This is a genomic window from Chloroflexota bacterium, assembly GCA_034717495.1.
GTDB lineage: Bacteria > Chloroflexota > Anaerolineae > JAAEKA01 > JAAEKA01 > JAYELL01.
In genome coordinates, this window is sequence record JAYELL010000048.1 from 1 (window position 1) to 40891 (window position 40891).

Consider the following 40891-nt stretch of genomic DNA (forward strand, 5'->3'; position numbering starts at 1 on the left):
CTCCATACCGATATGGATATCGGCAATGTGCAGCAATCGAATGGCAGGGTGTGTCATAGCGGCATGATAGCACGATCAGGTTTTCCTGCAAAGAAAGCGAACAATCACCTTCCAGGAAGCTCATAGTTTCCTGAAAGGTCAGTAAATCAAGATGAATCCAGAAGTCCGACTTCTATTCTGCCTGTTCCCGTTAGCCCTGCCAAGACACCGCGATTGACAGCAATATATGCATGCACTATAATGTCATTGATGCCTTCACCCGATCATAGCTTGGAGATTATTCCATGAAGCAGTTAACCGTTCGCGGGATCGATAGCACCCTGCACCATCGCCTGAAAACCGAAGCCAGCCAGCGCGGCCTGAGCGTCAACCGTTATGTCCTGTCGCTCCTGCGACATGCGTTGGGACTTGAGAGCGGCAACGGGAAGGAAGCACCCAGATCGTACCACGACCTGGATCACCTGGCCGGCACGTGGACAGAACAGGATTGCGAGGAATTCGAGCAGCAACTGGCAACCCAGCGGGGCATTGACGAAGACCTATGGCGCTGAATAGCCTCCTGCTCGACACATCAGCCTACTCGGTCTTTAGGCGAGGCCACCCTCAAGTAGTCCAGGCGCTCCAGGAGGCAAAAACGATCTTGATCCCGGCTACCGTGCTGGGGGAATTGCTGGCCGGCTTTGCAGCTGGCAGCCGCCGGGAAGATAATCGCAGCGAGTTGGAGGAATTCCTCCGTAGCGCTCGTGTGCATACGGTTCCCATTGGTACCCTCACCGCCGAACGCTACGCTCACATCTACGCTTACCTGCGTGGCATTGGGCGCCCCATCCCCACCAACGACCTCTGGATCGCTGCATCCGCGATGGAACACGGCTCTGAGCTGTTGACAACAGATCGCCACTATCTGGATGTTCCTCAGATCATCGTGAGGTACGTCACCAGTAGCGAATGACCCCCAATCTGGACACCATCTATGCCGGCACCGAGCAACACGGCGTGTTCAAGAGCAACGATCGGGGCGAAAACTGGCATGCCGTGGACGAGGGATGGCCCGGCGCCCGGTTGCTCTCGCTGGCCATCGATCCGACCGACCCAAGCATCCTGTATGCCGGAACGGAGGACGGCATCTATATGTTCCAGAAACTGGAGCACCAGTTGCATTTGCCGACCATTGCGCGCGGCTGGTAGCGCGCTTCCGCGCGTCCCTACGAGTCGCGTGAACGCTATCGGCAAAGGAGGAATTCGGAGAATCACCTTCCAGGAAGCTCGCGGCTTCCTGGAAGGTCATGAGCAATGGACGATCCGCCCATCGAACACTGTCATTGCCGCTTGCGTGCCGGCGATCCCGGCCGGCGGACCAGCAAAGATATCCCGATCCAGCACGACGCAATCCGCCAACTTGCCGGGGCTCAGGCTGCCTAGCCTGTCGGTCTGCCCACTGGCAATGGCCGGTCCCATGGTGTAACCATAAACTGCCTCCGCGACAGTCAAACATTGCTCCGGGAACCAGCCGCCGGCCGGCGTGCCGTCTGGCCGTTGACGGGTCACCGCAGCGTGGATACCCAGGAAGGGGTTGGGGTCGGCCACCGGAGCATCGGAGCCCAGAGCCAGCACCGCACCGCCCTCCATCATGGTGCGAAAGGCGTAGGTCCAGCGCGCCCGGTCATCGCCCACGGCCCACTCCACCAGGCCCATGTCATCCACCACGTGCAATGGCTGCACCGAGGACACCAGGCCCAATTCGCCAAGGCGTTTCAGATCGCCCGGGCGGCTGTGCTGCATGTGTTCGATGCGGTGGGGGGCAGAAGGCACGGCGAAGGGGGGGGGCGAGGACGCGGGGAGAACTTCGGTAAAGACGTCGAGCAACTCGTGGATAGCCTGGTCGCCGATGGCATGGATACCAACGGAGATGCCGTGCGCGTCGGCCCGGGCCACTTTGTCGGCGATCTCGGCCATGGGCACGATGGGCAAACCTGTTCCGCCATCCTGGTAATCGTCCAGCATCCAGGCAGTGCGCGCCCCCAGGGAACCGTCGGCGAAGAGCTTGATGCCGCCGGTGCGCAGCCGGTCATCGCCAAAACCGGTGCGCAGCCCCAGGGCAATCATGGCATCCAGCGACTCGCCGGCGATCATGGCCCACACCCGCAGGTCCAGTGCCTGCCGTTGCCACAGGCGCTGCCAGGCCAGCATGTCAACTCGGCCCTTTTCGGCACCGGTGGAACGAAAATCGTGAATACCGGTCAACCCCAGGCGATGGGCCTCGACGATGGCATCCCGCATGGCCAGGTCAATCTCATCGTCGCCAGGCTTGGGAGCCACCGCGGACACCAGGTCCATGGCCTTGTCCCGCAGCACGCCGGTAGGCTGGCCTGCCCCATCCCGGTCGATGACACCGGCCTCGGGATCGGGCGTATCGGCTGTGATGCCTGCCAGCCGCAGCGCCATTGAGCTGGCTGTGGCCAGGTGCAGGTCGCTGCGATGGAGAAAGACAGGGTGATCGGGCGCGACAGCGTCCAGGTCGGCAGCGCTGAGAAAGTGTCGCTCAGGCCAGTTGGTCTCGTTCCAGCCCTGGCCGCGGATCCACTGGCCGGGCGGCGCGGATTGCGCCGCCTGGCCCACAGCTTCCTGCGCGGCCGCCAGCGAGGGCAGCCCCGCCAAGCGCAGCCGGCGCCGGGCCAGCGCCCAGCCCTTAAAATGAAAATGGGCGTCGGTGAGACCGGGCAGAACCCGCCGGCCCCGCAGGTCTACCGATTCTGTATTTGGCCGGGCCAGGTCGCGGATTTCGTCATCACTGCCCACAGCCAGAATGTGACCATCGCGGATGGCAATGGCAGTGGCGTCGGGAAAGCGGAGATCCTGTGTCCACAGTCTTCCATTCCAAAGAACCAGGTCTGGCATTCTTGTCCTCGCGTCTATCGACTGAAACCGGGGTTTATCTGTTTCTACAGCGGTGCTGGTTCTACCCCTGCCTTAATCAAAGCCCTCGAAATCCTCGTCCCCTCGCATGGACGTGACGTTAGCCTCGAACTGGCCCGGCAACTCTTCCTCATCTCGAAAACCCATGGCCTTGTAGAAGCCCAGATCGTAGCTGCGAGTGTGCACCACGACCGGCATGGGCACGGCGTGGCCCAGGATCAGTGCCTGTTGCCGCGTATCCAGGCGAGCCAGTACCTCCCGGAGGCCGGCGGCGCCACTCACACCCATCAACACCGCGTGAATATCGCTCTCCTCGTCCAGCAGGGCGGTGACCCGGGTGCCGATCTGGCTCATGACCTCCGGATCGATGCGGCTGGGGCGCTGATCCACCACCAGAAGCGTCACGTTGTACTTGCGCAACTCCCTGGCGATGGTGCCGAAGATCGTATGGCTGGCGATGGCGGGATCGAGGAATTTGTGGGCTTCCTCGATGGTGATCACCAGAGGCCTTGGCTCTTCCGCCCTGTCACCGAAGGCGTTTTCCTTCTTCACAACATACTTCCGGTGCAGGCGCCGCGTCAGAAAGTTGGCGACAAAGAGGTAAGCATCCAGGCTATTTCCATAGCGCCCGAATTCCAGAACGACGCTGGTGCCGTTATCCAGGTGCTTGAATAGATAATCGATAGTATCCGACTGGGCCTTGGGGACCAGAAACCCGTACCGGCGAAAGCGCTCGAAGCGCCGCCGCAGCGCTGCCAGGGTCTGATAGGTCTGTCCCATAGCGTCGGCCAGGCCTTTGAGGCCACTGGCTCCCGGCCCCTCTTCCGGGTCACCCCAGCTTTCGATCCATTTGTCGTCGAGGAAGTTGGCCAGCCATTGTTTTCCAATGCGACGGTGCAGGGCGTAGATGGCACCGATCTGGGCTTCGCTCAGATTGAAGATTCCCCGCAACATCTCCAGATCATCGGGCTCGATCTGGTCGTAGCCAATGGTGATGGTATAGTCGGGATTGGAGTTCCGTCGCCGGCTGGACTCGTCATCCAGCGTAAAAATACTGACCCGGCCATCGGGAAAGATCTGTTTGAGGCCCTTAACCCTGGTGGTAACCCCCTCGCTGCTTCCCTCCCAACCATACTCGTTGTGCATATCGAAAACCAGGTTGACAGCGGCATCGGCATGGATGATGCCCGCCAGCAGCAGGCGACTGAGAAAGGTCTTGCCCGTGCCCGTCTTGCCAAAAACACCGGATGATCTTTCCACCAGCCGCTTCAGATCGAGCGTGATCTTGACATCTTCCATGTCCAGGGGTTCACCAACATGGAAAAAGTAAGTGTCCCGCTGCTTATCAGGGCCCTCTGGCCCGAAGATCTCGTCGACTTCGTCCTGGCCGGCGGCACGCACTTCGCTGAAGTGACCCGGAATCGTCTTGACTGGCCTGGGATCCTGCGCGCCTTCTTCCAGGACCAGCATGGGGCTCAGGTGAACCAGGCCGAAGGCGCTGGTACCCAGGTGAATCTGCCGCAGAAAGTCGTCATCTACAGCGGGCGGATTCAAGGCAATCTCTTCACTGGAAGCGCCCAGTTGCACATCGGTGATCATGCTGAAAAAACGCTTGCGGTCTCCATGCACCACGGAATAACTGCCCACCGCCAGCTCTTCGGTGTTTATCTCCCGAGCCAGGCGCACCTCGAGACCACGCGACAGAGAACCACCAACTATCAATCCAAGGCGTTGGCGAACAGGTTCGAGAGCCCTACCGGCGCTGGGCAACGACTCAAATTCGGCGTCGGCGTCGTAATACTCACTCAATGGCTGAATAGTCTCGGTCACGTTTCACCCCTCGCTTCGCATTCGCTGCAAAATACCGTCAAGTCTGCCAGGATCCCGACTCAAAAGGCGAGCCAACTCCCGGCCGGCCGCTATGAGAAACTCCTGGGTTTCCACCGGTCCGTCCTGAACGGCAGCCATCTGCCTCAAAGAGGCGGCCAACAGCTCATCGGCGGGCACATCCTCCGCGTTCAACAGGGTGCGAAGAAAACCAAAGCCTCCGCCAAACTGGCGAATCTCATCCGGGCCGCAGAGTTCAACCCAACTCAGCGTTGCAGGGGGTTGAGGAGGTAAGCGGTGATAGATCCCTCCGCCATCCTGCCTGCCGCCAACCACAAGGGCATGGACCTCGACGGGCACCTGGCGGCGCTGGCGCTGGTCAGCCACGTACTCGTCGGTCAACGAGCCGGCAGCGATCAACTGCCTGACAAATGGATCGTCGTCGACTCGAACATCGGTGATCAGGCCATAGACCAGGCCACCCCTTCGTTCAACCCGAACCAGGGTACCGAACGAGGGAATTTCTTCCTCCAACGTCTGGCAGCCTACGGTGAAATCCCTTGTGCTGGCGCGCAACACCCGGCCCACCCGCGTCAAATCGCTCATACCAATCACCTCGATCTAATTGAGACCAGTGAATCCCTTCTGAGCCTGCTTCGACGACAACGCAACAGCCAGACCCCGTCGATACATCTCAACGCTTAACATCTGCTCAAACACATCTTTCTCCTGTCGACTGACCCGTGCCAGTTCGTCGGCGCGCGTCAGAACATAGGGATAGTTGGTCAGCCGGCAGTCAGCCAGCACCGAAGTCAGGGCCATGTCCATCTGGTCCTGTTTTCGGGCAATCCACTCCGGAACCTCAACACGCACAACACAGGGATTCTGCCTGTCATTCGCCACATTGAGGAAACAGAAGTAGATACGGTGGCCTTGAGACTCATAGCTTCTATTGATCTCCGATGTCGCGGCGAACAGAGCGGAGCGTTGGCCTGGAGCCAGGTACCTGAACAGACTGCGATCAGCCAGCCCTCGATAGGGATTATCCTGGCGCAGTCGCTCCTTGGAGATTTCCTCCATGGATAATTCGGCCAGGTGTAATAAACGCAGAATGTTGGCGCTGCGAGGACGGTCGATATATCCAAACGGAAAAACGGCCGCCTTCTTCATGATGTCCAAAGCCCCGGCATACTTCTTGACCCGACGCCGTTGCTCTTCATCGCTCAAACGTTGGGGCATCCAGGGAAGAAGAGGCCCGTCACCCAAGGCGACGATACCACGCGCCAGGTCACCACCCAAGGCGAGGCGTTCCTCCCGGGAAAGGAGGGCAAGCACCTGCAATTCCCAGATATCCCGCCGGTAATTGACTTCATCGTTGTCAATCAACCCACCGCCGCGCTGCCGAAACAGATCGGTTGCCTCGAAACCTACCCGGGCCTCGGTAGCTGTGATCGGCGCCTCGCCGCTTCCCTGGCGCAATATGATCGTACCCACGTTAAGCAGATAGTATAGCGCAATGCCGTGGGTATCGGGATATATCTGCGATCCATCGCTGGCAATCAAGGTAGCAGGTTCGACAATTTTGGGTAGCTCTTGCAGTTCATCCAGCCGATCGCCCAGGGGATCTGCCCCGCGCCAGCTTGGATCAACTTTCTCAGCTTGTTTGAGCTTCTCCCTCAACTCATCGGTTACCTGTGCCTGTTCTTTGAGCGTCCGGCGCGCCTGATCCGCCTGATCCCGAAGCACACTGCGTTGCCCGGACAGAGCTTCAGCCATTTCTGCAACAGGCACCGTCAAACGATTTAACTCCAGCATGAGTTACCTCTTATACCTGCCTGAAACCAGTTGCCACTTGTGATGCACAAAATGCGATTCCCTGATCGAACAAACATTCGCCCGTTATTATACTGCAAGCACTTGTACGTGCAAACCAGCGTTTTTCGTGGTATAATGTGAAAACACTATTGACAAATATCCAACAGTATCGTAAAATCGGCCATACTGGGATAAGCGCTATTGGTGTTGGTTGCCAGGAAAGCAACGGACGCCGTATCAACTATGGCCATCCTCAATGCAATCTCGATTGGTGGAGAACCCAGACAATTTTTGAAAGGGGCTCGGCATGGCTCGCATGAATACCGACATCGACTCCCTATCCATGTTCGACGGCGAACGCCGGACCAGATCCTGGAATGTCCGGACCGTTGAGCCGCACCCTTCCTCCCCCCAGGCTACCTCCCAGGGCAATCTGTATATTTTATTGGAGATTAGCGGAGAACCGGAAGCTTCAGCGCGGCTCTATCGCCTGCTGATGAATGCCATCCAAGGGGTATACTACGACTCGACCAGCGACGTGCGAGCAGCCCTTACTGAGGCTATACTCGCCGGGCATAAAGCTCTTCAGGAACATAACAGCGTGTACCCGGATGCGGTTCAGCTTGCCGGAGTCAACTGCGCTGTGCTCAAGGGCAATGAGCTTTTCCTGGGCGTCGGCGGCCCCGCCATGGTTTTGGTCGGACATCCGGAACGAGTCGAGCAATTCCCCGGGGAGATCCACCTGGAGGCTGCTCCTTTAGGGGGCGCTGCGCTGCCCCATATCGAGATCTTTCGGACCTCTATCGGGAAAGAGGCGCTCATTCTGCAATTGGGAAGCAATTGGGCCGCGAATGTGCCATTGCGCAGGCTGGCCGGGGTCGCCCTTGCGTCCGATACCGAGACCGCCCTGGAATACCTGGAAACCCTGGCTCCCAGCGATGCAGACCTCAACGCCATGGCGGTTCATGTGACACCGTCAGCGCAGATCGCCGCCAGCGCGGAAGCGCTCGTCGCTCCCATCGTTGCTCCCCCGGCCGACCAGCAGGAAGAGACGCAAGAAGGGGAACCCGCTACAGAACAAGACGCGGCCGCTGATACCATCGAGGGAGAAGAACCGGTCGAACCAGAGGAAGTGATTGCCTCCGATGGGGAACGAGCCGTGGAGCTTGGCCAGGTCACAGCGGATCCTGAGCCCGTCGCCGAACCTGTGGTAGCAGAACCGCCCAAAAAACGGCGGTGGTGGCCCTGGCTATTGATACTGTTGATTCCGGCACTTATCGCAGCCGGTATCTATGCAGCACGCTGGTATCAACGGAGTGCGGTGGAGACGACAGTCGACAGCCTGATTCAGGGCGCTGTTGCTGCCTATGATGCAGCCATTCAGGAAGGTGTGCTGGACGAAACAGCCCGCGCGCAGCTTCAGGATGCCCAGGAACGGGTTCAGGAGGCCATTGAGCTGCTTCCCCAAGTCCCCGAGGCAGCCGATCTGCAAGCTGACATTCAGGCGCGCCTGAACGAAGTCAACAGTGTTACACCACTCTATAAACTTCTCACGCTGCAGGAGCTGGGCGGTAGCGGCAGCGAGCCTTCCAAAATCGAGATGGACGGTGACCGCATCTACCTGCTTGACCGGGGACTCGATCGCGTAACCCAGTATCGTATTGACAATGTGAGTGGCTTGATCCCGGAGACGTCAGCCGGGGTTCTGGCAGAGCGAGGTCAACCTTTGCCCGATGGACAACTGGTGGGTGAACTGATGGACTTCGTGTGGGCCGACGCAGGTGGCAACCGAAACTCCAGTAATCTTTTGATCCTTGATAGCAACCGAAACCTGATCGAGTATGACAGCGCGACGGGACTCTCTGCACTGGCTCTGGCCGACCGGGAGGCATGGCAGTCTCCCAAGGTCATCTCCAGCTTCATTGGCAACTTTTACCTGGTGGATGGCAGCGAGACAGGCCGCATACTGCGCTACCGCCCGACTGACGATGGCTACGGAAATGCCCCCGAGTCTTATCTGGAGGACGACGCCACTATCGATTTTTCGCGGGCCATAGATGTGGGCATCGATGGCGATATCTGGGTACTGTACCGGGACGGCATGGTGCAAGATTTCTCTGAGGGTCGCCAACGGGCTCTGGAATTTGAGCAACCACCCGACACACCGTTAGCTCAGCCCCAGGCCTTCTTTGTGGGATCCGAGGCAGGCACCGCCCAGAATCTCTATATCGTCGACAGCGGAAACGGACGAATTGTGGAATTCGACAAAACAGGCAAATACCTGCAGCAATTCCGTCCTGATGACAGGACCGATCTGGAGAAGCTGCGAAAGATGCGAGACCTGTACGTTGATGAAATCGGCGGCTATTTCTACATCCTGACCGAGGATGGCCTGTATCGCACCGACATCCCCCAACCCCAGGTCGAAGCTGAGGTCGAAACCGAAACGGACAGCGAGGAAAGCTAGCAAATTGTCAATTGCCAATGGCGAATCCCGCAGCGAAGCGCAGCGGGACCTTGTGGTCAAGGTTAACGCTTGCGTACTGCCTGCGAGGGAGTGACCTACCTACAATTTGCCAATGAGTATAGCCCTGTGCTAGAATCGTGCTATGTACGAGCAGAATAGTGACCCTGGTTCAGCCGATAAGAGAGAGACAAAAATGTCTGACCAGCGGTCGAAAGTAAAGAGAATTTGGCCGGCCTTTGTGCTGGGCATTCTTTTTATTAGTCTTGTTGTTGGGGTGATTTACGCGTCGACGGCTATCTATCAATGGGCCAGAGAGACGGCGCGTTCGCTACCCGAAGTATCGGTAGTCAGCCCGCCCAATATTGTCCTGGCGTCGCGCCCGCAGGCCGGGGACGTCGAAACGACCGAAACAGCGCCACAACAAAAACCCGCCATATCCTCAGCACTTCCCGGCACCAGCCCGTCGCTGATCTTGCCCCAGGTAGAGCAGGATAATCGCATTACAATGCTTCTCCTGGGGGTTGACCAGCGTCCTGATGATTACAGTCCACCGCGCACCGACAACATAATTGTTGTCACGGTAGACCCTGACACGGGCAACGCGGGGATGATTTCCCTGCCTCGCGATCTATATGTCCCAATCCCGGGCTTTGAGCAGGGTGGAAAGATCAACACGGCCTATGTCGTTGGCGAGACCAGCGACTATCCAGGGGGCGGGGGGGCGCTGGCAAAAAACACAGTCAGTGAATTCCTGGGCTATCCCGTCGACTACTATGTCAAGATCAACTTCGACGGCTTCGAGAAAGTCATCGACCTGCTAGGGGGAATCGACGTTGTGGTACCCAATACCATCCACGACGAAGAATTTCCCACCATCGATTATGGCTATTCGACCTTCCATATCGACGCGGGAGATCAACATCTGGATGGCGAAACAGCCCTGAAATATGTACGCGTACGAAACACGGACAGCGACTTCGAACGTGCACGGCGTCAACAACAGGTTCTTATCGCCGTAAAGGACCGGGTTATTGAAAACAAGTTATTGGCCGGACTGCGGATTTTCGATTTCCTCGACGTGCTGGCCGACAACATCGAACATGACATTCCAGCGTCCAAGGTGGCAGAGTTTGTCTCCCTCGCCGGTCGAGTTCAGATCGACGATATCGAACGACTTGTTCTGGACACGAAGTACGCCAAAGTAGACCCCGACAGCCCCTACGGCTGGATCCTGGTGCCTGATCGAGAGCGTATCCGACCCGCGGTCGACCAGGTGTTTTCGGCCAAAAAAGATGCCCCCCAACTGGATGTAGAGGCACTTGCCCGTCTACATGCCCAACAACAGGCACAGCAAGAGGCTGAACTGGCACGACAACAGGTGCGCAATGATTTTCAGGCACAGGCAGAAGCATTGCGTCATAGCCTTGCAGGTGAAGGAGCCCGAATCGTCGTCCAAAATGGTACCAGCGATCCTGTACTGGCAGCCCGAACAGCAGATTGGCTCGAGCGCCAGGGATATGATGTCGTCCAACACGGCCAGGCAGAGCGGACAGACTACCCCCGGACGGTCCTGATCTCTGGCACTGAAAAGCCCTTTACGACCACCAATTTGAAGGATATGTTCGCAATCTCAGACGACAATGTCTTGCGTGAAGATGCTCTTCAAGGAAATGTCGATATCCAGTTGATCGTGGGTCAGGACTTTTATCTGCTTGTTTCCAATTGACCGTTTTACTTTTTAAACAGTTTCTGAGTAAAATGGGGACCGCAGCTCTTTTTTTCTGCATCGGAGATAGTGTTGAGTCCCATGTATCACCGTATCCTCGTTCCCCTTGACGGTTCTGTTTTTGCTGAGCTGGCCTTGGACCATGCCGGGCAGATCGCAGTCGCGGGAGAGACCGAAGTTCATCTGGTGACCGTTGCACCACTTCTGAGCGATCAGTCCCTGGCTGTGGTCGACTTATACCCCGTGCCTGCCTATCATGATTATCAGGCTGACCAGTCGGAAGAGATGCAGCAGGCGCGCGGGCAGTACGACGATTACCTGATTCAAGTGGCGGGGCGCCCGCCATTGACAGGCCACGAAGTCAAAACAATCGTGCGCTTCGGCCACCAGCCAGCCGAGGAGATCATCTCTTACGCCGAGGATGCCGATTGTGATCTGATCGTCATGTCGACCCATGGCAGGTCTGGCATAGGCCGATGGGTCTACGGAAGCGTTGCCGACAAGGTATTGCGTGGCTCGCATATTCCCATCTTTTTGGTAAGGGCCCAGGAAAACTCGGCTGCCCAACAAAACTGAGAGATCATCGATGCCAGTGAGTGTTTCTCTGGCATTCGGCGCCATCTCAAAGGAGGTTCAGTGTGTCAAGACGTATGTGGATGTGGGTCATCGCTGGCTTGATCATTGGTGTCATCGTGGGTGCAGTCATCGGATATTTCCTGGCAGAAGGTACCAAAAATCCGGTGCTGCTCGTTATTGGATGGATTGTAATTTCAGCTATCGGAAGCACCCTCTTTTTTGGCTTCTGGGGCTATGCCGACGAACAGCAGAAGCGGGTGCGCCAGCCCGACCTGATTGACGAGTAAACCTGGATCACGATTGTATCCGTAGCTGACCTTGTCATTAGAAAAAAGCTAAGCTCCTGTTCGAGAAGCGCAGACACGACAGCGCAACGGCAGATCACATTTGCCGCTGCGCTTTTGTATTTCCCCACATACCCCCACCCCTCCATACTCGAATGTCGCGACCCAGGGATCACCCCACTCCCCCTGCCGCGCTGCAGTTAAGGCCCATTCCATGATGGGCCAATCATCTTCGGTCATGGCCAGGTGATTCAGTAAAAAAGGTGTTGCACGTAACAAGCTGTGCAACACCTTTCATCTATCTAACTGGCTGAACAAACCAGATCAATCGATCAGTTACTGAATCTGCTCGAGTTGCTCCGCCAGGCTGGCATTGGCATCTTCGGTGAGCTGATCCAGGGTCTCCTGAACAGGCGCACCGCCAGCAATGGCAGCCATAGCTTCCTCTGCCATGTCTCGTACGAAGTCATAGCCCGGTGCCGGCGGCTCGAAGGTGCCGTAGGGCAGCAATTCGAAGGCGGTCTGGTAGGCCGGATTCTCGGCGAAGTAGTCGTCCAGGCCCTCGGCCACGCTGGCGCGTACCGGGAAGTAGTTGCTGGCCTGCGCCCACTTGGCCTGCACATCAGGGCTGGTGTAGTGCTTCAGGAACAGCCAGGCAGCCAACTGCTGCTCAGACGTGGTCTTGGGAATGCTGACGCTGGCGCCGTAGATGTTCTGCGCCGGCTCTTCAGTGGTATACGGGATCGGTGCAACACTCCAATTGAAGTTGGCACCTTCCTCCACGGCACTACGATAGTATGGCAGACCTGAGCTGGAGCCCACTGTGAACAGCAGGCGGCCCTGGCCAAAGTCGGTCTGGTCGCCGTAGCGCTCCGTCACAATGGTGGCGCAGCCCTCTTCGAACAACTCCTGCAGGAACGACATCGCCGCCACCGCCGCCTCGTTGTTGTAGTCGTATTGGCCATCTTCGTAGTCGAAAACATCCCCACCTCGAGCGAAGGTCCAGCTCGCGAAGCGGGAGGCATCCACGCTCAATTCGTAGCCGATGGGGCTGACATCGGTGCTGGCCCCGCTGTAGGGTGAGGCGCTAGCCGCACAGGCCATCTCCTTGAATTCTTCAGGCGTTGCCGGCGGTGCATCGTAGCCCAATTCCTTCAGCCAATCCATGTTGTAGTACATCACTTCCATGGAGCGGTTGGGCGGGAAGCCCAGACGGGCATTGCCAAAGTTGGGGAAGATGTCCTGGTTGAAGAAGCCTGAGAAGAAGTCCTTCTGCTCAGCACTGTTCAAGCCATACTTGATGCTCTCGACGTAGGGAGTCATGTCCACCAGCGCATCGCCCAACTGGTAAGTTGCAGCCTGATTCTGGTAGGCCACCACCAGGTTGGGAGCATCCTCGGTATTCATGAAGGTCAACATCTTGTTGAAGATGTCACCATAACCACCCTGGTACTCGGCGACCACTTCGATGCCATACTTGTTGGTATCGTTGAACTCCTGAACGATCTCCTGCAGCGCCGTCTCACGGTCGCGCGTGTGCTGGTGCCAGAAGAAGACCGTCTGTCCGCTGGGGTCGATCTTGGCCAGAGCGTCGGGCGATTCGGGAATCTGCTCGAGCTGTTCCGCCAGGCTGGCATTGGCATCTTCGGTGAGCTGATCCAGGGTCTCCTGAACAGGCGCACCGCCAGCAATGGCAGCCATGGCTTCCTCTGCCATGTCTCGTACGAAGTCATAGCCCGGCGCCGGCGGCTCGAAGGTGCCGTAGGGCAGCAATTCGAAGGCGGTCTGGTAGGCCGGATTCTCGGCGAAGTAGTCGTCCAGGCCCTCGGCCACACCGGAGCGTACCGGGAAGTAGTTGCTGGCCTCAACCCACTTGGCCTGCACATCAGGGCTGGTGTAGTGCTTCAGGAACAGCCAGGCAGCCAACTCTGCATCAGGGGTGGTCTTGGGGATACTGACGCTGGCGCCGTAGATGTTCTGCACCGGTTCTCCAGTGGTATACGGGATCGGTGCAACACTCCAGTTGAAGTTAGCGCCTTCCTCCACGGCACTACGATAGTATGGCAGACCTGAGCTGGAGCCCACTGTGAACAGCAGGCGGCCCTGGCCAAAGTCGGTCTGGTCGCCGTAGCGCTCCGTCACAATGGTGGCGCAGCCCTCTTCGAACAACTCCTGCAGGAACGACATCGCCGCCACCGCCGCCTCGTTGTTGTAGTCGTATTGGCCATCTTCGTAGTCGAAAACATCCCCACCTCGAGCGAAGGTCCAGCTCGCGAAGCGGGAGGCATCCACGCTCAATTCGTAGCCGATGGGGCTGACATCGGTGCTGGCCCCGCTGTAGGGTGAGGCGCTAGCCGCACAGGCCATCTCCTTGAATTCTTCAGGCGTTGCCGGCGGTGCATCGTAGCCCAATTCCTTCAGCCAATCCATGTTGTAGTACATCACTTCCATGGAGCGGTTGGGCGGGAAGCCCAGACGGGCATTGCCAAAGTTGGGGAAGATGTCCTGACCGTAGAAGCCGCTGAAAAAGTCTCGCTGCTCCTCAGCAGAGTAACCCCATTTGGCACTATCAACCAAATCGGTCATGTCAATGAGAGAGTCGCCCAGCTGGTAGGTCGCAGCCTGGTTCTGGTAGGCCACCACCAGATTAGGAGCGTCCTCGGTATTCATGAAGGTCAACATCTTGTTGAAGATGTCACCATAACCACCCTGGTACTCGGCGACCACCTCAATCCCGTACTCGTTGCTATCGTTGAACTCCTGAACAATCTCCTGGAGCGCTTCTTCCCGGCCGCGAGTGTGCTGGTGCCAGAAAAAGACCGTCTGCCCGCTGGGATCCACCTCTGCCCATGCATCAGCCGTCGCAGTCATATCCTGGGTAGAAGGCTTGGCCGTTGGAGCTTCTTCTTTGGCCTCTTCAACTTTTTCGGTCACCTTCTCGGCCACTTCTTCGACCTTCTCCTGAACCTGCTCAGATGGCTCATCCTTGCCGCCACAGGCGCCAAGCACCATTGCGGCGACGAGAATAATCGCCAACAGTATCCAAAGCTTCGACCTTGTCATAGTGATTCTCCTCCTTGAGAGTGTAGAAAAGGGTCAATCGATGGTTATCAGAGACGAACCTGCCTCTTCAGCGAAAACTAATCCTCCGTACTGCCCCTATCCCTTCAGACCGGAAGTGGCAATACCCTCGGTAAACTGCTTTTGGGTCAAAAAATACATAATGAGAATCGGGATCACTGTGATGACAGCGCCTGCCATCAGGAGTTGGGTCTCCGGACCTGCTTCTGTCACAAAGGTCCAAAGGCCAACCATCAGCGGTCGCCAATCAGGCTTGGTAGTCACCAGCAGAGGCCACAGGAAAGCGTTCCACGCACCGATAAATGCAAAGATGGTGACCGTCAGGATCGGTGCTACGCTCATGGGCAGCACGATGCGTAACAAAAAGCGAAAATGACCTGCGCCATCGATTTGGGCAGAATCCCATAGCTCATTGGGAATCTGAGCGAAAAACTGGCGCAAGAGGAAAATACTAAAGGCATTTGCCATGAAGGGTACCGTCAATGCAGGCAGCCTGTTGAGCCAGGTACCACCGGGCAGGGGAATGACATCACCACGGATCATCAGGAAATTTGGGATCATGGTCACCGATTCCGGAATCATCATGGTTGCCAGCAAGATGGCGAATAGAACGTTTTTGCCCCAGAAATCGATGCGAGCGAAGGCATAGGCAGCCAACACGGATGATGTCAACAGTCCAGCCAACGTGACCAGCGTGATAATAACGCTATTGAGAAAATATTTATCGAACCTGGCTTCCTCCCACGCCTCCACGTAGTTCGAGAATTGAGGTACATCGGGCAGCCATTGGCGATTGATCGTCTCTCCAAGAGTCATCAGAGAGGTCGATAACATCCAGAAAAAGGGCAGAAAGGCCAGAAACGCACCAAAGAACAGGATGGCGTATAGCACCAGGCGCCCAGGCTGAATGCGAAAACCTGATGATTTAGAAGAGCTAACGCTCGACTGGTCATCCATGGTGGGTGCCGTACTAGCCATAGAACACCTTCTCTCCAAAGACCTTGTTCTGGACCAAAGTCAGGGCCAAAATGATTGCAAAGAGAATCAACGCCTGGGAAGAAGCGTAGCCATATTGATTGGCCTTGTAAAAGGTATCGAAAATCTCCACGCTTGCCACATCTGCCGTCCCCAGGGCCGATGGCTGTCGCATGACGTAAATATGATTGAAGGCCTTAAAGGTTCCGATGAAAGCAATTAGCGCCAGGTAGAAGGTAACAGGTGACAGGAGAGGCAAGGTAATGTATCGGAAAAGATGCCAGTTATTGGCACCATCGATCTTGGCTGCCTCATACAAGTCCCCAGGGATGGAGCCCAGGCCCGCCAGGAAGATAACCGTGTTATAGCCAATGTAGGTCCAGACACCAAAAAAGATGATCGACACCAGAGCCATGCTCGGTCCGGCGACCAGGCCGTCCAGATTCATGCCAAACATGGCATTGACAAAGGGAGCAGGCTCGAAGAGCCACTTTTGGGGATCCTGCCCAATGAGGGCCAAAGCCTGGTTGGCAAGAGAGCTTTCCCGGGGGCTAAAAATGGTGCGGAACACGACAGCTGTAGCCACCACTGGCGTGATGTAGGGCAGGAAGTAGATCATACGAAAGAACTCCTGCCCCTTGATATTCTGAAACAGAATGTATGCCAGCACCAGAGCAATACCTATTTCGGCTGGCACGGTCCCCAACGCATAGAATACCGTGCGGGGCAAGGCGTCGAGAAACCGGGGATCCCCGGTTTCCTGCATTCGGCCCCAGCCCATCATCAGCAGCCAACCGGCTCCGATCAGAAGCAAAGCGCAGATAACACCGGTGACCAGACCCCGGTTGGTCGCAGCTTTAAAAGCATGTTGCCAAACGATGTAGGCTGCAACCAAAAGCAAAATCCCACCGATGAAGAAGACCATACCCTGCCAGTCACCCAGGGCCTTTTCGAAGTTTCCAAGACCAATGAACTTGCCCTGGCGTACACGCCAATTATAGGTGCTCACATACACGGAGTAACCAATGGGGAAGAGTCCGAAAATGGCGATGATCAAGAAAGCAGGGAAGACAAAAAGATAGCCTGCAAGTTGCTCCTTGATGTCTATCCAGCGCCACCGGCGCCGGGGTTTGGGGGCTGGAGATGCTGCGGCTGACAAGGTGCACTCCTCTCAGCAATACTGCCTCTCAGCGTGTCGTCCGTTGGGGAGGATGACGCGCGATTGGGTCGCAACAGGGACAATTTAAATCGTTGCCAGGCAAACTTGACCATCCGGGATCCGTAAATGTGATTATACTGTAAACCCCCCTGTTCGCGCAAGACGGGAACCCATGATGGTTGTCCTACAGGGCAACACGGCTGCTCTGCTCTATCGAGCTTTGCGATTGCTCTTGCTGGCCTGCTTCATGAGAATCTTGTGATAGTTTCTCTCCCGCTCACCATCAGTTGGGTGTTTCAAGAAATAGCTCCCATCGGAATGTAGATCCCACGCCAGGCGATTATCATGCAAGGCCTCCTGTAATAAATTGATGAGACGCTGTTGGAGCTCAGGCTCATCGATAGGAGCTATCAACTCCACCCGCTCGTTGAGGTTGCGCCCCCGCCAATCGGCACTGCCGATAAATGTCCGTGGTTCGCCATTGTTGTGGAAATGGAAGATGCGATCGTGCTCCAGGAATCGTCCCAGTATGCTTACCACACGGATATTCTCACTGATCCCTGGCAATCCTGGTCGTAAACGAGTATGTCCCCGCAAGATTAAATCAATCTGCACGCCGGCCTGGGAAGCCTTATACAGTTTCCTGATAATCGATACGTCATCCAATGCGTTCATTTTGGCGATGATCCTGCCGCTGCCATAGCTCTTCTGGAACGAAACCTCCTGCTGGATCAAGTCCTCGAATGTACTGCGCATGTACTGGGGCGCGACAATAACCTCGTCATATCGCTGGCCAGGCGCGTAACCTGTCAGATAATGAAAGAGCTTAACCAGATCGTTGCCCAGCCTTGGAGAGCAGGTCAGCAACCCTAGATCGGTATACAGTTTTGCGGTCTTGGCATGGTAATTCCCTGTGCCGATGTGACAGTAGGTCCGTGGCCCATCGGGCTCTTCGCGCACGATCAAGGTTGCCTTGCTGTGGGTTTTCAAGCCCACCAGGCCATAGGTCACATGAACCCCTGATGCCTCCAACATCTGGCCCCACTCGATATTGTTGGCCTCATCAAAGCGAGCCTTTACCTCAACCATTACCGCTACCTGCTTGCCCTGCTCTGCGGCATGCATCAATGCCTGAACAATGGGGGATTCATCGGAAGTGCGATAGAGCGTCTGTTTGATCGCGACAACCCGAGGATCAGCCGCGGCTTCCTCGATCAGTCGTTGTACGCTGGCAGCGAAGGATTCATAGGGATGGTGAACGAGGATGTCTCCCTGTCGCAAAATGGCAAAGATGTCTTGCGTAGCCTTGGTCTCTCCTTCATGTAACAACCGGCCTGGAATGACCGGCTCCCAATTTTTGTATCTCAAACGGGGATAGTGCATGTCGGCGAGCTGAAAACATGCTGTGAGATCGAGCAGCCCATCGACCTCGACTACATCCTCGGGCTTCAAATCCAGCTCTCGTTCGAGAAGCCTACGAACATTGGATGGCATCGCCTTGTCCGCTTCCAGCCTTACCACCGGCGCAAAACGCCGTTCACGCAGTTCCCCGGAGATCATGGCCAAAAGGTCCTCGGCCTCCTCCTCGTCCCGACGAACATCGGCGTTTCGGGTAATCCGGAAGGGATAGACACCGAGGATATCCATGCCACCAAAAAGCTCACTGGCATGGTGGGCAATCAACTGCTCCACCGGTAGTAAATGTTTTTTGCCATCGGGGCGATCCCCTTTTAGCTCGATCCACCGTCCCCGGGTCGGAGGTACTTTCAGTCTGGCGAAGTGAATAGTTCCCTGCTTTGGATTACGCAATACCACCGCCAGGGAAAAACTGAGATTCGAGATAAATGGGAAAGGATGCCCCGGATCCACCGCCAGGGGAGTCAGCACGGGATAATAAAAGGTCCGAAAGGTCTTTTGCAGGAACTCTCGTTGCAGCGCAGTAAGATCATCGTAATCGCAGATGACGATGCCCGCCTCTTCGGCCAATGCGGGCTTCAGCTGTTTCTGCCAGATCTCCGTCATGGTGCCGTGCATGAGCAGCGTGGCTTCCCGGATGAGTGCCAGCTGTTGCGTTGGCGTGCGCCCATCGGGCGTCAGCTTGCGCACCCGGGCTGCCTTCTGCCGTTTCAGGCCACCCACCCGTTTCTGAATAAACTCATCCAGGTTGCTGGCGGTGATCGCCACAAAGCGCACCCGTTCCAGCAACGGCGTGCGTTCATCCATAGCCAACCAGAGAACGCGCCAGTTGAAATCGATCCAACTAAGCTCCTGATTGAAATAGAGCGATGGGTGCTTGAGTGACGCATCCTCGGGCACCGGCTGGGGAACAACCGCCCGGGGCACACACGACTTGCGCAAGCCGTCCGTTTCCGGGTCCGAACCGTTGCCAAGCTGCTCGTTTCCCCTGGATTGCCTATCCTTTTCCCCAACATCGGTGGCATCGGTCCCCGACTCTCCAACAGGTACGGCCGTTTTTTTGGTCTCGATCTTGTCTGCCATCTCTATCAGACTCCTCATCCTTGAAGCAGTTGGGCGGCAATCCCAGAAACCATTTTCGCGGGATCATACGTCACCGTCGCATCCATGAAAGACCCATAACGTCCGACTCCCGTACTGCCATTATAGCAGGCCTTGTGCTCCTTGGCTACCGATTTCCCCAAGCCTACCTACGAAAGCAACTCTTCGATCTCCCCTAGCTGGTTGCGCAGCTCAGTAGTAGCCTCTTGATAGGCCAGCTCCTGTTGGTCCAATAGCCGCTGAATTACGAGCAGGCGGGCGCGGGGATCATCCGTATCCGTTACCGCAACGGGTTCAGTGGACGCTTGCAGGCGGCGATGCCTGGAGGTCCTGAACCAATTCGTGACAAAGCTGGTGAAAACACTGATAAGGCTGATACCCACTGCCATCAACAATGTCCCGACGATGCGTCCGCCTGAAGTGACGGGATATTTGTCTCCGTAGCCAACCGTCATCACGGTCACGTAGGCCCACCAGAGAGCATCCTCAGCGGTCACGATGTTGGCGCCAGCTGCCTGGAATTCTGCTTCCAGGACGAAGGCCGCCGAAAATTCAAATACCACGATGGCGACTGCGGTCAAGAGTAGCAGGATGCTTTGGGCCCGGTTATTTTCCGCGATTGTTTTCACCCTTCGCCGTTCGTCGTCCCCTAGTTTTCGCACGGCCAGCCAAAACTGGATCAGGCGCAGAAAGTGCAATCCAGGAATGCTGCCAAGGATTGTCATCCAACCGTAATACTCAAAAAAGTATCGACGCCTCCCCCGTTGCCTGAACACCTTGTAGAAACCATCGACGATCAGAAAAAGACTGATCAATGCACTGATGCCGAGGACTACCTGCCTGGCTTCCGGCGGCAGGTTGAGTGGTAACAGCAGTAGGATCTCATTGATCACGGAGATGAATGCCAACGCCAGTACGAACATCTCGTAACTGGGATTGAATGGTAGTCGACTGGAAGGATTATCCTCTTTCATCGAATTGCTCCTGCATAGTCTTTGCTTAGGGGACAATACTGGGAAGTGGCGCCAAACATCCCATCGGACTGATCGATTCCCGATAACTCGTTCTGATGCAAGTATACCTGACAGTTGGCGGCTCGTCTAGGTTCTGTATGACCTGGCACCGACACTTAATCAACTAAAGTGATTCCTGATAGAGACCAGGAGTTTGCCAGCATCATCGCCGCTCGTTTGGCCACCTTCAAACCCCTGTCTTGAAAACCGGCATTTTCGGCGGCATCGGGAGCCAATTCAGAGTTTGCCTACAGGCCCGCATCCTGATTAGCGGAGTCTGCGGAGCGTATCGAGGGGTGCCGGCCTACGCCGTGAGACGGACGAAGCCGTTTGTTCAAAGTTGGGCAACCCTTATGATCCCTCCCCGAACCGGGGAGGGGAGTCGGGATGACGCTACTCTGCAGACCTCAACCGCTCCCCCTCCCAGATTGGGAGGGGGCCGGGGGGTGGGTCACAAGCGCCATATTGAGTGCGGCCTGATACAAATTGAGGAGAGTCGAGGCATCGTCCGGTGCGTGTGCCTATGGTATAATGCAAGAAGATGTCTCCAAAGGCGTTTTTTCTAAATCCGCCCAGCCTGCCGGGCACCACGGCCAACCGTGAGGGATCTGGCGGCATGGGAACAACAAGTGACGAGCCAAATGGCTTCGTCTACCCTCCTCAACTGCTGGCCACAGCTGCAGCTGTCTTGCGGGATGCGGGATGGCAGATTGCCGGACTCGATGCCGTTGTCCGGGATCTTGACCCCGATACTGTCATCGAACAATTGCCCGCTTCAGAGCTGCTGGTCGTAACGGCGAGCTTTGCGACTCTGGCCGCCGATCGGGCGTTTCTCAACCGGCTCAGGGAACGCAAACCCTTGTCAAAAGTGCTGGCCATTGGCCCGGCTTTGTCATTTCCCCAGGTTTCCCATGCCCTTAGCGACCTGGTCGATATACTTCTGGCAGGCGAACCCGAACTGGCCGTTCCGACAGCGGCTCGGCGACTGCTGGACGGAGACATCAGGCCGGGTGAGGTGGTTAATCCCTATGAGCTGGTGCCGGGGAGCTATCATCCCGATGGCCGGTTGCTGGCACTGGACGCGCTGCCCATTCCCGCCTGGGAGATCTTCCTGACCGGGCGGGATGACTTCAGCTTCCTGACCCTGCACAGCAGCCGGGGTTGCGCCGCGGGCTGCCGTTTCTGTCCCTATGTCGTTGCTCAGGGCAGGGACCACCGTTTTCAGTCTCCCAGCCGCACGGCCGATGAACTGCTTCACCTGGACGGCGCGTTTCAGGCGGGCCATGTCATGTTTCGCGATCCGGTATTCGCCCTTGATCGGAGCCGCGTGCTTGCTCTCTGCTCGGAGCTCCACCATCGCACCATGAAGCTCACCTGGGAGTGCGAGAGCCGGCCCGAACACTTTGACGGGCGTCTGTTACGGACGATGAAGGCTGCCGGCTGCACGACAATCAAGATCGGCCTGGAGAGCGCCGATCCCGAACTGCTGGTGGCACTGGGGCGGGTTGGCGATCGAGATGAGGCTGTGACCTATCTGGATCGCGTGGCCGAGGTTGTGCAGTTGAGTCGCGATGCAGGTATTCTTTGCCGCATTTTCGTCATGGCCGGCCTGCCAGGCGAGACAACGCAATCAACCGAGCGCACAGCCGGGTTTATTCGTAACCTGGAGCCGGCGCGACTGCACGTCAAAACATTCGTCTGGTATCCGGGGATATCGCTGGCGCAGACTGCAGGTCGCTCTGTGGATGATCGGGTCGAATTGCTGGAAGCAGCGGGAAATTACCGGTCACCTGCCTGGCAAAGAGTGGCTGATCGCTTAAGGCAGGTGGTTCGTGGTTGGGCATAGGATGCGTCGCGCTTTTTTGACAGGCGGCTCTGGTTTCGTCGGCAGCCACGTGGCACGCGCGTTGTTGGCAAAGCAGGTGGCGGTACGCGTCCTGGTTCGTTCGCCCGTGTCGCCCGGAAGCCTGTTAAATCGGCTGGATGTGGAACTGGTGGCAGGAGACCTGAACGAACCAGGGCCATGGATGGACACACTGGCCGGTTGCGACACACTGTTCCACCTGGCTGCCTATTACAGCAGCGATCCTGCCGATGCCCACAGTCTCTACCAGGTCAACCTGGATGGCACACAGGCTTTACTTACGGCGGCAGCCGAAGCCGGAATAGCACGGGTCGTGCACACCAGCACCATCGGTACTATCGGACGACCGGATAACGGAAGCCTGCCCTATGAAACGACCCCCTTCAATCTGTGGCGAACCGGTAGCCACTATGTGCGTTCCAAGTGGTTGGGTGAGGCGGCGGCGCTGCTCTGGAACAGGCGGGGCCTACCGGTGGTGGTGGTTCACCCGACGGCGCCGGTAGGGGCTGGCGATTGGCGACCAACCGCCACGGGAGGACGTTTTATCGATTTTCTGGAAGGCCGGCGACCTGACTACCCGGCTGGTGGCATGAATCTCTGTCCGGTTACCGATATTGCAGCGGGCCACCTGGCAGCAGCCATCCGGGGTACACCCGGCAGCCGCTACATCCTTGGACACGCGGATGGTAATCTGGATGAAGAGGCCTTTATCTCCCTTCTGTCGGAGGTAAGCGGGTTGCCTGCACCGCCGGCTGTGACGCGCAAAGCGGGCCGTCGGCCGGCGGGTTTGACCGCCGATCCGGCGCGGGCTATCACGGAACTGGGCATGCCGCAAGGGTGCTTGCGTGAGGCGATCGCTGATGCGGTGGCGTATTATGAGGGAACAAGGAAACGGGAAATAAGTAGACAAGGAAACAAGTAGACAAGGAACTGCTCATTCTGCTCGGGCCGGAGTAAAGGACAGAAATTGGATCAAATCAAAATGCGCTGGGCCATCTTCTGGATGCATCGCAGCGGGCAAAAAGGTTGGCGCAGGCTTGCCATGCGCCTGGCAGCCTGGGGACAGCCTCCCTATAAGGCTCGACGACGTCTGGCCCGCTGGGGGCAGGTTGGGTTCATCTCGCCAGACGCCCAGATCGATTGCCCTGGACTTCGACTCTCCCAGGGGTGTTTTATCGACGACGATGTGACCATCTTTCAACACCCGGATGGTGGTGCCGTCGACCTTGGCGAAAGGGTCCATATCTACCGTGGTTGCATCGTCGAAACAGGTCCGGGGGGAAGCTTGACCGTGGGGTCGGATACCCACATCCAGGCTCGCTGCCAGTTTACAGCGTTTGCCGGCCCCGTCGAGATAGGGGCCCGGGTTCAGATCGCGCCCAACTGCTGCTTCTATCCCTACGATCACAGCTTTATTTTAGATGAAGACATCGCGAGCCAGCCCCTGCAGAGCAAAGGGGGCATTGTCATTGGCGACGGTGCCTGGCTTGGGGCGGGAGTGACGGTTCTGGATGGCGTGACCATCGGCAAGGGGGCGGTCATCGGCGCTGGCGCGGTTGTGACGCGCAACATTCCCGACAATGGCATTGCTGTGGGTGTGCCTGCCAAGGTGGTGGGGGAACGGAGGTAAGGTCGGAAAATTCGCCCCTCACCCAACCAACCGATCTTCCAGGAAACGTCTCCATACGCAGCCCAGGTCTCGATTCAGCTTCCTGGAAGTGCTTCTCTGGCCCTCCGACCTCTGACACTCCGACCTTCTGCCCCTACGTCTCCGGCAAACTGCGGTGCATAACGGCGTAGTTCTCCAGCGCCTTGCCGGCGCCGATGGCAACGCATGCCAGGGGATTCTCGGCCACGTAACAGGGCACACCGGTCTCCCGGGTCAGCAGGTCGTCGATATTTCGCAGCAGGGAACCACCACCGGTGAGCACCATGCCCCGATCGATGATGTCCGCAGCTAGCTCGGGCGGTGTTTTCTCCAGGGTCTGTTTGACCGTGCTGACGATTGATGCCAGCGGTTCGGCGATGGCCTCGGTGACCTCTTCCGAACTGATCTCAATGGTTCTGGGAAGACCCGCAACCTGATCACGCCCACGGACCTCGATGGTCATATCCTCTTCCAGCGGCAATGCCGAGCCGATCTTGATCTTGATTTCCTCCGCGGTCTTCTCGCCAATGAGCAGATTATACTTTTTGCGCACATAGTTGATGATCGCGTCGTCCGTCCGGTTACCACCGACCCGTACGCTGCTCCACACGACGATGTCGTACATCGACACGACCGCAGCTTCGGTAGTACCGCCACCGATGTCGACCACCATGTTGCCGGTGGGGGTACCGATGGGAAGCCCTGCACCGTAAGCGGCCGCCAGCGGTTCCGGAATGAGATAGGCATCTTTCGCGCCGGCCTGTTCCGCGGCATCCTTCACCGCTCTGCTCTCGACACTGGTCACACCGCGCGGGGTGCTGATCATGACCCGCGGTCGCAGTAATGGATTGCGGCCGATGGCGCGTTGAATGAAGTAGCGCAACATAGCCTCAGTTACCACGTAATCGGCCACCACGCCAGCCCGCAAAGGCCGGGCTACCTCGATGCTCTCCGGCGTGCGGCCAAGCATGTCCCTGGCCTCCTTGCCCACAGCCACGATTTTATTATCGCGCGTGGAAATGGCAACGACGGAGGGCTCCTGCAAGATAATGCCCTTGCCGCTGAGATAAACAATGATGTTGACAGTTCCAAGATCTATGCCAATGAGTTTTTCTAACAATTTATTCTCCGATGAGATTGTGAGAGTATGTGATCAGGTATCAGTATAACGAAAACGGGGCCAGGGGCAAGTTGCCACCCTGACCCCGTATGGAGGACATTCGCTGTGGCGATCAATCGGATTCCTCGCCTCCAATGCCTGGAGTTGGTGAGGCAGGACGCGGCTTTGACCGGCGCCTTCGGGCAATCTTGATACGCACATTCGAGCGCCGCAGTGCTTGTTCCATCAAACGGCGTCGCTCCTCAGTGCTGGGGACCCCGGTCTCAAGGAATTCCTGGGCCTTTCGTCGGGCTTCTTCGGCGCGCTGCAGGTCGATCTCATCGGCAGACTCGCCGGAACGAGCCAGCAGGGTCACCTTGTCGGGACGCACCTCCATGAAACCGCCGCCGACGGCGAAATGGATATCTTCTTGACCCTCTTTTTTGACAACCACCTCACCCGGTTCGACGACGGTCATCAGGGGTGCATGTTTTGGCAGAATGCCCAGGACACCACTGGCGCCGGGCGCGACCACCATGTTGACGTCATCCTCGTAGACGACGTTCTCCTGTGCGATGAACTCAAAGCGGATGGTATCAGCCATTGGTTTCCTTTGGTTGGAGACTCGGAGTCTCAGAGTTTCAGAGTCTCAGAAGGTCGGGACGTCTGGTCCTCTGACCCTCTGGCATTCTGATCCTCTGATAATCTGGCCCTCTGCCTCTCTGCCCTATCCGCCCGCTCGCACACGCTCGGCTTTTTCGATGGCTTTTTCGATGGTGCCGACCATATAAAAAGCTTGCTCCGGCAGATCGTCATGTTTTCCGTCAAGGATTTCCTTGAAGCCCCGCACGGTCTCATCCAACCTGACATACTCACCCGGTGTGCCGGTGAATACCTCGGCGACGAACATGGGCTGCGTAAGGAAACGCTGCATTCGCCGTGCCCGGTGAACGATCACCTTATCTTCCTCGCTGAGCTCTTCGACACCCAGAATGGCGATGATGTCCTGCAGATCCTTGTAGCGCTGCAGGGTCCGCTGGACGGCACGGGCTACCTCGTAGTGTTCGTTGCCGACCACCAGTGGATCCAAAATACGGCTGGTGGAGGCCAACGGATCGACGGCCGGGAAGAGGGCCTGTTCTGCCAGGGATCGTTCCAGCGAAATGGTGGCATCCAGATGGGCAAAGGTCGTGGCCGGTGCCGGATCGGTGTAGTCGTCGGCCGGCACATAGATCGCCTGCATCGACGTGATCGAGCCTTTGGTGGTGGAGGTGATTCGCTCCTGCAACTCACCCATTTCGGTGCCCAGCGTTGGCTGATAACCGACGGCAGAGGGCATGCGCCCCATCAAGGCCGATACCTCGGAACCGGCCTGCACAAAGCGGAAGATATTATCGATAAAGAGCAGCACATCACGGCCTTGATCGCGGAAGTATTCCGCCATGGTCACGCCGGCAAGGCCCACTCGCAGGCGGGCGCCGGGAGGCTCATTCATCTGGCCAAACACCAGCACGGTGCTGTCGATCACACCGCTCTCCTTCATCTCGTTCCACAGGTCATTGCCCTCGCGGCTGCGCTCACCAACACCAGCGAAGACGGAGTACCCGCTGTGCTCCTCGGCCACATTGCGGATCAACTCCTGAATGATGACCGTTTTGCCGACGCCTGCACCTCCGAAAACGCCTGTCTTGCCACCCTTGGTAAAGGGCGCCACCAGATCGATCACCTTCATGCCGGTCTCAAAGATCTCTGCTTTGGTAGACTGTTCAACAAACGATGGCGCCGGCCGGTGGATCGGGTAGTAGTCTGATGCGATCACATCCGCACCCTCATCGATAGCTTCGCCCAATACGTTGAAGATTCGACCCAGCGTTTCAGGGCCGACCGGCACTGTGATCGGCGCGCCGGTATTTACCACGTCGATGCCGCGGCTCAAACCATCGGTGGTAGACATGGCAATAGCTCGAACCCGATTCCCTCCCAACTGCTGTTGTACCTCGCAGACCAGTTTGCCACCCTCTTGCAGGGGGATTTCGATGGCATCGTTGATCTCGGGCAATTGGCCGTCGGGAAATTCTGCGTCCAGGACCGGACCCATGATCGAAACGATTTTCCCAACACTTCCGGTAGAGCTATTTTTCCCATTCTGGGCCATAAGGGCGTCCTCCATCCATTTTACTACGATCAGGCCGTTTCCTGCGCCAGGGCGTTGGCGCCTGCGGCGATATCAAGCAACTCCATGGTGATCTTTTCCTGCCGGGCCTTGTTGTAACTCAAGGTCAAATCGCCAAGTAGATCATTGGCGGCGTCGGTGGCATTGCGCATGGCAACCATGCGGGCCGCGTGTTCGCTGGCGATCGACTCGTACAGCGCCTGCAGGATCTGGAGTTCAGTGAAGTTGTACAACACCTGCCCCAGCACCGTTTGGGCATCGGGTTCGAAAATGTAGTCGGCGGCCATGGGCACGCTCGGTTCCCCCGGCTCCACGGGCAGTATCTTGCGTACCACTGGCTCGTAATTGATTACATTGTGATAATCGGTGTATGCCAGGTAAACCGCATCAACTTCACCGGTCACGAAGTCCTCGATGGCCACCCGGGCAATCGGTGCCACCGATTCCATGTCCGCGCCACCATGCTGGCCGTTGGCCAAATAGGCGCTGGTCGGCTGGTCTCCAATGTTGATGAAAGTCGCTCGCAGCGGGGGGCCATAGCGGGCCATCCAGTCTCGCCCCTTCTTGCCGATAGTCACCACCGTAACCTCTTTGCCCTCTTCCTGCCATTTTTTGATGTACTGCCAGGTGTGGTTGATGAGATTGCTGTTGAGACCACCGGCCAGGCCTCGATCGGAGGTGATCATTATCAGGCCGATCCGGTTTTCGGGGCGTACCTGGAGCAAGGCCTGCAGGTCAGTGCGGCTTTGGCGCAGGCGGGCGAGAAATGTGAGCACTTCCCAGGACTTGTCAGCATAGGGTCGGGTCGCTTCAACCTGAGCCTGGGCACGGCGCATCTTGGAGGCGGAAACGGCCTCCATGGCTTTGGTGACTTTTTCGATGTTGCCAACGCTTCGAATGCGTCGCCTGATTTCGCGATCGGTTGCCATGACCTAATACTTCCTAATTATCCACCTCAGGGCGTCTTGAGGATCACCAGCCGGGGTTCACTCGGTGGGCTGACTGTTTCAAACTGGTCGGGTCCCGTCTGCCGGACTACCTGGACGAACCAGGTACCCTGGCCTTCGAAGCCGTCCCGGTGGAAAAGTTTCATGAAGCGCTCGTAGGCCGTGAGGCTCAGACAGGGTTGCGAATACTGTCCATGGCAGGCGTCGCCCTTGCCTCGAACGCTGCCCGCATTGTAAACATTGCCGAGCGGATCCCTGGCAACCAGAACCAGCTCATAGAAATCCTCCGGCGCCAGTTGGCCCACCGGTGGCACAAATTCCACGATCAGTGCCGAACCCTCTTCTCTGGACGTTTCCTGTTCCGGCCAGAGGGAGACCGGTGCACTGTAGGCGGTACTGGGTGGCGCCGGTGTTGCCGTTGCCCGAGGCAGCGCCGTTGGTTTTGGACGAGCCCTGGTCGGAGCCCGGGTAGGTGTGGCGGTTGCCGTCGGCGCGGGCGCAACATCGAAGGTGATTCCGGTATTGCGGCTTGAATCGCGCAGCGCCTGGGCCCACCATATCATGCGACCCGCAGAGACTCCGGTGGTCGCCTCTCCCTGGTAGGCCCGTTCAAAGCCACCCTGGGGATCTGCGGTTGCAAAGCCAGGCTCCAGCAAACCACCTTCCGGCAGTTCAAGCCAGGTCAAAACTGTTTCACCGCCCTCGAAGCCGGAGGCGCGGAAACGCATCTCGGAACCGGGTATGGCCGGGTTGACCAATGCTTCAGCTCTGGGCAGTGCCGGAGGTACCGGCGTCGCCTCAGGCAGATACTCACCCAACTCAATATCTTCGACCAAAAACGTGTCGTTTTCCCGGGCCAGGAAAATGGTCGCTGGTTGTGCACCAACAATGCCCTGGCCCTCGTAGGTTTCCTGCCAGAGCACGTTGACCGCAACCTGCCGGTCCGCGGTCGGCTCGGCGCCCAATACTTCAAAAAAGCTGATATGGGGGTTGGCAAGGGCCAGGCGCCCTAACACAAGATCGGCCAACTTCTCTTTTCCGCTGGTCGTCAACAAGGACCCATACACCCCACGAAACTCACCGCCAGCCAGGCCGGTTAGAAAATCATGGGCGGTTTCCATGCCGATCTCCAGGTCAGAATCGGCAAGTGGCACGGCGCTGGGGGTGGAAGTGGGTGTTGCCGTACTTTCTTTGGTGGGTTTGGGCGGTACCGGTGTTGGCGTATCGGCCTCAGGCGTTTCGACAGGCGCAGAGGTCGGTGGCACCAGTGTTGGTTCAACCTCGGGAGTCGAGCTACATCCCGCCAGGAGCAACAAGGCCGGCAGCAATAGGCCCAAAGCGAGTATCCGCAGAACTATTCTCATACGTTGATCAGATTAGCCTAAAAACTGTTTATTGAAGTCATCGAGAGCAACCTTCAGACCATCGATGGTCGCGTCGCTCATTTCCTTCTCCCGAGCGATCGATTGGCCGATGGCAGGATGGGTACTGTCCATAAATTGGTAAAAGGACTCTTCCCATTCGGCGATACGCTCAACGGGAATCTCATCCAGGTAGCCATTGGTACCGGCGTAGAGAGCCATGACCTGGTGTTCCAGAGACACAGGTTGATACTGAGGCTGCTTGAGCAGTTCGCTGAGACGCTGGCCCCGATCAAGCTGTTGCTGGGTGGATGCATCCAACGACGAACCGAACTGGGCAAAGGCGGCCAGTTCCCGGAACTGGGCTAAATCCAATTTCAGGCGCGAGGCTACCTGCTTCATCGCCCGGGTCTGAGCCGCCGAGCCTACCCGGCTGACGCTGATGCCGACGTTGAGAGCAGGCCGAACACCGGCATAAAAGAGATCTGACTCCAGATAGATCTGTCCGTCGGTGATCGAAATCACGTTGGTAGGAATATAGGCGGAAACGTCGTTGGCCTGGGTCTCGATAATGGGCAGGGCTGTCAGGCTGCCGCCGCCATAGTCGGGCGCCAGCTTGGCGGCTCGCTCCAACAGGCGGCTGTGAAGGTAAAAAACATCGCCGGGATAGGCTTCGCGACCGGGCGGGCGGCGCATGAGCAGGGAAACCTGGCGATAGGCCTGGGCGTGTTTACTCAGGTCGTCATAGACGATCAATGCATCCCTGCCCTGCTCCATAAATTCCTCGCCAATAGCACAGCCCGCGTAGGGTGCGATGTACTGCAGGGCCGCGGGTTCGGACGCCGTGGCAGCCACTACGGTGGTATGCTCCATGGCGCCATAGTGCTCCAATGTCGCCACAACCTGGGCTACCTGGGCCCGCTTCTGACCGATCGCCACGTAGATACAGATCAGGTCCTTGCCCTTCTGGTTGATGATCGTATCGATAGAAATGGCCGTCTTGCCGGTCTGGCGGTCGCCAATGATTAGCTCGCGCTGGCCACGGCCGATGGGGATCATGGAGTCGATGGCCTTGATGCCTGTTTCGACCGGCGTGTCCACCGATTTTCGCGTCACCACGTTGGGAGCGATGCGCTCGACAGAGCGGAAGCTAGTGCTGTTGATAGGACCCTTGCCATCGATGGGCTGGCCGACGGCGTTGATCACGCGGCCTATCATGGCGTCACCCACAGGTACGGAGACAATGCGCCCGGTGCCTCGGACGATGTTGCCTTCCTCGATGTCGCTGTATTCCCCCATGATAATCACGCCGATGTTGTCTTCCTGCAGGTTGAAGACGATTCCCAGCGTGCCGTTGGGGAACTCCACCAGCTCACTGGCGGCAGCACTGGTCAGACCGACGATGCGTGCGATGCCGTCGCCGACTTCGACCACGGTGCCCACGTCTACCAAACGTTGGGGGGCTTCAAAGCTATCGATTTGCCGGCGAATTAGATCCGCCAGATCCTGCGAGCGTACTGTCATGAGTTCCTCCGGAAGGAGTAGTAAGAGCTATGGCCGGTCTGTGCGCAGCCTCTCGAACCGCAAGCGGAGTGGCTCGATGAAGCTCTGCCATTGACAATTCTCAATTCACCAATTGATAATTGTCAATCAATCAGTGCTTACGCCCAGGCTCTGCCGCAAGCCGGCCAACCTGCTTGCCAGGCTGCGGTCCAGCAGTTTGTCGCCGACGCGCACGACGATACCGCCCAGAATCGCTGGATCAACGATGTATCTGAAATCCAGGTTCGAACCGAACTCGTCGACGAGTTTTTGTTCGATAGCCTGCCGCTCCTGGCTGTCCAACTCGACGGCACTGGTGATTTCCGCGATCGTCAAGCGCTGGCCGCCGCCGGCCGCCGCCAATTGATGCATCTCCTCCAATACGTCACCCAGGGCGGCGATATCGCCGTTGGCGAGCATGGCGAAGAGGAAATTACGCACAGAGCGCGGCAAATCATCGGGCATCTGCGTGACCAACAGACTCTGCTTCTCCTCGAAGCTGGGGCCTGGGTCTTCCAGGACTTTCGCCACGCCAGGGGTGCGGCCAATGGCTTCCGCTACGACAGCGAGACCGTCGATCCAGCCCTGGAGAGCCGTTTCGAACGCTACGTTGGCATACGTTCTTGCTTCGCTTGCAGTCACGTTAGTCCCTCGTCGTGCCATTTGTCGAGGCAAGGAATTCGCTTACATAGGCCTTCTGTGCCTCAGGGTCAGCCAGTTCGCGATCGAGAACCTTTTCAGCGGCAAGAACTGCCAGTTCGGCAATCTGCCCCTGGGCCTCGTTGATGATGCGTTGCTTCTCCCGATCGGCTTCCTCGCGGGCATCGTCGATGATGCGCTGTGCCTCTTCCCGGGCACTGGCCTCGATTTCGCCAGCCAGCGTTTCCCCGCGTTGAGAGGCGGAAGCGATGCGATCCATGGCCTCGCGGCGTTCCAAGTTTATTTGTTCTTCCAACTGGGCACGTTCGCCTTCAGCCTCCTGGCGCGCGACCTCAGCGGCCTGCAATCCCGCTGCGATCCGCAGTTTGCGGCTTTCCAGCATGTTGAGCATGGGCTTGTAGAGCACCAGCCGCAGGATCACGAGTAGAATGACGAAGTTGACGATCTGTGCTAACAGAAGGGAGCCGTTAATGCCTAGTTGACCGAGGATTTCACCCAATCTGGCACCTCCTTCTTGCCTTTGTCATATGTGTCTCAACCGAAATCGAACACCGTGAGATGGTTCGCTCGGCCATTAACCAGTAAGGCCAGGAGCGCCGACGAAGATCAGGACCAGCGCAACCACCAGGGCGTAAATGGCGATCGCCTCGGCGAACACGATTCCCAGGATCATGTTGGTTCGGATCTCACCGGCGGCTTCCGGATTGCGGCCGATGGCTTGCATCGCGCCCATCACCAGCAAACCGATGCCGATACCAGGACCCAGAGCGCCCAGACCGATGGCCAAAGCAGGAGCGAGAATTTCCATACCTAGAGTTCCTCCTTCGTCAATTGGCAATTAGCAACTGACAATTAACAATTGATGATTATTACTGATGTTCGCTGTCATGGTCGTGGCTGATCACAGCCATGGCCATGAAGATGAGTGTTAAGAATGCAAACACGAACGCCTGCATGAAACCAACGAATACCTCGAGGCCGTAGAAGGGCACCGGTGTTATGAACGGGACAAGGAAGGTCATCACAAAAAGCAAAATCGCACCGGCAAAGATGTTGCCGAAAAGTCGGAAGGTGAAGGAAATGATCTTGGCGAACTCGCTGATTATCTCCAGGATACCCACGAAAACTTCGATGAGCTTCATCCCGATAGAATTGGAGCCGGTCACCGGCGGCATGATGAATTTGCGGAAATAGCTCAATCCCAGGGCCTGGACGCCGATCACCTGGGTCCAGAATACTGAGATCAACGCCAGAGCCAGGGGAACATTCAAGTCGGTGGCTGCGCCGCGCATATAGGGTAACAGCACATAGCCACCGTAGGCACTTTCATGGTGTGCCCCGTCGCCATGGCTTTCATCGCCATGAGCCATCGCTTCTTCGATCTCGTGAATCTGTTCGTCCGTCAGGTCGATCGGTTTGGCGCCGTCCAGAGAGGGGATGCCAAAGATCCCTTTGCGCAATTCGAAGCCGGAGGTGACGCCTGCTTCCGCATAGGCCACTTCGAGCGGCTCGATTTTGCCAATGGTATCAACGCCGGGCAGTAGCTCCATCCAGTTAGCGACCAGCAAAAAGATCAACAGAGTCATGAAGATGCCGAAGAATTTTTTTGCGTTGCTCTTGCCGGCCACATCTTCGGCCATGTCGAAGAAGGTCTCGACGAACCACTCGACCAGATTCTGCAGACCCGAGGGAACGTCCTTCATATTGCGAGTGGCGAAAAATGCCAACACCAGGATAACAATATCAGCCAGAAAAGTGGCGATCAGCGTGTTGGTGACGGGGAAGTTGCCGATGTGAAAGACAATTTCGGGGCTAAGGACAATGGTGGGAAGAGGGATTTTGATCAGGACTGCACTGGCAATCATCACCGCCAGGATACCGACGATGATGAGAATATTGCGGGGCGTCAGAATCTTTTGCACTGCGCTGTGCCCTCCTTCGAGGCGGCGGGTTGCCGCAGAGAGATAAAAGATAAGTCCGTCCGGGTCAATACTACTTGCCGGAGCGAGCGGTCAGATTATAACCGAACGCCAGAGAATTGCCAAAATCAAAAAGGGGAGGGAAAACAGGGATATTTACCGTTACATAATGCATAGGCACGACGTCATGTTAGACGAAGAATGAGAGAAGTCGTTGATCGATCGGATTTGCTGTAATTTGAGGTAGACCAGATGCGAGAACCACCACCAGGTTCGGAACAAAAAACAAATACTAACGCAGGGTCAAGTGGCGTAGGGGATTTCTGGCGTTGGTTGTTGCTGCTGACGATTTTTACGGCGGTGGCTTTGCTGGTGATCGGTACATTGTTGTCCAATCCCGACGGTGGAGTTCGGGCGGGCATCAGCCGGACCCACGTCGCTCAGTTGGAGGAAACGCGGGCGGCATCGTTGACCGATGCCGCCGTGCCCACCACTGAACCGACATCCACATCGACATCGACTCCCGTACCCACCAGAACACCCACCGCTACGATGACGCCAACAGCCACACCGACGCCAACCTCGACCGCGACTTTGACACCGATGGTTATTACGCCGCTACCTCAGCCGGCCGATCTTTTTGCTGCGGCGACGCATGTCGCCGAACAGACTCGACAGGTTGAACGGCATGGCACTGCGACCCCGTTGCCCCCCAACGTGGTGACGGCTACCTTTACGCCGAAACCGCTGGTGGTGACCAATACCCCGACTCCTGGCAATCAGGAAACAGCCACCTATCAGGCGGTGGTGGCCACGGCCCTCGCGGCGACCACTGGGACACCCACGCTGCCCGCTGTTCCTGTGGTTACGGCGACGCCCAGCCCGACCCGCACGCCGAAACCGATCGTTACCCCAAAACCCACATCGACGCCGACCCCGTTGTTCCAGTTGTTGAGCGACATCACGCCGACCCCAATCCCCCAGTTCCCATCGGAGCTTGTGGGCAAGATCCTTTTCAAAGGCACCGCGCTGGGTGAACCAAAGAATCCTCATGGGTATTACATGATCAATCCGGACGGTACCGGACTGGCCCGGTTGACAGGGTCATGGCTCTTCAGAGCAGCCGAAGGTCGAGACTCCCATTCAACTGGCGGGGAAGTGGGCGCAGTGGCCCGGGTGGATCCCAGAACACGCAGGTGGCAGATCTTCCTCCGTGACTACGGGTCGAATGAGCTGGAGCAGGTGACCTACTTTAGTTTTAACGGCCTGCGCACTCCGGTCTTATCACCCGAAGGCGACGCAATTGCCTATGTCACCTGGCACACGGGAAACGATGAGATATGGGTGATCGAACGAGGAGAGAAAACCGGAACACAGTTGACATTCGATAAAGATGTCTACGAGCGCCATCCCAGCTGGGCTCCCGGTGGTAACCAGATCGTTTACTACCTTGAACGTGATGGCAAGACGCGCATCTGGATCATGGACGCCGACGGCAGAAACAAACACCCTATCACCAGCCCCGACTACGACGCATGGGATCCGGTGTGGGTGAAGTATGCCGATTCATAAACAGATTATCAGAGTATCGGAGTATCGGAGTGTCGGTCTGAGACTCTCTGACATGCTGAGACTCTGAAACTCTGGAACTCTCCCCTTCCGAATATCGCTACAAGGGCCGTCGGCCAATTCGCCGGCGGTTTTATGATCTATATCATGCCGGAGTACCGGTTCATGTGGTAGAATGGTCACAAGTTCGTCATCAAAGAAAGGAGCCCCATGGCAAACTCGAATACAACAATCACTCATGACCTCATCATCGTTGGAGCGGGACTGGCCGGCAGTTGGGCCGCCATGATCGCAGCCCAGAAAGGTGTCAAAGATGTGGGCGTGCTGTCCAAAATCCACCCGTTGCGGTCGCACAGTGGGGCCGCCCAGGGAGGGATCGCAGCCGCATTGAATAACGTGCGGCCTGTGCCGGGCACCGGTCCCCGCGGGCCCCTGGAGCAGATACCCGCTGGCGATGATCCTGTCGATAGCTGGGAATTGCACATGTTCGACACCATCAAGGGATCCGACTGGTTGGGCGACCAGGATGCCATCGAGATTCTGGTCAAGGATGCCATCGACATTGTCTATGAATACGACCGGCTGGGCTGTGTCTTCAGTCGCACGCCCGATGGCCGCATTGCCCAGCGCCGCTTCGGTGGCCACAGCGCTCCCCGGGCCAACTTCTCGGCCGACTGGACCGGCCATGTGTTGCTGCACACGATTCACGAGCAAGCATTGCGCCACGGAGTCAAATTCTACAGCGAATGGTTCTGCCTGGACCTGATCGTCGAGGATAACATCTGCCGTGGCATTGTGGCCATGGAGGTCCTGACGGGCAGGATCGTCACCATGCGGGCCAAGGCGGTGCTCTTCGGCACCGGCGGCTACGGCCGGGCCTTCAAGATCACTTCAAATGCCCTGGCAAACACCGGCGACGGGGTAGCTATCGCCTACAACGCCGGCATACCATTGATGGACATGGAGTTTGTGCAGTTTCACCCGACCGGGCTCTACCGCCACGGCATCCTGATGAGTGAAGCCTGCCGGGGCGAGGGTGGCTACCTCACCAACAGCCTGGGCGAACGATTCATGGAGAACTACGCGCCCGACAAGATGGAATTGGCGCCCCGGGACCTGGTCAGCCGCTCGGAGCAGACGGAGATCGACCAGGGCCGCGGCATCATGGAAGATGGACAGGGCATCTATCTCGACATGACCCACCTGGGTGGGGAGAAGATCATGGAGCGGCTGCCGCAGGTGCGGGAGTTGGCCATCGAGTTCGTTGGGGTCGATCCCATCGACGCGCCGGTACCCATTCAGCCGACGGCCCATTACAGCATGGGTGGCATTCCCTGCGACGCCAATGGCCAGGTGCTTGCCGACGCCAACGGCACGCCGGTAGTGGGGTTCTTCGTCGCGGGCGAGGTAGCCTGCGTGAGCGTTCACGGCGCCAACCGCCTGGGTACCAACAGCCTGCTGGAGGCCTCGGTCTTCGGCCGGCGGGCGGGCTACGCGCTGGCCGATTTCATCCACGGTGGCGCGCAACTGCATCCAGTGCCTGGCGATCCGGCTGCGGCCAACACCGAGCGGGTCCGCGATCTGCTGGACAACCCGGGCAACGAGCTTGTGGAGCCTATCGCGCAGGATCTGAAGGCCACCATGACCGACAACTGCGGCATCTTTCGCAGCGACGAAAGGCTGCGTATTGCCCTGGAGGACATCCACCGGTTGCAAAAGCGCTTCCAAAACGCCCGAGTGATGGACAAAAGCAACCGCTTCAACACCGATCTGTTGGCGGCCATCGAGGCGCAACACATGCTCACCTACAGTGAGCTTATCGTCGGCGGCGCGCTCAACCGCACCGAGAGCCGCGGCGCCCATTCCCGCACCGATTTCCCCAAACGGGATGATGAGGAGTGGCTGAAACATACCGTGGTCGAAAAAACCGCCGCCGGTCCGGTGATCAGTTATAAACCGGTCAACATCGATTGGAAGAAATACCCGCCGCAGGAGCGGAAGTACTAGCGAGAGGATCAGAAGGGCAGAGAGTCAGAGGACCAGAAGGCTGTGGTAACACCGAGACTCTGAAACTCTGACCCTCCGCCAACGGGAGTATACGACTATGACCGAGAGCAAGAACGTAACCGTCCGCGTGCAACGCTTCAATCCCGACACCGACCGGAAGCCTTACCTGGATTCGTTTGAGGTCGAGTTGACGGCTGATAAGACGGTGCTGGACGCGTTACACGAGATCAAAACCCGGCAGGATGGCAGCGTGACCTACCGGCGCAGTTGCCGCCATGCCATTTGTGGCAGTTGTGCCATGAATATCAATGGGGTCAACATGCTGGCCTGTAACAAACCCCTTCGCGATGTGCTGGACCGCAAGGGACAGGTAACCATTCGCCCCTTGCCTTACCTGCCCATCATCAAGGATCTGGTGGTCGATCGTACGGTATTCTGGGAGCAGTATGTGAGGGTCAAGCCCTGGCTGGAGCCCCCCGAGATCGAGACCGACAAGGAGTATCGAGTATCTCCCGCCGAGGTCGCGGCCCTGGACCATGCAGAGACCTGCATCATGTGCGGCGCCTGTTATTCCGCCTGTACCGTGGTGGCAGGCAATAAACGCTACATCGGGCCCCATGCCCTGCTCAAGGCCTATCTGCGGGTGGTCGATCCCCGGGACACGGCCGTCGAAGCGCGGTTGCAGGAGATCTCGGGTTACGACGGCGTCTATCGCTGCCATACCATCTTCAACTGTATCGACGCCTGCCCCAAGCACCTGAGCCCCACATCGGCCATCGAACGGCTGCGCAAGATGGCGCCAAAATCCAAACGGCTTGCGCAAGAGCGCCAGGAACGACAACGGACCCTGACACAACCAGTGGCGGAGTGATGTCGATATGTCACGATGTCATCATGTCACAAAACTCTCATGACATTTTGACATGATGACATGATCCGGAGGATATTCAAAATGTATAAAACAACCGGCTTTCTCAGCTTCGCCCTCCGCCGCCTGACCGGGCTGGCGCTGGTGGCCTATCTGTTCATGCATATCATGGTCATCGGCTCGGCCAACGGTGGCAGCGCACGGTTTGATTCGGTGTTGAACTTCGTGCAGACGGACTTCTTTAAGCTGTTGGAGATTGGACTGTTGGCCGCGGTGGTCTACCATGCCGTCGACGGCATCCGTCTGTTGATCGTGCACTATTTCGATGTACCCGACAAGGAAAAAAGCCTCTTCTACGCCATATTCGCCGTGGCAGCCATCCTGGTGATCGCCGGTGGCCTGCCCATATTACTATTCATGCTGGAGGGCAAGTGATTATGAGTATCATGCGAAACTGGCAGATCCAGCGACTGAGCGCGGTTGCCCTGCTGTTTTTTTTGACAACCCACATGGTTGTAGTTCACTATCCTCCCTTCCACATCACCTTTGACCGAATTCTGGAACGCATGGCCAACCCGGTCTGGAAGACGATCGACATCCTGTTTCTGGCCTTTGTACTGGCCCATGCCCTGAGCGGCGTTTGGGCCGTAGTGACCGACTATGATGCCCTGTACCGCTGGCGCAAGCTGATCGGGGCCGTCGCCGTGGTGGCCGGGATCGCTGCGTTCATCTTCGGCGCGATGACCATCATGACCTTCCAGCCGGCAGGTGTTTAGCGAAGGGAAGCGACAGTGCGTTATGTCATCCTCGCGAACGCGGGGAAGGTTTGGACCACGAAGGCGCGAAGTCTCACGCGCCAGCACGCTACGCCAGCAGGCGTGCCGAGAGGCAGCAAGCGGTGCGTGAGCTAGGCGTACCGTGAGGTAAGGACGCGAAGCGCGAAGGGTGCGAAGGGCGCGGGGACGCGGCGCGACAGACCGTTTAGCCACGTCACTCCCGCGGACGCGGGAGTCCATGGATCTGGTGGGCGAAACCAGCCCGTGGACTCGGGTCAGGGAGTGGCAATGGATCCCCGCCGACCGCTCGGATCCATTGCCACTGTGCTGGAGGTCGCGGGGATGACAGTTTGATGGAACCTTCACTCCCGCGGCGCCCTCCGGGATGCACGAGAGAATGACAGTGACTAGCGTAGGGATAACATAGGAGGGGGGCCGCGTTCGCCCCATTTCGCTCTCCGTGCTACCATTCGCTCAATTCGCCGAATTCGAGGCAGAATCCCGCGTCTGACCCGTCTCTGCGAGGTACCGTCCATTGTCAACACGCAAAAAGATTCTTAGTATCCTTGGCACACGGCCCGAGGCCATCAAACTGGCCCCGGTGATCGTGGAACTCAACCGCCGGCCCGAGATTTTCGACTCCAGGGTTTGTATCACGGCGCAGCACCGTGACATGCTCGACCAGGCCCTATTGCCCTTTGACATCGAAGTCCATCACGATCTGGACATCATGATGCCGGGGCAGTCGCTGGCAGAGGTAACCTCGCGGGCTGTAGCGGGACTGGATCGGGTCATCCTGGAGGAGCAACCGGACGTTATCCTGGTGCAGGGGGATACCACCACCGTTTTCTGTGGCGCGCTGGCAGGCTATTACAACCAGGTGACGGTCGGCCACGTCGAGGCAGGACTGCGCACCGGCGACAAGTATTCACCCTTCCCGGAAGAGGGCAATCGCCGCCTGACCGGCCACCTGGCCGATTTACATTTTGCCCCCACCGAACAGGCCAGGAACGCCCTGTTGCGGGAGGGAATCTCGCCGGACGCCATTTTTGTTACCGGCAACACCGTCATCGATTCCCTGCTCTGGATGCGCGATCGGGTGCGCGGGGAAACGCCGGCATTGCCCCCGGGCCTGGCGCAGCAGCTGGCTGACCGGCAAGTGGTCCTGGTGACAGGGCATCGCCGGGAGAGCTTCGGCCCAGGTTTCGAGAACATCTGTTGGGCCATTCGGGAGGTTGCCGATCGATTCGACGATGTACTGTTCGTCTATCCGGTCCATCTCAATCCCCGGGTGCGGGAGCCGGTCAAGCGCATCCTTGGGAGTCACGACCGGATTGCCTTGATCGAGCCCCAGCCCTACGAGTCCTTTGTCTGGTTGATGGATCGCTCGGAGATCGTTTTGACCGACTCCGGGGGTGTCCAGGAGGAGGCACCCTCCCTGGGCAAGCCGGTCCTGGTCATGCGGGAGACCACCGAACGCCCCGAGGGGATCGAGGCCGGCAATGCCCGCCTGGTGGGAGTGGAGTGGGATCGTATTGTTGCGGCGCTGGCGGAGCTGTTGCAACATCCCAAACAGCGGGCAGCTATGGGCCAGGTCCGTAATCCCTACGGCGACGGACAGGCGTCCGTTCGCATCGCAGACATCCTCGCTCAACAGTGAGTCGGAGGGGCAGAGGGTCGCCGTGTTGCCCCATCCCCGTGTTCTTGACGCAGGACAAACCCAGCTAACCCAAACCAGGGACTTCGTACAGCCTCGACTCCTCGGCATATTGAGTGTTCCGTAATCCCCCGTTGTTCAGGATCATTCCAACAACAAGGTACATAACATAACCGAAGTTCCTTCGCGGAATTGCTGGCCACTCTCCGCGGCAATTGACCCCCCTATTCTTTTGTGCTATCATCGTTTTTTGCGGTACATAAACCTGCCTCGATTCTCGGAGGTCCCATATGTTCAGAAGCCCAGCCGTTACCGGTCGAGCGACCTTTGTCTTGCTGATTCTGGTCCTCTTTTTGATTGCTTGCGCGTCCAATCCCGTGTTTGTCACGAAAGAAATGTATCCTGTCCCCGCCGAGACAATGCAGCCTGAATTGTTTATCGAAGC

The 40891-nt window shown here is 57.6% G+C and carries 35 protein-coding genes; 16 read left to right on the plus strand and 19 right to left on the minus strand.

Annotated elements, in window-relative coordinates; all coding sequences use genetic code 11:
• Positions 1 to 284: 284 nt before the first annotated feature.
• Genes U9R25_09300 through U9R25_09310 form a run of 3 tightly spaced genes read left to right on the plus strand, consistent with a single transcriptional unit; the run spans position 285 to position 1188 of the window.
• Positions 285 to 551 (plus strand): hypothetical protein, encoded by a 267-nt coding sequence (locus U9R25_09300; protein MEA3336090.1) that lies wholly within the window; start codon positions 285 to 287, stop codon positions 549 to 551.
• Complete coding sequence (locus U9R25_09305; protein MEA3336091.1) at positions 542 to 952, plus strand: type II toxin-antitoxin system VapC family toxin; 411 nt, start codon at positions 542 to 544, stop codon at positions 950 to 952. Before U9R25_09300 ends, U9R25_09305 begins: the two co-directional genes overlap by 10 nt.
• On the plus strand, positions 949 to 1188 hold the full coding sequence (locus U9R25_09310; protein MEA3336092.1) for a hypothetical protein: 240 nt from the start codon (positions 949 to 951) through the stop codon (positions 1186 to 1188). Before U9R25_09305 ends, U9R25_09310 begins: the two co-directional genes overlap by 4 nt.
• Before the next feature lie 96 nt (positions 1189 to 1284).
• Here U9R25_09310 and U9R25_09315 read toward each other — a convergent pair whose 3' ends face one another.
• The 4 genes from U9R25_09315 to U9R25_09330 form a co-directional block, all read right to left on the minus strand.
• Positions 1285 to 2898: an amidohydrolase gene (locus U9R25_09315; protein MEA3336093.1), complete on the minus strand. Its 1614-nt coding sequence runs from the start codon at positions 2896 to 2898 to the stop codon at positions 1285 to 1287.
• A gap of 72 nt (positions 2899 to 2970) precedes the next feature.
• Positions 2971 to 4746, minus strand: a complete 1776-nt coding sequence (locus tag U9R25_09320; GenBank protein ID MEA3336094.1) for an ATP-binding protein — start codon at positions 4744 to 4746, stop codon at positions 2971 to 2973.
• Between the two features lie 3 nt (positions 4747 to 4749).
• A complete protein-coding gene (locus tag U9R25_09325) occupies positions 4750 to 5349 on the minus strand; it encodes a hypothetical protein (protein MEA3336095.1) in 600 nt (199 codons plus the stop codon).
• Positions 5350 to 5364: 15 nt separating this feature from the next.
• Entirely contained in the window at positions 5365 to 6558 is a 1194-nt protein-coding gene (locus U9R25_09330; GenBank protein MEA3336096.1) for a DNA double-strand break repair nuclease NurA, read from the minus strand.
• 307 nt (positions 6559 to 6865) lie between these two features.
• Between U9R25_09330 and U9R25_09335 the strand changes: the two genes are divergently transcribed.
• From U9R25_09335 to U9R25_09350, 4 genes are all read left to right on the plus strand, one after another.
• Positions 6866 to 9025 (plus strand): hypothetical protein, encoded by a 2160-nt coding sequence (locus U9R25_09335; GenBank protein MEA3336097.1) that lies wholly within the window; start codon positions 6866 to 6868, stop codon positions 9023 to 9025.
• A gap of 193 nt (positions 9026 to 9218) precedes the next feature.
• Positions 9219 to 10751, plus strand: a complete 1533-nt coding sequence (locus U9R25_09340) for an LCP family protein (GenBank protein MEA3336098.1) — start codon at positions 9219 to 9221, stop codon at positions 10749 to 10751.
• 81 nt (positions 10752 to 10832) lie between these two features.
• Entirely contained in the window at positions 10833 to 11327 is a 495-nt protein-coding gene (locus U9R25_09345; protein MEA3336099.1) for a universal stress protein, read from the plus strand.
• A 62-nt stretch (positions 11328 to 11389) separates the two neighbouring features.
• Positions 11390 to 11614: a YtxH domain-containing protein gene (locus U9R25_09350; protein ID MEA3336100.1), complete on the plus strand. Its 225-nt coding sequence runs from the start codon at positions 11390 to 11392 to the stop codon at positions 11612 to 11614.
• 333 nt (positions 11615 to 11947) lie between these two features.
• Here the strand turns inward: U9R25_09350 and U9R25_09355 are convergent, their stop codons facing one another.
• From U9R25_09355 to U9R25_09375, 5 genes are all read right to left on the minus strand, one after another.
• Positions 11948 to 14674 (minus strand): extracellular solute-binding protein, encoded by a 2727-nt coding sequence (locus tag U9R25_09355; protein ID MEA3336101.1) that lies wholly within the window; start codon positions 14672 to 14674, stop codon positions 11948 to 11950.
• Positions 14675 to 14770: 96 nt separating this feature from the next.
• Positions 14771 to 15670: a carbohydrate ABC transporter permease gene (locus tag U9R25_09360; protein ID MEA3336102.1), complete on the minus strand. Its 900-nt coding sequence runs from the start codon at positions 15668 to 15670 to the stop codon at positions 14771 to 14773.
• Positions 15663 to 16826: a sugar ABC transporter permease gene (locus U9R25_09365; GenBank protein MEA3336103.1), complete on the minus strand. Its 1164-nt coding sequence runs from the start codon at positions 16824 to 16826 to the stop codon at positions 15663 to 15665. Before U9R25_09365 ends, U9R25_09360 begins: the two co-directional genes overlap by 8 nt.
• 210 nt (positions 16827 to 17036) lie before the next feature.
• Entirely contained in the window at positions 17037 to 19325 is a 2289-nt protein-coding gene (ppk1, locus tag U9R25_09370) for a polyphosphate kinase 1 (GenBank protein MEA3336104.1), read from the minus strand.
• Between the two features lie 167 nt (positions 19326 to 19492).
• The gene (locus U9R25_09375; protein ID MEA3336105.1) at positions 19493 to 20317 is read right to left on the minus strand and encodes a potassium channel family protein; all 825 of its coding nucleotides are present in this window, start codon (positions 20315 to 20317) and stop codon (positions 19493 to 19495) included.
• Positions 20318 to 20972: 655 nt separating this feature from the next.
• On the opposite strand from U9R25_09375, the gene U9R25_09380 reads away from it, so the two are divergent.
• Genes U9R25_09380 through U9R25_09390 form a run of 3 tightly spaced genes read left to right on the plus strand, consistent with a single transcriptional unit; the run spans position 20973 to position 23850 of the window.
• Positions 20973 to 22202 carry a radical SAM protein gene (locus tag U9R25_09380; protein ID MEA3336106.1) on the plus strand — a complete coding sequence of 410 codons (1230 nt, stop codon included), beginning with the start codon at positions 20973 to 20975 and terminating at the stop codon, positions 22200 to 22202.
• A 16-nt stretch (positions 22203 to 22218) separates the two neighbouring features.
• Positions 22219 to 23142 carry an NAD-dependent epimerase/dehydratase family protein gene (locus U9R25_09385; GenBank protein ID MEA3336107.1) on the plus strand — a complete coding sequence of 308 codons (924 nt, stop codon included), beginning with the start codon at positions 22219 to 22221 and terminating at the stop codon, positions 23140 to 23142.
• A 45-nt stretch (positions 23143 to 23187) separates the two neighbouring features.
• Positions 23188 to 23850, plus strand: coding sequence for an acyltransferase (locus tag U9R25_09390; GenBank protein MEA3336108.1), 663 nt, complete (start codon positions 23188 to 23190; stop codon positions 23848 to 23850).
• A gap of 133 nt (positions 23851 to 23983) precedes the next feature.
• Here U9R25_09390 and U9R25_09395 read toward each other — a convergent pair whose 3' ends face one another.
• From U9R25_09395 to U9R25_09440, 10 genes are all read right to left on the minus strand, one after another.
• The gene (locus U9R25_09395; protein ID MEA3336109.1) at positions 23984 to 24988 is read right to left on the minus strand and encodes a rod shape-determining protein; all 1005 of its coding nucleotides are present in this window, start codon (positions 24986 to 24988) and stop codon (positions 23984 to 23986) included.
• 112 nt (positions 24989 to 25100) lie between these two features.
• Positions 25101 to 25571: an ATP synthase F1 subunit epsilon gene (gene atpC, locus U9R25_09400; protein MEA3336110.1), complete on the minus strand. Its 471-nt coding sequence runs from the start codon at positions 25569 to 25571 to the stop codon at positions 25101 to 25103.
• 123 nt (positions 25572 to 25694) lie between these two features.
• Complete coding sequence (gene atpD, locus U9R25_09405) at positions 25695 to 27122, minus strand: F0F1 ATP synthase subunit beta (protein ID MEA3336111.1); 1428 nt, start codon at positions 27120 to 27122, stop codon at positions 25695 to 25697.
• 29 nt (positions 27123 to 27151) lie between these two features.
• Positions 27152 to 28069, minus strand: a complete 918-nt coding sequence (gene atpG / locus U9R25_09410; protein MEA3336112.1) for an ATP synthase F1 subunit gamma — start codon at positions 28067 to 28069, stop codon at positions 27152 to 27154.
• Positions 28070 to 28095: 26 nt separating this feature from the next.
• Positions 28096 to 29451 (minus strand): hypothetical protein, encoded by a 1356-nt coding sequence (locus tag U9R25_09415; protein MEA3336113.1) that lies wholly within the window; start codon positions 29449 to 29451, stop codon positions 28096 to 28098.
• A 12-nt stretch (positions 29452 to 29463) separates the two neighbouring features.
• The gene (gene atpA / locus U9R25_09420; GenBank protein ID MEA3336114.1) at positions 29464 to 30972 is read right to left on the minus strand and encodes a F0F1 ATP synthase subunit alpha; all 1509 of its coding nucleotides are present in this window, start codon (positions 30970 to 30972) and stop codon (positions 29464 to 29466) included.
• Between the two features lie 126 nt (positions 30973 to 31098).
• Positions 31099 to 31632, minus strand: a complete 534-nt coding sequence (atpH, locus tag U9R25_09425; protein MEA3336115.1) for an ATP synthase F1 subunit delta — start codon at positions 31630 to 31632, stop codon at positions 31099 to 31101.
• 1 nt (position 31633) lies between these two features.
• Complete coding sequence (gene atpF / locus U9R25_09430) at positions 31634 to 32149, minus strand: F0F1 ATP synthase subunit B (GenBank protein MEA3336116.1); 516 nt, start codon at positions 32147 to 32149, stop codon at positions 31634 to 31636.
• Between the two features lie 75 nt (positions 32150 to 32224).
• Positions 32225 to 32458 (minus strand): ATP synthase F0 subunit C, encoded by a 234-nt coding sequence (gene atpE, locus U9R25_09435; GenBank protein ID MEA3336117.1) that lies wholly within the window; start codon positions 32456 to 32458, stop codon positions 32225 to 32227.
• Between the two features lie 61 nt (positions 32459 to 32519).
• Positions 32520 to 33572: a FoF1 ATP synthase subunit a gene (locus U9R25_09440; protein ID MEA3336118.1), complete on the minus strand. Its 1053-nt coding sequence runs from the start codon at positions 33570 to 33572 to the stop codon at positions 32520 to 32522.
• Between the two features lie 249 nt (positions 33573 to 33821).
• On the opposite strand from U9R25_09440, the gene U9R25_09445 reads away from it, so the two are divergent.
• From U9R25_09445 to wecB, 6 genes are all read left to right on the plus strand, one after another.
• Entirely contained in the window at positions 33822 to 35141 is a 1320-nt protein-coding gene (locus U9R25_09445; GenBank protein ID MEA3336119.1) for a hypothetical protein, read from the plus strand.
• A gap of 207 nt (positions 35142 to 35348) precedes the next feature.
• Entirely contained in the window at positions 35349 to 37145 is a 1797-nt protein-coding gene (locus tag U9R25_09450; protein ID MEA3336120.1) for an FAD-binding protein, read from the plus strand.
• Between the two features lie 97 nt (positions 37146 to 37242).
• Positions 37243 to 38016, plus strand: coding sequence for a succinate dehydrogenase iron-sulfur subunit (locus U9R25_09455; protein ID MEA3336121.1), 774 nt, complete (start codon positions 37243 to 37245; stop codon positions 38014 to 38016).
• An 81-nt stretch (positions 38017 to 38097) separates the two neighbouring features.
• Complete coding sequence (sdhC, locus tag U9R25_09460; GenBank protein ID MEA3336122.1) at positions 38098 to 38448, plus strand: succinate dehydrogenase, cytochrome b556 subunit; 351 nt, start codon at positions 38098 to 38100, stop codon at positions 38446 to 38448.
• A gap of 2 nt (positions 38449 to 38450) precedes the next feature.
• A complete protein-coding gene (sdhD, locus tag U9R25_09465) occupies positions 38451 to 38789 on the plus strand; it encodes a succinate dehydrogenase, hydrophobic membrane anchor protein (protein ID MEA3336123.1) in 339 nt (112 codons plus the stop codon).
• Positions 38790 to 39324: 535 nt separating this feature from the next.
• Positions 39325 to 40449, plus strand: a complete 1125-nt coding sequence (gene wecB / locus U9R25_09470) for a UDP-N-acetylglucosamine 2-epimerase (non-hydrolyzing) (protein MEA3336124.1) — start codon at positions 39325 to 39327, stop codon at positions 40447 to 40449.
• Positions 40450 to 40891: the final 442 nt, after the last annotated feature.

Excerpts from the sequence above, each read along its gene's own strand:
- U9R25_09300 (MEA3336090.1), top strand. The coding sequence starts at position 285 with ATGAAGCAGTTAACCGTTCGCGGGATCGATAGCACCCTGCACCATCGC.
- U9R25_09305 (MEA3336091.1), top strand. The coding sequence starts at position 542 with ATGGCGCTGAATAGCCTCCTGCTCGACACATCAGCCTACTCGGTCTTT.
- U9R25_09310 (MEA3336092.1), top strand. The coding sequence starts at position 949 with ATGACCCCCAATCTGGACACCATCTATGCCGGCACCGAGCAACACGGC.
- U9R25_09315 (MEA3336093.1), bottom strand. The coding sequence starts at position 2,898 with ATGCCAGACCTGGTTCTTTGGAATGGAAGACTGTGGACACAGGATCTC.
- U9R25_09325 (MEA3336095.1), bottom strand. The coding sequence starts at position 5,349 with ATGAGCGATTTGACGCGGGTGGGCCGGGTGTTGCGCGCCAGCACAAGG.
- U9R25_09330 (MEA3336096.1), bottom strand. The coding sequence starts at position 6,558 with ATGCTGGAGTTAAATCGTTTGACGGTGCCTGTTGCAGAAATGGCTGAA.
- U9R25_09335 (MEA3336097.1), top strand. The coding sequence starts at position 6,866 with ATGGCTCGCATGAATACCGACATCGACTCCCTATCCATGTTCGACGGC.
- U9R25_09340 (MEA3336098.1), top strand. The coding sequence starts at position 9,219 with ATGTCTGACCAGCGGTCGAAAGTAAAGAGAATTTGGCCGGCCTTTGTG.
- U9R25_09345 (MEA3336099.1), top strand. The coding sequence starts at position 10,833 with ATGTATCACCGTATCCTCGTTCCCCTTGACGGTTCTGTTTTTGCTGAG.
- U9R25_09355 (MEA3336101.1), bottom strand. The coding sequence starts at position 14,674 with ATGACAAGGTCGAAGCTTTGGATACTGTTGGCGATTATTCTCGTCGCC.
- U9R25_09360 (MEA3336102.1), bottom strand. The coding sequence starts at position 15,670 with ATGGCTAGTACGGCACCCACCATGGATGACCAGTCGAGCGTTAGCTCT.
- ppk1 (MEA3336104.1), bottom strand. The coding sequence starts at position 19,325 with ATGGCAGACAAGATCGAGACCAAAAAAACGGCCGTACCTGTTGGAGAG.
- U9R25_09375 (MEA3336105.1), bottom strand. The coding sequence starts at position 20,317 with ATGAAAGAGGATAATCCTTCCAGTCGACTACCATTCAATCCCAGTTAC.
- U9R25_09380 (MEA3336106.1), top strand. The coding sequence starts at position 20,973 with ATGGGAACAACAAGTGACGAGCCAAATGGCTTCGTCTACCCTCCTCAA.
- atpC (MEA3336110.1), bottom strand. The coding sequence starts at position 25,571 with ATGGCTGATACCATCCGCTTTGAGTTCATCGCACAGGAGAACGTCGTC.
- atpD (MEA3336111.1), bottom strand. The coding sequence starts at position 27,122 with ATGGCCCAGAATGGGAAAAATAGCTCTACCGGAAGTGTTGGGAAAATC.
- atpG (MEA3336112.1), bottom strand. The coding sequence starts at position 28,069 with ATGGCAACCGATCGCGAAATCAGGCGACGCATTCGAAGCGTTGGCAAC.
- U9R25_09415 (MEA3336113.1), bottom strand. The coding sequence starts at position 29,451 with ATGAGAATAGTTCTGCGGATACTCGCTTTGGGCCTATTGCTGCCGGCC.
- atpA (MEA3336114.1), bottom strand. The coding sequence starts at position 30,972 with ATGACAGTACGCTCGCAGGATCTGGCGGATCTAATTCGCCGGCAAATC.
- atpE (MEA3336117.1), bottom strand. The coding sequence starts at position 32,458 with ATGGAAATTCTCGCTCCTGCTTTGGCCATCGGTCTGGGCGCTCTGGGT.
- U9R25_09445 (MEA3336119.1), top strand. The coding sequence starts at position 33,822 with ATGCGAGAACCACCACCAGGTTCGGAACAAAAAACAAATACTAACGCA.
- U9R25_09450 (MEA3336120.1), top strand. The coding sequence starts at position 35,349 with ATGGCAAACTCGAATACAACAATCACTCATGACCTCATCATCGTTGGA.
- U9R25_09455 (MEA3336121.1), top strand. The coding sequence starts at position 37,243 with ATGACCGAGAGCAAGAACGTAACCGTCCGCGTGCAACGCTTCAATCCC.
- sdhC (MEA3336122.1), top strand. The coding sequence starts at position 38,098 with ATGTATAAAACAACCGGCTTTCTCAGCTTCGCCCTCCGCCGCCTGACC.
- sdhD (MEA3336123.1), top strand. The coding sequence starts at position 38,451 with ATGAGTATCATGCGAAACTGGCAGATCCAGCGACTGAGCGCGGTTGCC.